Here is a 57671-nt window from a genome sequence, read left to right on the forward strand (position 1 = left end):
TTACAGGCCGGTGAGCAAGAGTTGTTGGAGGAGGAACAGGGACAGCTGGAAAATGCAGAAGAAATAAAGCGTGGACTATTGTCTGCTGTATATCTTTTGGATGAACAAGAACAGGCTGTCGTTCAGAATCTGCGAGATGCGCAACAACAACTGCAAAATGTACAGCGATTTTTACCGGCAGGGAATGACCTGGCCAATCGTCTTCAAAGTAGCCTTATCGAAATAAAAGACATCGTACAGGAGATTGGTTTTATGGAGCAGGGGGTCGGTATGGATCAGGCACGGTTAGACTTTGTAAACGAACGTTTAAGCACCCTCTATAGCTTACAGAAAAAGCATAGAGTGGAGAACCTATCGGCCTTGATAGAATTGCAAGATAGCTTAGCACGTAAACTGGAGGTGACTGCAAATCAGGAGCAGGAGTTGGCGAAGCAGGAAAAGATCGTTCGGGAAAGTTTGACCAATCTCATGGAGTTGGCAACCCGTCTGCATGCGAGCAGAGAAGCGGTGCTTCCAACCGTGGTTTCACATGTGGAAGCTGTTTTATCGGAAGTAGGAATGCCGAATGCACAGCTTAAAATTGAGCTTCATCCCTTGGCGGTCGAGCGGTTTAAGAGCCAAGGAGCAGATGAGGTTCAGTTTCTATTTTCTGCCAATAAGGGACAGGCGTTACAACCCATCCATAAGGTAGCTTCAGGCGGTGAACTTTCGCGTGTTATGTTAGCTATTAAATCTTTGGTCGCACAACGTTCTGCGTTACCGACTATTATATTTGACGAGATCGACACCGGTATTTCAGGCGAGGTGGCACTCAAGGTCGGCGAGATTATGGAACGCTTATCCGAGCGGATGCAGGTATTGGCGATTACGCATTTACCGCAAATTGCGTCCAAAGGACAGGCACACTTCAAGGTCTACAAACAAGATGAAGGGGAGCGTACTAAATCCAATATTGTGCGTTTAGACCCGTCTGAGCGGATATATGAAGTGGCCCAGATGCTTAGTGGTGCAAACCCGGGCGCTGCGGCTCTAGAACATGCCAAGCAGCTTATTGAGGATTAAAAGTTTGGATCTCTCTAAAAAGTGTTCTTTTTGTTGTCACCTTGAGATATCTCACCCTCCTCTATGCCGGAGGGGCATGTTACTTTTTGCCGAAAAAGTAACCAAAACTCGTCGCTAGGAATTTTTGCAGGGAAGGTTGGTGCAAGGGAAAGTTTCTACAGATTGCAAATATTCCTCAGGCGACATATAGCGGTTAAGGATAGGTAGAAGCGATAACAAAAAAATAGCCCTTCGCTGGTGCGAGCCTTAGGCTCGTATCCCCCAATAATAAGTAAGAACTTTTCGTCAAGCATTCAGGCTCGCGCCAGCCTGAGACATAAGTCGGTTAAGGGGAGCCAGAAGCTTTACCGACGTTACAAAGCGATATCGTTATGTCGACTTTGGAGACATCTAAGAACTATATACGACCAACTACTAGCTACTCCTCTATGCCGGAGGGGCATCTTCCTTTTGAAGCTAAAAGGAAGCAAAAGCTTGTCGCTAGGAATTTTTGCAGGGAAGGCTGGTGCAAGGGCAAGTTTCTACAGATTGCAAATATTCCTCAGGCGACATATAGCGGTTAAGGATAGGTAGAAGCGATAACAAAAAAATAGCCCTTCGCTGGTGCGAGCCTTAGGCTCGTATCCCCCAATAATAAGTAAAAACTTTTCGTCAAGCATTCAGGCTCGCGCCAGCCTGAGACATAAGTCGGTTAAGAGGAGCCAGAAGCTTTACCGACGTTACAAAGCGATATCGTCATGTCGACTTTGGAGACATCTAAGAACTATATACGACCAACTACTAGCTACTCCTCTATGCCGGAGGGGCATCTTCCTTTTGAAGCCAAAAGGAAGCAAAAGCTTGTCGCTAGGAATTTTTGCAGGGAAGGTTGGTGCATTGGCAAGTTTCTACAGATTGCAAATATTCCTCAGGCGACATAAGTCGGTTAAGGATAGACAGAAGCGATAACAAAAAAATAGCCCTTTTTTGGTTACTTTTTTATCAAGAAAAAAGTAAAGATCTACGCAGTAACGAATTTCTTATGCCTCTATGCCGGCAGGGCATCTCCCTGTTCGTAGGTGATTGTTGCTATATCCCTTTATTCAAAGACAATCGTTTTATTTCCCTGTAGCATGACGCGATCTTCGGTCAGAAGGTGAATAGCGTGGCTCAACACCGCTTTTTCAATCTCTTTGCCGGCGGTAACCAGTTGTGGAACATCTTGACTGTGGTTGATAGATTTGGTACGTTGCACAATGATAGGTCCCTCATCGAGGTCGTTGGTAACAAAATGTGCCGTGGCTCCAATTATTTTAACGCCTCGGGTATGTGCTTGGCGATAGGGGTTTGCGCCAATGAAGGCGGGTAAGAAGGAGTGATGGATGTTAATCAGTTTACCTTCAAACTGAGCGACAAATGTTGGTGATAGAATCCGCATGAACTTAGCCAAGACAATATAATCCGGACTGTATGCTGAAACCTGAGCTGCTAGTTCGGCTTCAAATTGCTCTTTTGTTTTTCCCTCGTGCGAGATATAGTGGTAAGGTATAGCAAATTTCTCCGTGAAATCCTGCAACGTATCGTAATTGCCGATAACCGCTTCTACCGTTGCATTCAAGGTCTGGAAATAATAGCGAACCAAGATGTCCGCTAAGCAATGGTGCTCCTTGGTGACCAGCACAACCAGCTTTTTTTGTTGCGCCGGATTAATGGTTACCGCAGCGCCGGTAGGGAGCGCTTGTTGCAGCTCTTGTGTTAATTCGTCCATCTCTTGGGGAACACCCGAGCAAACCACACGCAGGAAAAACTTCTGATTTACCTCATCCACAAACTCACGCATGGTGACAATATTTAACTGATGTTTAGCAATTACATGTGCAATATTGGAAACTAAGCCCACTGCATCCGCACATTGGATGAGGATTAAGGTTTGGTTGTTCATGGTTTGGTTTAGTGATAGGACACGAGTCGAAGGTTCGCGCCAACAGTCTGGCAATCATCTTCGTTCGATAAATCTTTAGACTGCCCCGCCACTACGTTTCTCGCAGTGGCGGAGCATGGTCTATATATAGCTCCTTTATTAAGAAGCCGCTTGTGCTGCTTCCAGCTCGTCTTCTAAATCTACTTCTACGCGTAAATTTCCAACGATATGCTTTTGGCGTTCAGGCGTATTCTTGCCCATATAATATTCCAACAATTGTGAAAGCTTGTTTTCCTTCGAAAGGATAACCGGATCCAGACGCATGTCTTTACCGATAAATAACCCAAATTCAGAAGGAGAGATCTCTCCCAGTCCTTTAAATCGGGTAATCTCCGGCTTTCCACCTAGCTTAGCAATAGCTCTTTTCCGTTCTTCGTCCGAATAACAATAGATTGTTTCCTTTTTATTGCGCACGCGGAACAAAGGTGTCTGCAAAATGGAAACATGCCCTGCTTTGACCAAGTCCGGGAAAAACTGAAGGAAAAAGGTCAACAGTAGTAAGCGAATATGCATACCATCCACATCGGCATCCGTCGCAATTACGATATTATTGTAGCGTAAACCATCTAGCCCATCCTCAATGTTTAAGGCATGCTGCAAGAGGTTGAACTCTTCATTTTCGTATACGATTTTCTTTGACATCCCGTAGGAGTTCAACGGTTTTCCTTTTAAGCTAAAAACAGCTTGTGTGTACACATCTCTAGACTTGGTGATCGATCCACTGGCCGAATCCCCCTCCGTAATAAAGAGTGTCGTTTCTAAGTTCCGCTCGTGCTTGTCGCCAAAGTGCGTTTTACAGTCACGCAGTTTTCTGTTGTGTACCGATGCTTTCTTTGCACGCTCATTTGCTAGTTTCTTAATACCTGCGATATCTTTACGCTCCCTTTCCGATTGGAGGATACGTTTTAATAAAGCATCGGCAGTATCCGGATTCTTATGCAAGAAATCATCTAGCGCTTTCTTTAGAAAGTCGTTGATAAATGTCCGAACAGTAGGTCCGTCCGGTCCGATGCTTTGTGAGCCTAGTTTTGTTTTCGTTTGCGATTCGAATACCGGTTCTTGTACTTTTATAGCAATAGCACCGATGATCGAGGCGCGCACATCGGAAGCATCAAATTCTTTCTTATAAAACTCGCGGATGGTCTTTACCACAGCTTCGCGGAAGGCGGCTTGGTGTGTACCTCCTTGCGTCGTATGCTGTCCATTGACAAAGGAGTAATATTCCTCACCATATTGCTGTCCGTGGGTCAATGCAATTTCGATATCTTCCCCGCGGAGGTGAATAATCGGATAGCGCATAGACTCCGTGTCGATATTGCGTTCCAATAAGTCGCGTAACCCGTTTTCGGAAACAAATTTCTGACCATTGAAATTTATGGTCAATCCGGAATTAAGGAATACATAGTTCCAGATCATGTTCTCCACAAATTCCATCCGGAACTTGTAGTTTCGGAAGATCGAATCATCCGGATAGAAACTTGTCGCCGTACCGTTACGCTGCGTTGTTTCCTTTTGTTCATCGCTTTGGAGCTCTCCTTGGCTGAACTGCGCAATACGCGTCACACCTTGTCGGTAGGATTGCACCACAAATTGACTCGAGAGTGCATTGACAGCCTTTGTACCCACACCATTCAAGCCTACGGATTTCTGGAACGCTTTACTGTCGTATTTACCACCTGTATTAATTTTGGATACAACATCCACAACAGACCCGATAGGAATACCACGTCCGTAATCGCGAACAGAGACTTTATTATCGTGTACCGTGATGTCAATAGCTTTGCCGGCACCCATCACAAACTCATCGATAGAGTTGTCCACCACCTCTTTTAGCAAAACGTAAATCCCATCATCGTATGCTGAACCATCGCCAAGCTTACCGATATACATCCCCGGGCGTAAGCGAATGTGCTCTTTCCAGTCTAATGAACGTATGCTATCCTCGTTATATGTCGTCATAAGGTCTCCTCTACTTTTTTATCGTCGCTAACAAAAATATAAAAAAACCGCATGATTCAATAATCATGAAGTATGCTTAAAGATTTAGAGAGGTTGATATTTATCGACCAAAATCGTCTTGAACACGAACGATATCGCTTTCGTCTGAAGGATTCTGCTCGTCGGTATGTTGCCAAATTTCAGCGACAACTCCATAGGAATCTAAGCCAATTAGACGGTGGCGTTCTCCTTGTGCTAAGCGGATGAACTCACCTTCTTTCAATCTTTTTAATTCGTTTTCTTCGTCGGTAGAACTTGTTACAACACCAACCTCACCTTGCGTTACACGCCAAATTTCGGCTCTGCGGTGGTGGTATTGCCAAGACAAGCGTTTGCTAGGTCCTACAATTAAAATCTTAGGACTTAATTTACCCGAAATCTTTAGATTTTGAACATCCAGTCCATCAAAATATTGATCAGCAAACTTTTGTGCTTGATCTTCATTAATTACAAAAAAACCACCCCAAGGTCTCGTTTCGTCTACATTGTCGATTGTAAAGCCTTGCGCGGTTAATTGTGCTTCTATTTGTTTAAAAAGTTCGCCTTTGTCTATGTACTCTGCCATGGTTGATTGTATTTGAGGTGAAGTTAGTTGTTTTTTGTGAAAAAGGGAAAAAAGTATAGCGTTTAAAGCCGTTCATAGATGGTTTATTGGGCTATAGAGGTCTGTATAAGCTCGGAAAAAGTAATATCTTTAGGCATGAAAAATATCGGAAAAACGATAGGACTATTATTGGCGTTGACGCTTGTTGTGGAGGCAGGCGCGCAAGAGCAATTAACTAAATATGCGCCATTTCGCTATGAAGGAGAAAATGGCTTAATGGAATCTTCTGGAAGAATAACCCGTAACCCTGGCCAGATAGGAAATTACTATGTGGTTGGCGATTTCCGAAGTTATATTATTAAAGACGATTATCAAATTAAAGGTGATTATGTGATGGATGCGATCCGTGGTCGTGTGGATCAGTATGGCGATTTTGATGCGGAATCTGGGACGTTATACCTGGGTAAGGAATCGTTTTTTCATTTCCGAAAGGATGGCCATTCCTATCTCTATTCGGCGTCCAAAGGATTGACCCGGTTGGCTCATGCGTATGTCGCTATAGAGCCAAATGACCAAGCTTGGTCGAATGAAGTTAGTGGAGGGAAGCATTTTGTATGGGCCTTGAAAGAGGATGGAACATATGATGTTTTGGTCGCTGAGGAAGGGTTTTCTGTGGTAGGCAACCTGCCGGCTTTCACTAATTATGATTTGATATTTCAGGTCGGTAATGATACTCCTATGACCTTGACTGGTTTCGCGCTTGATACACAATCGGCTATTAAGCGCACGTTTGGGCAGCACTATGGTATCGACGAGTCGGATGATGTTGTTGCGGTATATGATCTCGATTTTAAAAAGGTAGGCATGGCATCTTATCGTACGGAGCAAATATCCAATTTGCTCCAAAGAGAGGTGGTGCTGCGCGGCAGTATGCTGCCTCCTCCACAGATAAGAAATCGTGTTATTCGGCCTGCGGCGAAGTCAATCCAATTGAACGATACCTTTAGTCTTATTCCCAAAGAAGGTCGGATGGTGCTTGTAAATACGAAAGAGAAGAACAAGCTGGTTTTGGGGCCTGCGCACTATGATTTCCGATACATCAGTACAACGGATAATGTAGAAGCGCTATTACAAGTGCGACATAGCGAGAGCGGAACGCTGTTTTACTTTGATTTTAATGGGTTGTTTTTTCCGAAGGGGATACCTATGATTCCCTTGGAGTATTTGCCTACGCAATAGTGAGCGTTACTTTCAATCCAGAGACAAGCAACAATTGAAATGTGGCGCGTGTTCCTTCGGGGGCGGTGGTGCATAAAGAGTGGCGTTTACCGCTTTTGGGTAGACAGTAAACATTAGATATTCTTATCTTTGTTCCATTAGTGAAAATAAAAGAAGGGTAATCCATGGCGCAACCAAAATTTGATGAACAAAACAAGGCTTTTATACAGGCAGTATCTTTTGTAAATCAAACCAACCAACATTTGTTTTTGACCGGTAAGGCGGGGACGGGAAAGACAACTTTCTTGAAATATATTCGAGAGAATTGTTATAAGAAAATGGCAATAACGGCACCAACAGGTGTAGCAGCAATGAATGCGGGCGGAACTACCCTACATGCGTTGTTTTGGTTGCCTTTCGGTACTTTTATTGAAGATTATCCACTCAATTGGAATGAACAGGATAGTCATATTTACAATAAAAGTCGCCTTTTTTCGACGATTAAGCTGACGAAACAACGGCGTGCCATCCTCCAGGAATTGGAGCTGTTGGTCATCGATGAGGTATCGATGGTCCGCGCGGATACGTTGGACGCTATTGATGTTATCTTAAAGTCAGTACGGCGGGATATGCGTCCTTTTGGAGGCGTTCAGATGCTCTTTATTGGGGATTTATATCAGTTGCCTCCCGTGGTGCGCGATCACGAATGGCAGGTCTTACGGGATCATTATACAAGCGCTTTTTTCTTCGACGCGAAGGTGCTTCGAGAGCATCCGCCCATCATGCTGGAATTGAATAAAATATACCGTCAGAATGATGGTGATTTTATTCGTTTGCTCAACAATATCCGGAATAATAATTGTACGCAGGACGATCTTGATGCGTTAAACAAACATCATAATCCAACATTCTCGCCAGAAGCGGATGAGCAGTATATTACCTTGACTTCGCACAATAAACTTGCGGATTCCATTAATCAGGAGCAATTAGCAGCGTTGGCAGGGAAAATGCATAATGTAAAGGCGGTTGTGAAAGACGATTTTCAAAGTTCGTCGTTTCCTGCGGATGAATCCTTGCCATTAAAGCTAGGAGCGCAGGTCATGTTTATAAAAAATGATTCCGGTGAAGATCGTAAGTATTTCAACGGAAAGATTGGCGAGGTGAAGGAGTTGAATTTGGACAAACATCAGGTGCTGGTTTCCTTTAAAGATGGTTCTGAAGATGTGGTCGTGCGTCGTGAAACATGGGAAAATATCCGCTACAAATACAATAAAGGGGAAGACAAGATCGAGGAGGAAGTGTTGGGGACATTTTCGCAGTTTCCGCTTCGTTTAGCTTGGGCAATTACGATTCACAAGAGCCAAGGGTTGACCTTTACAAAGGCGGTGGTCGATGCCGGGACTTCTTTTGCTGCGGGGCAGGTCTATGTGGCGCTCAGTAGGTTGACTGGGTTAGAGGGATTGGTGCTCAAATCAAAAATCCCGATGCATGCCATCCGGACAGACTTTCAGGTCGTAGATTTTATGAAGCGTACCCTTCCGGAGGAAAAAATGGTGCAAATGTTGGAAGCATGCCAGCGTAATTACCTCGGACAGATTCTACTCCAAAGTTTCCGATGGGGGAGTTTAGTGGATGATACCAGAGAATTACAACAATCCTTACGGGATCGTAATATAGATGGCAAAGCGGAGGCCGTGGAATACTTTAATGGTGTTTTGCAGACCTTGGTTGATCAAGAGAAGGTGGCTAATAAGTTCGTTACACAACTCTATGCGATGTTGAGTGATAAAGCAGCGTTGGACTATGCAAAAATTTGTGAACGTACGAAATCGGCAGTAGCTTGGTTCTTGCCAAAATTTGATGCGGACATCCTGTTGCCTACACAAGAGCATATTGAAGCGTGGAAGATTAAGAAGCGGACGAAAAAATATGTGGAGGAGTTAAAGTCCATGTTGCTGGATTTTCGCCGCAAGAAGGAGCAGTTGGCGCATTGTGTGACCATTGCTGATATATTGACTAAAGAAGGTGACCTGTCGGAAATTGTGGCGGCAGTGGGGCAGCCGGAGCGTGCCAAGGATGAGTCTGTCGCTTCGGTAGATGAAGATGTCGTGAAAGACACAAAGACGATCTCTTTAGACTTTTTTATGGATGGCTTAACCATTGAGGAAATCGCAAAAAAAAGAGATATGGTAGCGGGTACGATCTATGGGCACTTGATTCATTTTGTGGGAACAGATATCGATGCTACAGATTTGATTGAAGAAGATAAATTGAAGAAGATTATTGATGTTATTGAGCAGAATGAAGGTAAATCGTCTTCGGAATTGAAGATGCTGTTGGGGGATGGGTTTGATTACCCGGATATTAAGATTGGTCAACGTGTGGTAGAGATGTCTGCTGAAAAGACCTCTTCATAAATAAAATCGGATGACTATCTTTGATGCCAACTGATGATTTTATATGGAAGAAAAAAAGCAAAAGCCGAATATTAACAAGTGGTTAGTATTTACCAGTATGCCTTTCCAGATGGGGGTGACTATCTATGTTTTCTTTCTGTTGGGCGATTGGTTGGATGGGCGGTATGGTGTAGAAGGGGGCTGGTGGACCAAAGGGATTACGATGCTTGGCGTCGTTGTGTCGCTATATCAGTTTATAAGACAAGTGAATTATATAAATAAGAATGAATAAAAATTTAGTTTTTGTGCTGCTTTTGATTGTTGTAGCGGCAGTTGGTTATGGTTTGCAAACGTTGGTCATCAATGCGGTGGGCACAGAAGGTTTGTGGGCGCAGAGCGGTTACTCCCTGATGGGTATGTATACCTTCGGTGCTGTCGCTTCTTTGGTTGTTACAATCGGGCTTTTAGCGGTTGATTTTGCGATGCCAAAAAGTATTGGCGTAGCCTTCTTGGCTGGGGTAATGCTGAAGGCGGTGGCATCCTATATATACATTCAGGCGGGTTTAAATAAGTTCGAAAATCAATTCATAGAACTGAATTTTCTAGCTGTCTTTTTTCTGTTTTTGTTTTTCGATGTTTTTGTGGCCTACAAGATTGTAAATCAACAACAAAAGACTGTTGAAAACTAAAGTTATAAAAAGTTTAAACAAATGTTAATTAATGCCAAATAAAATTGTAATTTTGCGCAAATTTTAATACAATCTACATTCAACATGGTGAGTCTTAAAAGAGCACTTTTAGTATTTACAGTAATATTTTTTGCTGTCAACCCTTTTACCTTAAAGGCCGCTGAGGAAGCGCACAGTGATGCGCCTAAAACTCAAGCTGAAGAAATCAAGGAATATAGTGACCATCACTTACAGGATGATTACTATTTTTCATTGTTTACGGACAAGAAAGCAGGTAAACATTATGGTTTTCCGTTGCCAGTTATTTTAATTGACGGTGGTTTGAAAGTGTTTTCTTCGGGCGAGTTCCACCATGGTGAGCAGGTCGTAGAAAAAGATGGTCAGTTCTATAAATTATACCACGGTAAGATTTACAAAACTGACGCGGAAGGTACGATCACTTACGACGAAAAACAACACCCTACAAACCCGAAGCCATTAGATTTCTCCATTACAAAGAACGTTGTCGGCTTAATGTTAACAGCATTTTTAATGTTCTGGGGCTTCTTGAGTTTAGCGAAGACATACAAAAAAGGTGCGAATGCACTTCCAAAGGGTATGGGTCGCGTATTAGAGCCATTGGTGCTTTATGTACGTGATGAAATGGCCGTTCCAAATATCGGTCACCGTTACAAAGAGTTTATGCCGTACTTATTGTCGGTTTTCTTCTTGATTTTTATTTTGAACTTATTAGGTATGACACCACTAGGTTTCAACGTAACGGGTAACATCTCGGTCACGTTGTGTTTAGCGTTGTTTACTTTCTTTATTACGAATTTTAAAGCAAATAAGGATTATTGGAAACACATTTTCTGGATGCCAGGGGTACCTGTTCCATTCAAATTTGTCTTAGCGCCAATCGAGGTGTTGGGTATGTTTACCAAGCCTTTCTCACTGATGTTGCGTTTGTTCGCTAACATTACAGCAGGTCACTCTGTGGTAATGGGACTTATCGCTATCGTGTATTTGTTTCAACAGCAATTGACGATCCCAGGTAGTATCGGGGTATCTATGTTATTAACATTGGTATTGTTCTTCTTGGAATTATTAGTTGCATTTTTACAAGCGTTTATCTTCACGATGTTGTCATCCCTATTTATCGGTATGGCGGTTGAGGAGCACGCGCATCACTAAGAAATTATTGTTTAATTATATAAAATAAATATCATGTACAATTTAATTGGAGCAGGTTTAATCGTAATCGGTGCAGGTTTAGGTTTAGGTAAAATCGGTGGTTCAGCAATGGAAGCTATCGCACGCCAACCAGAAGCAGCATCTAAAATTCAAACTGCGATGATCATCATTGGTGCCCTAGTTGAAGGTTTAGCATTCGGTGCTTTAATCTTAGGTAAATAATCCAAGCTGATTAAAAATGGTATAGACACAACTCGCAACGGTTGGTTGCGAGTTGTGTCTTAACAAAAGACAAGAATTTAAAACAATATTTTATAATCGATATATAAATGGAAGCATTAATTAATCAGTTCTCCTACGGGTTGTTCTTTTGGCAACTAATCATTTTATTGATTGTCATCTTTATCCTAGGGAAATATGCTTGGAAACCTATTGTAAATGCATTAGAGGAACGTGAGAAAGGAATCTACGATGCTTTACAATCTGCTGAAAAAGCAAAATTAGAGATGGCTCGTTTGACAAATGAGAACGAACAACTCTTGAAAGAAGCACGTGCAGAGCGTGATGAAATATTGAAAGAAGCAAAAGAGCTGAAAGATAAAATTGTTGCGGAGGCTAAAACGGAAGCGCAAGAGTCTGGCAAAAGAATAATCGAGCAAGCAAAATTAGAAATCGAGGAGCAGAAAAACAGAGCGTTAGCTGATGTTAAAAACCAAGTTTCTTCTTTATCTTTGGATATTGCACGCAAAGTATTAACAAAAGAATTTGAAGACCAAGGAAAGCAACAAACGTTTGTTAACGATTTGTTGAAAGACGTGAAGTTAAACTAATTGGTAGGTCAAATTTAAATTTAGAATATGTCAATTTTTACAGTAGCATCAAGATACGCAAAGTCGCTTATTGAATTGTCTAAGGAACAAGGAAACTTGGATATCGTGAAGACAGATATCGACGGTGTTATCGCTGTACTAAAATCCAATACAGAATTACAAGCGGTTCTTAAGAACCCGATTCTGAGTGGTGATAAAAAGCTCAATGTACTGAACGCTTTGTTTGGAGGAAAGGTAAATCCATTGATTTTATCTTTTTTTGGAATCTTAGCAAAAAAAGGTCGTGCAGCTATCATCCTGGATATTGCACTTGAGTTTGTTCGTGAATACAATGAGGTTAAAGGCATTGTTAAAGCGACCGTTACTTCCGCAAGTTCATTATCGGATGCAAATCTAAGCGCGTTGCAAACACAGATTGCAGAACAGATCAAAGCACAGGTTATTCTTAAAAATGTGGTTGATCCTTCCTTAATTGGAGGTTTTGTTGTTCGTGTTGGCGATAGACAGATTGACGCAAGTATTGCTGGTAAGTTGAATAAACTGGAAAAGCATTTTGCAAACCAAGGTGTATAATCTTGGATATTAGAAAATAGAATAGAATCAAAAACCCCTTATAATAACAACAATGATAGAGGTAAGACCAGATGAAGTTTCGGCAATTCTTAGAGAGCAATTGTCAGGCTTTAAATCAGAAGCCGAACTAGAGGAGGTGGGTACCGTACTTACTGTAGGTGACGGTATTGCTCGTATTTACGGCTTAACTAAAGTTCAGTCCGGTGAGTTGGTTGAATTTGATAACGGATTAGAAGGTATTGTGTTGAACTTGGAAGAAGATAACGTAGGTGTCGTTCTTTTAGGTGCTTCCGATGAAATCAAAGAAGGCGATGTAGCAAAACGTACAAACCGTATTGCATCTATTAAAGTAGGTGAAGGTATGGTTGGTCGTGTTGTGAATACATTAGGACAGCCTATCGATGGTAAAGGACCTATAACAGGTGAAACGTATGAGATGCCGATTGAGCGTAAAGCGCCAGGGGTAATCTACCGTCAGCCCGTTACAGAGCCTTTGCAAACAGGTATCAAAGCAATCGATGCGATGATTCCAGTAGGTCGTGGACAACGTGAGTTGGTTATCGGTGACCGTCAGACAGGTAAAACTGCTGTTTGTATCGATACGATCTTAAACCAAAAAGAATTTTATGATGCAGGTGTACCTGTATTCTGTATTTATGTTGCAGTAGGTCAGAAAAACTCTACTGTAGCGAACATCGTACGTGTATTGGAAGAAAAAGGTGCAATGGCTTATACCGTTGTTGTTGCTGCTTCGGCTGCTGACCCTGCTCCAATGCAATTCTACGCGCCAATGGCGGGTGCTGCTATCGGAGAGTTCTTCCGTGATACAGGTCGCCCAGCATTGATCGTTTATGATGATTTATCTAAACAAGCGGTAGCTTACCGTGAGGTATCTTTGTTATTGCGTCGCCCACCGGGCCGTGAGGCTTACCCTGGTGACGTATTCTACCTTCACTCCCGTTTGTTAGAGAGAGCGGCGAAAATCAACTCTTCGGACGATATCGCTCGTAACATGAATGATCTTCCTGCTTCTATCAAGCATTTGGTAAAAGGTGGTGGTTCATTGACAGCTCTTCCTATCATTGAGACACAAGCAGGTGACGTTTCGGCATATATCCCGACCAACGTAATCTCCATCACGGATGGTCAGATTTTCTTGGAATCTAACTTGTTCAACGCCGGTATCCGCCCAGCGATCAACGTAGGTATCTCGGTATCACGTGTAGGTGGTAACGCGCAGATCAAATCGATGAAGAAAGTATCTGGTACCTTGAAATTAGATCAGGCGCAGTACCGTGAGCTAGAAGCATTCGCGAAATTTGGTTCTGACTTAGATGCAGCAACGAAAGCAGTTATCGATAAAGGTGTACGTAACGTCGAGATCTTGAAACAAGGTCAATACTCACCGGTATCTGTTGATAAGCAAGTAGCCATCATCTATGCGGGTACGAAAGGTTTGTTCCGTTCTGTTCCAGTAAATAAAGTACGTGAGTTTGAAGCGGAATACTTAACGCAATTAGAACAACGTCATCCAGAAGTATTAGCTGCGCTTAAAGTAGGTAAATACAGCGATGAGTTGACTGATGTATTGGATAAAGTAGCTAAGGAATTAGCAGCAAAATATTAATTTGATATTTAAGTAGTATGTACGGGTGTTTAGCCTATACATACTACTGAATACGAAATACCCGCTATGGCAAATTTAAAAGAAGTAAGAAACCGTATTACCTCGGTAAGCTCAACGCAACAGATCACCAAAGCCATGAAAATGGTTTCTGCAGCAAAGTTGAAGCGTGCTACGAATGCTATCGTGCAATTGCGCCCTTATGCGAATAAGCTAAGAGATATTTTGGCTCAGGTTTCTGCCTCTGTAGAAGGAAGTGATTCTCCGTTTACACAAGATCGCGTTCCTACGAAAGTTTTAATTATTGTATTGACTTCCAATAGAGGTCTGGCAGGAGCGTTTAACGCAAATGCAATTAAGACCGCCAATAATTTGATCTTTAACAAGTACGCGGAGCAACACGCACGTGGAAATCTAAGCATTATCGCTATCGGTAAGCGTGGTCATGATTTCTTCGAAAAGCGTGGTTTTGATGTGATTGGAAATAACAACGATTTATTTAGCGATTTAACCTTTTTGAATGTTTCTAAAGTTACGGAGTATGTAATGGATGAATTCAAAGCGGGTAATATCGATCGTGTAGAGATTGTATACAATCAATTCAAAAACGCTGCAATGCAGATTTTAACCGCGGAACAATTGTTACCTCTTCTTCCGGAAGAGAAAACGGATGCTGCTGCGGCAACAGAATCTGATTACATCATCGAACCTTCGAAAGAAAAGATTATTGAGGAGCTTATACCTAAAGCGATTAAAACGCAATTGTATAAAGCTGTTTTAGATTCTAACGCTTCTGAGCATGGTGCACGTATGACAGCGATGGATAAAGCGACAGAAAATGCCGGTGATTTGATTAAATCATTGAAATTGTCGTACAACCAAGCGCGTCAAGCTGCAATTACAACTGAGTTAACTGAGATCGTTTCGGGTGCTGCGGCATTATCGAACGGCTAAGTTTAAAATATTTATTGGAAAAAGGGAGCACTTGTGCTCCCTTTTTTGTTGCCCTGAGCCTAAGGCAGTCTGCGTCTAGCTGTCGCAGCTAGGCTGGTCGAAAGATGGTCCATGTATCCGAGTCTAAACAAGAGAACACTTCACATCTACGATAAGGATTCCTCAAGGTGATAAGGTTTATATCACAGTTGGCTGATGCATTCCCTGTGCGGCGGTCGAGAATTGAAAATTATTCTTTTAAGTATAGGAAAGTTATAAACGGAAAGACGCCCCATTTTTATTGGTCTTTTAGTTTATAATATAATGCATATCATACGAAATGAAAATGATCTTTTTGCGTTTTTCTTATGTCTCGTTTCTATGACCTAATGTCTCGTTTCTACGCTCGATTCTCATATTCGAAACTGTTAAATGAGACTATGATTACCTGAGGATAATAAGGAACTTAACTTTAAAGATAAGATGTGGTTTTTTGTTGTTGATTATCAATATATTATTCTTTGTCCCTCCTTGTCCCTTCTTTGTCCCCTCTTTATTTTTTTTTATATATATACGTTTTTTTTATTTTCGACGCAAGTTTTAATCAAAACGAAAACCATTGTTAACGCACTAATGACAGCCATTCCATGTAATGGCTACGATACGATACATCGTAGCCTAGTAAAGACTCGTTATGGTTCCTAAAAGATAAACTATACTAACTCTATATTATTAACAGATGAAACATAATCATTTAATAATTTTACTTTTTCTCATGATTGGCTTTAGTCACGCTAGAGCCCAAAACGCATTAACATTTGTAGAAGTTGTTAAAAATGGGGCCAACGGACTGAGTGGTGTTAGTGATATTGCAGTGAGCGCGGACGGTAAGTTTGTTTATTCTGCAGCTTATAGCAATAGTGCTGTTGTATGCTTTAATAGAGATGTATATACAGGAAAGCTAACCTATAGCAGTATCATAAGAAATGGTATCGGTGGTATTACAGGGATAGTTAGCGCATTCAGTATTGCAGCCAGTTCTGATAATAAAAGTATTTACGTAGCCTCGCCTAGTGGCAATATTACTGCATTTTCAAGGGATGTAACGAGCGGTGCATTAAGCTTTGTTAACACTGTAAGAGCAGGGATAGGTAACGCCATGACAATTGGAGGCTTTGTTTCTGTTTACGTTAGCCCTGACGGGAAATGGGTTTACGGAATTGGGGGACAGACTTCTCTAGGAATTGCTGTGTTTTCGAGAAATCCTGACACGGGAGCAATCACGTTTATCCAGCAACAGGTTCATGCTGCAAATGGAAACGAATTAAATCAGGATTATTCTCCAACAAGTAGTCCCATAAAGAATATAGCCACTTCCAAAGACGGCCAATTTTTATATGTAACGGCCACAGTAAGTAATACGGTTAGCGTATACTCCATCCATCAAACTACAGGATTTCTAACCCTGGTAAAGGTTTATAAAGACGGTGCTAGCGGTGTTGATGGTATTATGGGAGCTTCCTCACTGTTGTTATCTCCCGATGGGAAATTCCTGTATGTAAGCGGGCAAAAGGAAAACGCGATAGCTATTTTCAGCGTAGACCAAAATACGGGTATGCTTACTTATGTAAACAAAGTTGCCAATAATGTAGGGGGTATAACCAGCTTGAATGGCGTAAGGAGCTTAGCTGTAAGTCCCGACGGGAAATACGTTTACGCCAGTGCGATAACTTCTAATGCCGTCACTGCATTTAGGCGAGATGCTTCCAGTGGTCTGTTAACATTAAGCACTGTTTTAAAAGATGGGGAGGGCGGAGTTGATGGTTTAGCTTCGGCATCCGGTATGATGATGGATCCCTTAAGTAGGCATTTATATGTTGCGGGACAAGGTGATGCGGGTATAGCGGTTTTATTATCGTCCGTACCGGCTGTTGTATTGAGCACGAATGAGGTAACTACGGCTAATAATGTCTCTGCTGTGCTTGATGCTGGATTGGAAATTAACGATTCAGATAGTGAGTATTTAATTTCTGCCACAGTGAAAGTAAGTGCGGGTATGAGTGGTGATATTTTGTCCGTAACTCCACAACATGGAATAATTGGTGTTTATGATGCAAATGCGAAAACGTTAAGCCTCACCGGAAGGGCAACTCTATCGCAGTATAGAGATGTGTTAAGGAGTATAAGCTACACGCCTAGTGTAGATCCAAATGTAACTCCTGGTACGATTTCGTACCGAACAATTGCTATTAACGTTTTGGATGAAGACAATAACCTAAGTGCAGATGCTATTGTTTCGGTAAAGATAAACTCAGAGAATCCAGTTCCGGTTATTACGTTCCCAGTTATTGCAAACAAATTTTATGGTGATCCTGCTTTTAATTTAGTAGCCCAAAGCTCAAATACTTCACAAGCGATAACCTATACGAGTAGCAATGTTGAAGTGGCTGAAATTGTTTCCGGTCAAGTAAAAATTAAAAGTGCAGGAACTGTGACGATTACCGCTACACAAAGTGCCAGTTCGGGGTTTGGTGCAGCGTTGCCCGTAGAACGGACATTTATAGTTAACCCAAAAGTGCTAACGATCACGGCGGATGCGAAATCTAAAGTATATGGCGCGGCATTGCCAGTCTTGACATACAGCTATGAGGGCTTGGTCAATGGCGATACCAAACCAGCGACCTTACCAACAATTGCCACGACAGCCAGCACTTCTTCTGCTGTAGGCAACTATCCAATCACCTTAACGGGAGGTTCGGATGCAAACTATATTGTTACGCATGTCAATAATACATTGACGGTTGGCAAGGCCGAGTTAACGATCACGGCGGACGCGAAATCTAAAGTATATGGCGCGGCATTACCTGTGTTGACATACAGCTATGAGGGCTTGGTCAATGGCGATACCAAACCGGCGACCTTACCAACAATTGCCACGACAGCCAGTACTTCTTCTGCTGTAGGCAACTATCCAATCACCTTAACGGGAGGTTCGGATGCAAACTATACTGTTACACATGTCAATAATACATTGACAGTTGGCAAGGCTGAGTTAACGATCACGGCGGACGCGAAATCTAAAGTATATGGCGCAGCATTGCCAGTCTTGACATACAGCTATGAGGGCTTGGTCAATGGCGATACCCAACCGGCGACCTTACCAACGATCGCCACAACAGCCAGCACTTCTTCTGCTGTAGGCAACTATCCGATCACCTTAACGGGAGGTTCGGATGCAAACTATACTGTTACACATGTCAATAATACATTGACAGTTGGCAAAGCTGGTTTAACGATCACGGCGGACGCGAAATCTAAAGTATATGGCGCGGCATTACCTGTGTTGACATACAGTTATGAGGGCTTGGTCAATGGCGATACCAAACCAGCGACCTTACCAACGATCGCTACGACCGCCAGCACTTCTTCTGCTGTAGGCAACTATCCAATCACCTTAACGGGAGGTTCGGATGCAAACTATACCATTGAACTTTTGAATAATACATTGACGGTTGGCAAGGCTGAGTTAACGATCAAGGCGGACGCTAAATCTAAAGTATATGGCGCGGCATTGCCAGTCTTGACATACAGCTATGAGGGCTTGGTCAATGGCGATACCAAACCAGCGACCTTACCAACGATCGCCACAACAGCCAGCACTTCTTCTGCTGTAGGCAACTATCCGATTACATTAATGGGAGGTTCGGATGCAAACTATACTGTTACGCATGTCAATAATACATTGACGGTTGGCAAAGCTGGTTTAACGATCACGGCGGACGCTAAATCTAAAGTCTATGGCGCGGCATTACCTGTGTTGACATACAGCTATGAGGGCTTGGTCAATGGCGATACCAAACCAGCGACCTTACCAACGATCGCCACAACAGCCAGCACTTCTTCTGCTGTAGGCAACTATCCGATTACATTAATGGGAGGTTCGGATGCAAACTATACTGTTACGCATGTCAATAATACATTGACGGTTGGCAAAGCTGGTTTAACGATCACGGCGGACGCTAAATCTAAAGTCTATGGCGCAGCATTACCTGTGTTGACATACAGCTATGAGGGCTTGGTCAATGGCGATACCAAACCAGCGACCTTACCAACAATTGCGACAACCGCTAGCACTTCTTCTGCTGTAGGCAACTATCCGATTACATTAATGGGAGGTTCGGATGCAAACTATACTGTTACGCATGTCAATAATACATTGACGGTTGGCAAGGCTGGTTTAACGATCACGGCGGATGCAAAATCTAAAGTATATGGCGCAGCATTACCTGTGTTGACATACAGCTATGAGGGCTTGGTCAATGGCGATACCAAACCAGCGACCTTACCAACAATTGCGACAACCGCTAGCACTTCTTCTGCTGTAGGCAACTATCCGATTACATTAACAGGAGGTTCGGATGCAAACTATACTGTTACGCATGTCAATAATACATTGACGGTTGGCAAGGCTGGTTTAACGATCACGGCGGATGCAAAATCTAAAGTATACGGCGCGGCATTGCCTGTGTTGACATACAGTTATGAGGGCTTGGTCAATGGCGATACCAAACCAGCGACCTTACCAACGATCGCCACAACAGCCAGCACTTCTTCTGCTGTAGGCAACTATCCGATTACATTAACAGGAGGTTCGGATGCAAACTATACCATTGAACTTTTGAATAATACATTGACGGTTGGCAAGGCTGAGTTAACGATCACGGCGGACGCGAAATCTAAAGTCTATGGCGCGGCATTACCTGTGTTGACATACAGCTATGAGGGCTTGGTCAATGGCGATACCAAACCAGCGACCTTACCAACAATTGCGACAACCGCTAGCACATCTTCTGCTGTAGGCAACTATCCGATCACCTTAACGGGAGGTTCGGATGCAAACTATACCATTGAGCTTTTCAATAATACATTGACGGTTGGCAAGGCTGGTTTAACGATCACGGCGGATGCAAAATCTAAAGTATACGGCGCGGCATTACCTGTGTTGACATACAGCTATGAGGGCTTGGTCAATGGCGATACCAAACCAGCGACCTTACCAACAATTGCGACAACCGCTAGCACTTCTTCTGCTGTAGGCAACTATCCGATTACATTAGCAGGAGGTTCGGATGCAAACTATACTCTTAGACTGGTCAATAATACATTGACGGTTGGCAAAGCGGAGATAAAGGTCACTGCCGAAGCTAGAACGAAGGTATACGGTACTGGAGAGCCCGTATTAACATATCAGGTTGTGGGCTTAGTTAATAACGATAGTCGTGCTATTTTTACCGGTAACCTAACTCGTGCCGAAGGAGAGAACGTCGGTATGTATAGCATCTTTAAAGGAAGCTTGGATCCCGGTACAAACTACACGATGAGCTATACCGGTGCAAACTTTAGCATTAGCAAAGCTCCAATTACGGGCGTTACTTTAACAGACAAAACATTTACGTACGACGGTACGACGAAATCGTTGAATCTTACAGGAGCATTACCGGTGGGTGCTGTGGTAAACTATACGAATAATGGACAGATCAATGCGGGTATGTACCGTGTGAAAGCGGATATTCCGGAGACGATGAACTATTCTGGAGCAAGTTATTCGGCGACCTTACTGATCCAGAAAGCGAAACAGACGATTAGCTTCGCATCACCAGGTACATTGGGTAGAAATGCCGGCACAGTAAAACTGGATGTAAGATCTACTTCGGGACTTCCGACTACCTTATCCGTTGATGACCCCTTGGTCGCTACACTATCAGGTACGGATTTGCAGGTGCATCGTTTGGGAACCGTGACAATTACTGCCGCACAGGCCGGCGATGGAAATTATGAACCTGCAGCAGTCGTCGATATCACGGTCCAGATAGCAGCAGCAGCGGACGCTAAGCTGCCGATTCTTGTTCACCAAGCGGTATCACCAAACGGAGATGGTATCAACGAGTTTCTGATCATAGAAGGTATTCGTGATTATCCGGACAACAAAGTCACAATCTTTAATAAGAACGGGGTCGTACTTTCGGAAATCGTCGGTTACGACAATAGGGATAAGGTCTTTACGGGACAATATCATGCCGATGGCACTTACTATTATTACGTGGATGTTAAGGATAGCAACGGGGTTTGGAAAAGGGAAAAGGGATTTTTTGTGATAAAGAGATAAGATAATTAAGTAGTAAAGTATATCGTCTGAAGGGTAAAGCCAATAGCATAAAAAAAATGAAAAAAATAAATATAATAATGATGAGCCTGTTGTTCTTACTGCCTTTGTGCAGTAGGGCACAGCACGGGGTGAGTTATAACCAGTTTGGGCAGTTGCGGAATTCATTCAACTCCTCTTTGAGCACCATGGATGAGCGAGGCGCTTTCGCGATGCTGGGACGGACGCAATGGGTAGGCGTGGATGGTGCGCCGAAATCCCTATGGGCTACAGGACATGGCACAATAGGCAAACTCGGGCTTGCCGTAGGAGGTGATGTCAAACATGCTACCCTAGGGGTGGTTAAGGAGTCCGAGCTGACGGCCTATGTGGCCAAAGCGGTACAGCTATCAGAAAGTGAATACTTGAGTCTTTCCATGGGAGGAGGTGTATTGTTCTACAATGGGAACTTCAGTCAGCTGGATGGTACGGATGTCGCCTTCCGAGATAATGTGCGGGAGACGGCAGGGGTATTGAGTGTGAGTACATCCTACTATAAAAAGGATAAGTATTATGTTGGAGTCTCCATGCCTCGATTTTCGCTAAACCGCGGTAACAAGCGGGAATATGAGTTTCGTAATGTGTATTATATCACAGCGGGTGCATTGTTCCACTTAGATAACACTTTTGCGCTTCGTCCTTCTTTTCTAGTGAGCCACATGGATGATATGACGCCTCGCTATGACTTCAGTGCGTTGGTATTTATGGGGTCCAAAATAGGCTTTGGGATGGGGGTACAGAATCAGGGAGATCTGTCTGGTTTAGTACAGTTGAATTTTGGTAATTTTGGTTTAGGTTATAGTTACCAGTTCAGCCCAAAAAGTAATACGTTGAACCAACGGATATCGAACAATACGCATGAGGTGGGGTTACGCTACCGTGTAGGCGGAATAGGCTTGCTATAGTGGCACGATAGCAACAGTAAGGTTGAAGACCCCAATTTTACAAATATTTTAAAACAGTATACTATTAACGCTAGACAACGCTAATAATTGAAGATACAGAAAGCCTTCCTGAATTAATTTGGGAAGGCTTTTTTTGTTATATTTCTTCAATAGGATCAATATGACAATTAATTGTCGTTTCACAAGTCTTTCATTCGGTTTTATGTTTAAATACCAAATTTAATTCTGGTTTGTCGGTTTAAATATCTATATTAATCTGATTAACGGATTTTTATGAGGCGATGGATAGTAATGCTCTTCGTGATATCCGTCGAATTATCTGCCCAAGAATTTTCTCCTGCTCCATTTTTAGGCATGGGAAACACTGCAATCGCGCAAGAGGGGTTATTCTCTCTGGCTGGTAATCCGTCCGGATTAAGTCTGCTTGCACATCCACAAATAGCGAGTGCATACCAGCAACATTTTATGTCCAGTGATCTTGCTACACAAGCGCTCTTATTTGGTATGCCCGTTATGAAACAAACGGCACTCGGTTTTGCTGTTACAAACTATGGCATTTATGGGGTTGCAAGCTTTATGCAGAGTGGAATCTCTGTCGCACGTGCTTTTGGTGAACAAATACGTACTTCCGTTACTGTAAATTATCATCAATATACGATTACTAGATATAGTGCGCAGCGAAGTTTATCCGCCGACTTAGGGTTTATTTATAAATTTTCTGAACATGTTTCTGGTGGTTTATTTTATAAAAATATTAATGATACACGTTTTAATACCGAGATAGACCAACGTATTGCACGTACGTTGGGGATTGGATTTACTTTTCATTTTTCTGATGAGTTGTTGTTAGGCGGAGATATTGTACATATGTTTCCCAAACAGATGCAGTATCGTGGCGGCTTATCCTACGGCTTCCATCCCCATTTTATTGTTCGATTTGGTGCGCTATCCAATCCCATTCAATACACCGCAGGTGCAGGCTTTAAGCACAGAAGTTGGCAATTTGATTTTGCCACCCTCTTTCATACCAAGTTAGGATCTTCACCGCAACTTTCATTGGCTTATGCTTTTTAGATCTCTTTTGCTAAGCTGCAGTTTTGTTCTAATCGTGCTTTCGTTAAGCGGACAAGAGTTGGCTGAAATCGAGGAAATGTTACTTGCAGAAATTGTGGAAGAGCTCGAAGAGGATGTTGACGTTAGCGAAGTCATCGAACGTTTACGCTTTTATCGGAAGTATCCGTTGGATCTCAATCGGGTCAATGAACAGCAATTGGCCGCCCTTCTATTTTTATCTCCTGTGCAGGTTCAAAGTATTTTACGTCATCGCGCATGGAGTGGCGCCTTTATTTCCGTCTTGGAGCTACAAGCCGTTGAGGGTTTGGATGCATTGACGCAGGAACGTTTGTTGCCATTTGTTACTGTTGGTTCGCCAGACATCTTCAGCGGACTTACGTTTAAAAATCTGCTATCGGAAAGCGAGCAAAATATAATGTTGCGTTATGATCGCGTACTGGAACCTAAGCGAGGTTACCTGATTGTTGATACTACGCGATCACGCTATCTGGGAGATGCCAATGCCTATTTGGTGCGCTATCGACTGAATTATCGGGATCAGATCCGTATTGCTGTGAATGCTAAAAAGGACGCTGGCGAACCATTTTTTCGCGAAAAGCAACGTTATGGTTTTGACCACTACGGTGTAAGCATTTACGTAAAAGGGCGCAAACGTATCGAAGGTATGGTCGTGGGAGACTATGCGTTACAAGTAGGACAAGGGTTGGTTATTTGGAATGGACTGAGTTTTGGTAAGGGCGCTATGATAACCAGCAGTGCGCGGCAGGGGATAGGTTTACGACCATATACATCCGTGAATTCCTATAATTTCTTACGTGGTATTTCAGCGCATATTCGTTTCCGTGAAATGAGCTTAACGCCTTTTATATCGCTCCGTAAATTAAGTGGTAATCTGGAACCGGCTGAGACCGGCAATATTATTAAGAGCATTTCTACGACAGGGTTACACCGTACCCCGACAGAGCAGCGTTATCGCCATGCTATAACCCAAACTATTTCAGGAATAAACCTGGACTATAGGCGGGGGCGACTAAAGGTAGGTTTAATTGGTATGTACACCGGTTTTAACGGTCGGCTAGATCCTGCAGATATACTGCGTAATCGATTTGCTTTTCGCGGCCAACATCTTCTAAATACAGGGGTTAATTTTCAGTTTACTTATAGCAACCTCTATGTTTACGGTGAGACGGCGCATCAGTTGCAAAAAGGCTGGGCGACGAACCATGGTGTGATCGTCAGTGCACATCCCAAAGTATCATTCTTCGCCAATTATCGCGATTACCAACGTGATTATTATGCTTTTTTTGCGCAATCCTTAGGGGAGGGATCTCGTGTTACGAACGAACGTGGCTTGTATTCCGGTATGGTTTATCATCCTAATCGGCAAATCGAATGGCTCACATATGTGGATATGTTTCGCTTCCCCTGGTTACGTTTTCGGGTAGATGCCCCTAGTAGTGGTATTGATTTTTTATCACAGTTTACTTTCCGTTGGTATAAAGTGGGGCGTTTGAGCATCCGCTACCGTTATCGGGAACGGCCGCAAAATATGACAGGTGAGGAACCTGAAAATACGGTCGTGGAGACACAACGTAGGCAATTGCGTATTGACTTTCGTTATCGGCTTAGTGCGCAGTGGGAAGTGCGTACAAGAACCGATGGCGTGGTTTATACGAAAGCCAACGAGGACGCATATGGTGGCTTGCTGTACCAAGATGTTTTTTATCGACTTTCAAACAACCGTTTACAGCTGAACCTGCGACTGGCCCTTTTTCATACGGATAGTTACGATGCGCGGATTTATGCCTTTGAGAATGATGTTTTATATGCGAATAGCTTTCCCTTATACCATGACAAAGGCTGGCGAAGCTATGTAAACGTACGTTACCGCATAGCAAAGCGTATGGACATCTGGTTTCGCGTGGCACAAACGCGTTTTACAAATAGGGAAACCGTCGGTTCTGGCTTGGAGCAGATCGAAGGGAATAAGCGAACCGATATAAAAGTACAAATGCGATATCGATGGTAAAGAAAGAAACACCATTAGATCGACGACGTATGCCTTTTTTTAGGCTTTGTGTTTGTTACGGTTGTGGCGTATTGATCGGTTTCTACATGGATTTTCCTGCGGTGTCCGTTACGGTGGTAGCAGCAATGGTAGGAATTTTGGTTATGGTGTTTTTCTGGCTTGAGGTCATCAATAAGCGATTTAATCACATCATTATTCCATACCTCGTTCTGTTTATTTTCCTTTTCCTGGGCATGTTTGGTATTATGGTTGGACAATCGAGGTACCAACCTACTTATTTTGGAAACAGTAATCTGCCCTTTCTTTCGGGCATTATAGCCGATGAACCACTTTATAGGGAAAAGACGATTCGTTTTCCTGTGCATGTGGATTATGCCTTGAATAATGGGCAGACTGAACGTGCAATAGGCGCTTTGATGGTCACTGTTTGGCGGGATACAATCGATGATAACTATCAATATGGTGATCGCATCGTTTTCCAAAATAATAGCACTGAAATTTCTCCAGCTTGGAATCCGCGACAGTTTGACTACCGGCTTTACCTGGAGAAAAAGCAGATCTATAGACAGGCTTTGCTCCAGCGAACACAGTTGGAAGTTATTGGACATCATGAAGGACAGGTGATTACTGACTTCGCACTGCGCATTCGCGCGCATTTGATTACAAAGTTTCATCACTTTGTGGGAGATCAAACTACCTTTCAGATTAGTTCAGCTTTGATTTTTGGCTATCGTACAGCGATGGCAACGGATGTCTTGGAGGCTTTTACCAATACAGGCACAATCCATGTGCTTAGTGTATCTGGTCTGCATGTAGGAATTGTCTTTATGTTGCTGAATTACCTGTTGCGGTTTATGGACCGTTGGAAATACGGCAAGTTGCTCCGTTTAACCCTTACCCTGTTTTGTATTTGGGCCTACGTAATCTTGACGGGAATGGCACCTGCGATATTACGGGCCGGCATTATGATTATTTTCTTTTTAATAGCTAGTGCGTTCGAGAAGAAGCAGAATAATTTAAATACATTATTCGCGTCGGCGCTTTTTATTTTGATTTTCGACCCTACCATGTTATTTGATATTGGCTTTCAACTCTCTTATCTTGCTGTTTTGGGCCTCTTTACGCTATATCCATTGATGCTACGGACGATTCGTGTACCGCAAAACTGGGTGATGCGTCAAGTCTGCCAATTGACTTTTATCTCGCTCGCCGCACAGTTGTTTACTGCGCCGTTAGCACTGTATTATTTTCATCAGTTTCCGAATCTATTTCTACTCGGAAATTTATTTATCGCATTGCCGTCCACTGTAATTATGTATGTAGGCATTGCGCTTGCCTTTTGTCCGATAGAGGAGGTTAATGCCCTTTTAGGTTTGATTTTACATCAGGTCGTGCAGTTTATGTTTGTGGGACTTCAGTGGATTGATAACTTACCCTATGCCGTAACGAAGGGTATCCATTTTACAGGTTGGCAAGTTGTGGTGTCCAGTAGTGCTATTTGGTTGCTTTATCTCGTATGGATGGGGCACCAGAAAAAACTGCTACCTATTTTAGGGCTTACCTTAATCTTACTGGCACTAGGGGTTTCATGGAATGCTGTTCGCGATGTTGATTTGAGAATGATAAGGATTTATAACACGCAACGTAACTTGAGTATGGCGATTATTGATCGCGGGAAAGTAACACTTTTTTCTACTCTGGACTCGCTAACACATCCACAGCTTCGCTTTCATGTATGGCGGGATTTGGAGTATTATGCGTCTGATCTCTCCGCCATTCGTTTTGTATCGATTCGCGATTCTGTGAAATCAGGAACGCTCATTCGTGGAGGTGGGGCAACGATCCTTGTTGTCGAAAATGGGTTTTCTGGACAAGAGGCGGAAGTGCCCGATATTTTGATTTGGCGAGATAAACGCGTACGTCGACTAATGGATATACCTAAAGATTGGACGCATACAACGCTAATTTTTGATGGAATACATACGGCGGTCGGCTTGGAACGATTGCAGGCTACGGCCGATTCTCTTGGGCTTTCCTATTATGTATTGAAGGATAATTTTGCTTATTTTTGGGATAAGAACAAATAAATGGAGCACAACAGTCAGTCTATATTGAAGCAATATTGGGGATACGATACCTTTCGTCCGTTACAAGAGGATATCGTACACGCTATTCTTCAGGGACGTGATACCTTGGCTTTGATGCCAACGGGAGGAGGTAAATCTATTTGTTTCCAAGTGCCTGCATTAATGTCGGAGGGCATCTGTATCGTTATCAGTCCGCTGATCGCGCTCATGAAAGATCAGGTTGAAAATTTACGTAAACGTGGTATTGAGGCAGTTGCTATTTTTTCGGGGATGTCAAAGCGTGAGGTTGATATCACACTCGACAATTGTGTTTACGGAAAGATCAAGTTTTTGTACTTAGCGCCAGAGCGGTTGTACAGCGACCTGGTGCGTGAACGTATTCGTTATATGAAGGTGAACCTCTTCGCGATTGATGAGGCCCATTGTATTTCACAGTGGGGGTATGATTTTAGACCGCCTTATCTGCAACTGGCGCAACTCCGGGAATTACATCGCAACGTTCCTTTTCTTGCTTTAACAGCAACGGCTACACCACAAGTGGTAGACGATATTCAAGAAAAACTGGCTTTTACGACACCCAATGTTTTTCGGATGAGCTTTGGTCGTTCCAATTTGGCCTACATGGCACTCCAGGAGGACGATAAGATGAACCGAATGCTGCGGATGATCCACAAGCTCGGTGGAAGTGGGGTGGTGTATGTGCGCAATAGGCGAGAAACACAAGAAGTGGCACAGTACTTAGTGAACCACGGTATTCCAGCAGATTTTTATCATGCTGGACTAGATAATATATCGCGTTCGCAAAAGCAAGACCGATGGATGCAGCAACAGGTTCGTGTTATTGTTGCGACGAATGCTTTTGGAATGGGGATTGATAAAGGGGATGTGCGTTTTGTGCTGCATCTTGATATTCCAGATTCCCTAGAAGCATACTATCAGGAAGCGGGGCGTGCGGGGCGCGATGGAAAGAAAGCTTATCCGGTCCTGATGTATCAACAGCAAGACCGTGAGCGATTATGGGATAACTTTGAATCAAGTTTCCCTTCGATAAAGTTTATACAACAGGTGTATCATCACCTTTGTAATTTTTTGCAGATCGCATATGGGGCTGGAAAAGGAATCTCATTTGATTTTGATATCGAAGCTTTTACGAAACGTTATCAGTTGGAGATCATGCCTACGATCAGTGCCTTAAAGTTTTTGGAGCGTGACGGGTGGCTAGCTGTTTCGGAGGCTGTATACATTCCATCGAGATTGAAGTTTGAAGTGGATTACCAGGAAGTTTATAAACTACAGGTACAGTCCGCTAAATATGATCCGTTGATTAAGCTTATCCTCCGTAATTATGGTGGTGCATTTGATTTTTTTATTCCGATCAATGAATATGAATTTGCGAAGAAACTGAAACTTCCATATCTCGAAATTGTGAACATGTTGCAAGGTTTGCAGAAATTGGAGATACTCTCTTATCTGCCTAAAACTGATGCACCACAAGTTGAATTGTTGCAGCCGCGTGTGGATTATAAAAATTTGTTTATTGACAGCCAATTTATTCAAGAAAGGAAGAAAATAAAACAGCAACAGCTGGAGGCCATCGATAATTACCTCGATACGGAGCATTGTCGTAGTGTAGCGTTACAAGGTTATTTTGGAGAAAAGGATGTCCCTCCTTGTGGAACATGCGATTTGTGTTTAATGCGTATCCATGCGGAAGGAATGACCGAAAAAATTGAAACGGAGATTCGAACGCTATTAACTGATAAGAAAATGGACGTAAAGAGTTTGATCGATGCCATAGAGACCGGGAATGACGAAGCGCGTTTACGCGTAGTAAGAAGTTTAGTGGACAGTGAATTTGTACAGGTAGAAGAGGGGATGTATAGTTGGAATGTGTCGAAATATTAAATTTTTGACAAAAAAGTGAAAAAGTTCAAAAAGCAAAATTTTGATTCCTAGTTAATACTCGTTACTTTTACCGTTTTAGAAATAATCACTATTATGGCAAAGAAGTTATATGTATCCAACTCTACGGAATCGTCGAGAATGTTCAAAAATGACTTTCTGGAATCGTTAACAAAAATACATTGGAGTGTGCCTTTGTTTTTTTGGATACCCGTTATTATTTATTTTATTTACAAGTCGTATGTGCCTGGTGGAATGACGGTAGGTTCCATTGTATTGTACTTCCTATTTGGGTTGGCTTTTTGGACGTTAGCCGAATATGTGCTCCATCGTTGGATCTTCCATTTCCATCCTACATCTGATTTCGGAAAGCGAATTGCTTTTATCTTTCATGGGGTGCATCATGATTATCCAAAGGATAGATTAAGATTGGTCATGCCATTATCGGCGAGTATTCCGATGGCGACGATTATTTATTTTATTTTCTATATTTTCTTTAGCGAATATGTGTTGGCCTCGTTTTTTGCAGGCTTCTTGTTGGGGTATCTGATTTATGATGAATGCCACTATGCGATGCATCATGCTAATTTTAAATCCGGTTTGTTCAAACGGATCAAAGACCACCATATGTTGCACCATTATTCGGATCCGGAGAAAGGATTTGGGGTTAGCTCCTCTATTTGGGACGTGATTTTTGGATCTGGATTTAAAAAGAAAGAAACTAAAAGTAAAGCATAAAAAAAGGAGGTCTGAACCTCCTTTTTTTATGCTTTATGGACTATTTACCAACGTATTAAGGCCGACCCCCAGGTGAAGCCTGCACCAAAAGCAGCGAGACAAACGAGATCTCCATCCTTAATTTTTCCTTGCTCCCATGCTTCGCAAAGTGCAATAGGCACAGAGGCAGCAGTCGTGTTCCCGTATTTTTGAATATTATTGAAAACCTGGTCATCGCTCAGGCCCAGTGTTTTTTGTACATATTGTGAAATCCGTAGATTCGCCTGATGCGGAATCAGCATATCGATATCACCGGTTTGCAAGTTGTTCTTTTGCAGCGCTTCAGCAATCACCTCCGGAAACTTAACCACAGCTTTCTTGAACACAGCTTGTCCATCCATATGTGCAGTAACAGAGCCGTCTTCCAACATCTCCGGTGTCATAAATATATCACCTAATTCTTTATCGGGCCAGTTCGGTTTATTTTCAAGCCATTTCCCAGCTGATGCTCCTGGATAATACATGGCAAGTTTTTCAGCGTCGGCGCCATCGGCATGTAGGTGTGTGCTTAATATCCCTTTTCCTTCTTCTGTGGTAGGTTGTACGACGACAGCTCCTGCACCATCTCCAAAGATAACGGATACGGAACGTCCACGGGTAGAGTAGTCCATGGCAAAAGATTGCTTTTCTGAACCGACCACCAAAATATTTTTATACATGCCTGTTTTGATAAACTGATCCGCAATGGAAAGTGCATAAACAAAACCAGAACACTGATTACGAATATCGAGTGCGCCAATCTCTTTCATACCCATTTCACGCTGTAGGAGCACGCCGCATCCTGGGAAATAGTAATCTGGAGATAGGGTGGCAAAAATAATAAAGTCGATTGCCTGCGCCGTAGTCTTTGCGCGTTCTATCGCTATCTTAGCCGCTTCCACGGCCATAGTCGTAGTTGTTTCTTCTAAACGATCAGCATAACGACGCTCTTTGATTCCCGTTCTTTCTTGGATCCATTCATCACTGGTATCCATGAAACGTGTTAGGTCGTTATTGGTGTACACATTTTTAGGAACGTAGTAACCCATTCCAGCAATCTTCGATTGAAACATATATATTTTTTTGATCCAGCGGTAAAATTACGTAATTTTTAAAAAATAACTACTTTTGTAGTATGAGCGTACAAACCGAAGAAGAGACTTTCACACTCGAAGAGATACTAGCGGTGGTTAAAACCTCGAATCGTTTGGTTCTATGGAACGACGAAACCAATACCTTTGACCACGTGATCCACTGCTTGATGAAACATCTACAATATTCAGAGCGACAGGCGGAGCAAATAGCGTGGAAAGTCCATAATGAAGGTAAATGTACCGTTTTAGAAGGCTCGTATACAGAGATGGAAATTTATCGTAAGATTCTAAAATCAGAAGGTTTGAGCGTTTCAGTTGAATAGTTTTCGACTCGTAATAATACGGTTACGATAGGTTAATAGCTAGTAATATTTTGTTTTTTTGCAGAAACGAATATTTGTAACATGCTGTTCCCTAAAAAACTTAAACTGCTTTTCTTTTTTCTAAGTGCTCCTTTTTTCCTTCTTGCCCAACAGGGTAAACTTCAGGCGCTGATTGTCGATGCGGAAACCAATGAACCTATTATTGGTGCTAGCGCTGCTCTGTTGAACCAACAGAGTAAAGCTTACGTGCAAGGTGCGCAAACGAATGTAGATGGTGTACTTCTTTTTAATGCAGTAGATTTTGGGACATATGCCATCCGCATAACGTATGTGGGTAAGCAAGATGTGCTGCAGGATAATATCAAAATTCAAGCTACTTCTGGAACAAATTTGGGCACGATTCGTCTGCGTGACGATGGAAACACATTACAAGAAATCAAAGTTGAAGGTCGAGCTGCTGAAATGAAGCTAGGCATCGATCGCAAAGTGTTTGATGTGTCGCAAAGTTTGGTTAGTGTGGGCGGTACGGCTTCAGATTTGTTGGCCAATGTGCCAACATTGCAGGTGGATATGGATGGATCGGTTTCGCTTCGCGGATCCAATGCCGTTAAAATATTGATTGACGGTAAAGAATCGGCCATGGCAGGCAGTGATATTAATTCGCTGTTGCAATCGCTCCCCGCCAATGCAATTGATAAAGTTGAAATTATAACGAATCCATCCTCTAAATACGATGCTGAAGGTCAGTCTGGTATTATCAATATTGTACTCAAAAAGAATATACGGACCGGCTTAAATGGAAGTGTGAATGCATCCGGTGGTTCATACAACAACTATATGGCCGGGGTAACGCTTAACTACCGCGATCGTAAATTCAATTACTTTGGGAGTTATAATTTTAATAGACGCAATAGCCCGGGTTCTGGTCTGCGTAATAACCGTTATCTGCATAACAATAGTGAGATTAACAACACAGAGGAGAGCTCGCGTAAAGGAATTAATAATACTTTCAAGCTTGGTGCTGATTATTTTATCGATGATAAAACGACCATTGGCGTATCGGGAAATCTGAGTATCCGTGATAATGATCGCAGTTCGAGTCTTTTTTACACGTACCGCAACCATCCTACCTTGAATGGAACGAGTACGCGTACTTCGACACAGGATGAGAGCGACTTAGGTTATGATTTGAATTTAGATTTTTCCAGAAAATTTAGACGAGAAGGATCAGAGTTAACGGCTAACTTTAGCTACGGACGTGATACGGAAGATGGGGTGAATGATTTTATACAAACCTATTCTTCGGGTATGCCGAACGATGGCCGTATCAATAATACGAGCGAAGATGGTAAGGTAATTAATATCCAGTTGGACTATATTTTGCCATTAGGTGAAGACAGTAAGTTTGAAGCCGGATACCGGACGATTATTCGTAAATCCTTCGATACGCAGTTTTCGGATACATTGAATGTCCAAGACAACAATTATTACCCAGACTATAGTATCAGTAATGATTTCGATATGACCAACACGGTGCATGCTTGGTACGCAAATTATCAGAATAAACTAACCAAACACCTCGGTTATCAAATCGGGATGCGTGCGGAGCAAGCTATTTTGAACACGAGCTACTTTACCAAAGATCCGAGTATCCCCGTGGGGCAGGAGGAAACGAAAGGTGGTTTAGACTATTTTAGATGGTATCCAAGTGCTTTTTTAACGTATGAGGTTGGCGCAAGTGGGGATAAGGTACAGCTGAGCTATACGCGCCGCGTGCAACGCCCACGTGGATGGCAGGTTAATCCTTTCCCGGACGTGTCCGATGAGATGAATCGTCGGGAAGGAAATCCTAACTTGATGCCAGAAGATATCCATTCCCTGGAACTGAGTTTCGCTAAATTCTACAGCAAGTGGAACTTCATCAGCACCTTGTACTATCGTCGAATGAATGATGTTATGCAGCCTTATATTTATAATGTGGATGATAACAGTGTAACCTATAGTAAGTGGGAGAACTTAACGAGCTCGAATGTGGCTGGTTTGGAGTTGATTTCAAAGGTGAATGTGACGAAATGGTGGGATGTCACGTGGAACGGTAATTTCTTCTATAATAAATTTGAAGGAAACAGCGATTATGATATCCAGGAACAAAAAGGCTTTAACTGGAACACGAACATCAATACAAATTTAAAGTTTACCAGCACTTGGTCTATGCAGGTACGTGGCGATTATTATGCGCCAAATATTAGACCGCAAGGGAAAACAACGTATATGACAGGGATCGATGTTGCGGTCAAGAAGGAGTTTATGAATAAGCGTGCTAGTTTAGCTTTGAATGTGCGCGATTTACTGGATACCCGCCGTTTTGGAGCGACAACGATTACTCCACAGATCAACTCCAGCTTTGAGCACCGTTGGATGAAGCGTATGTTTAATCTTTCGTTCTCATACCGTTTTGGAACGCAAGATAATAGCAGCAAGAAACGTCCGCAAAACGATAGTGGAATGGATGAAAATGGTGGTAATTTTTAAAAGATAAATTATTTATCTAGATTTAACAGATCAAACTAAACCCGTTTAAAAATATGAAAAATAAAATAGCTTACGGATTAAGCGCAGCGATGATGGTTGCCGTGCTCGCATGTAGCGCACAAGGGAAAGGCAGCTTTGTTCAACAGGCGCCAAATTATGAGCTGAACACCAGCTTGCCAAAAGCAGATATCAAGACTTTTAAGAAGAACAAGAGTGGTGCTTATGTGCTTTTTGATGGTTCATCCTTGAATGGATGGCGTGGATATAACAAGGATCATGTGCCGACGAAATGGTCGATTGAGGACGGTTCGTTGAAATTTTCGAAGAAGCCTGAAGGTGTTGAAAAGGCTGAGGGTGGAGATATTATATTTGCGCATGATTTCCAGAATTTCGAATTTGAGTTTGAATGGAAGATATCGCATGCCGGAAACTCAGGTGTATTCTTCTTGGCGAAAGAGGTGAAGGGACAACCGATCTATATTTCAAGCCCGGAGTACCAATTGTTGGATAATGATAATCACCCTGATGCGAAACAAGGGGTGGACGGTAATCGGAAATCAGGTTCACTGTATGATATGATACCCGCAAAACCACAAAATGGTAAGCCTGCAGGGGAATGGAATAAAGCGAAGATTGTAGTGAACAACGGTAAAGTAACGCACTATCAAAATGGAGCAAAAGTGGTAGAGTATACGCTTTGGACTCCTGAATGGACAGCCTTGTTGCAGAGTAGTAAATTTAGTCAGGCGAAATGGCCACTTGCTTTTGAGTTGTTGAACCATGTAGGAGGTAAGACTAAATCTGGTGTGGTTGGTTTCCAAGATCACGGTGACGATGTGTGGATCAAGAACGTTACAATGAAGGTATTGTAAGGCCTATAATATGGACATAAAATAGCGTGTAAGGGTTTGTTTCAAATCTTTACACGCTATTTTGTTTTGTGAGTTATTCTTCGCTATACGCGTACAACTATCGTACACAGTTTCTCGTTCATTTTTCTACAACTATACCGTCATCCCCAGCGAGGTAGGAGGCGGGATCTACAGACAATACTCCGGATACGAGTACTGCGCATCCGTTAGTTCACCTGTACAGGTAATAGATATCTCCTGTCGTCGATATGACGTTCAGGGGTGGACGCTCTTGTTTCGTTGGCGGGTTATTCTTCGCTATACGTGTACAACTATCGTACACAGTTTCTCGTTCATTTATTCTACAACTATATCGTCATCCCGAACGAGGTACGAGGAGGGATCTATAGACAATACTCCGGATACGAGTACTGCGCATCCGTTAGTTCACCTGTACAGTTGATAGATATCTCCTATCGTCGATATGACGTTCAAGGGTGGGCGCTCTTGTTTCGTTGGCGGCTTAATCGTTCTTGTTTGTTGCTTCGCTGGCGCGAGCCTGTGGCTCGTGTCCGATTAGGCAGGCTAAGACGAATGGTCAGGAGCCTGAAAATCTTAAAAAAACGATTGCAGCTCCTTTAAGTCGTGAATCATGTACTTGACGTCAGTCGGCTTTTCGGCTGCTATGGCATTAAAGAAAATAGCATCCATTCCGAAATTCTGTGCGCCACGAACATCCGCATCTAGGTTATCACCAATCATAATCGAGTGTCCCACCTCTGCAGCCCCATTTCGGAGGGCATAATCAAATATCTGGGGGTTGGGCTTATTGACTCCTACATTCTCTGAAATCACAATAGTTTTAAAATAAGGGGCAAGATTGCTATGTGCCAGTTTTTTCTCACACGCTTCTTTAAAGCCATTTGATATCAAATGCAAGGTGTACTTTTTTTGTAGATACTCCAAGGTCTCGTGGGCATGAGGAAACAAGTTTGTCTTCGTTGGACAAATTGCCAAATAGTCTTCCTCGAAATCGGTTGGAAACAAAGCTGGGTCTACCCCTAACTGCGAAAATGTATCGGCAAAGCGTGCACTGCGTAGGGTGGCCTTGTCTATCTTTCCGTGGTGGTATAAATCCCACAGACGATGGTTGTTGACAGTATATGTTTCAATAAATTCGGAGGAGTTCTGGCGATTGAAAAGCTTGTCAAAATCGTAACGATAGTAGAGCTCATGTAGCGTTTCTTCTGCGTTGCGGTCAAAGTCCCAAATGGTATGATCGAGGTCGAAGAAGATATCTTTTTTCTGAAAAAACATGTACAAAATTAGATAAAAAATATGTTCATTCTTCCTATTAGTGTCAAAATCTGTTTAGTATTTTCTTTCAGATGTACAAATAGTTACTTTTGTGTAAAATTGATATACTATACATGAAGAAAGCCTTAGTTCTCTTTTATTTTTTGGTTTTTTATGCGGTTATGCAATTGGGCTGGTGGGGTTATTTACTGGTGCAATATGAACCAGAACGTAAGGGCATGATTATCGGTGAGGGGATTTTCTTTTTATTGATCTTCTCATGGGGAGCGTTTAGACTGAAGAAACTCATTTCCAGAGAGCACAAACAGCAGCAGCAACAACAGAATTTCTTGTTAGCTGTCACACATGAGCTAAAATCACCTCTTGCTTCTGTGAAATTATATATCCAAACCATCCTGAAGCGAGAGCTCGACCGCGAGCAACAGAAGATGTTCCTTGGAAATTCGTTAAAGGATATTGAGCGTTTGGATGACTTGGTGGAGAATGTCTTATTGACAACCAAGTTGGAAAACCGTAGTTTCAATCTGCCAAAAGAAGAATTTAATCTGACGGAGGTGGTTGCAAATGTGGTTGATCGATTGCAAAAGAATGCGTGTAGTTCACAAATTATCAAGCCACAATTAGACGAGGAAATTGTGCTTCATGCCGATAAATTTGCGATTACCAATGTCGTGAATAATCTAATTGAGAATGCCATTAAATATTCGCCACCGTGCGCGAATGTCGTTGTGGTTTTGAAGCAGAAAGAAGACGGAAAAATTGTCTTTTCTGTAGCGGATCACGGGGAAGGCATTCCGGAAGAAGAAAAAAAGTTTATATTTAATAAGTTTTATCGGGTAGGAAGTGAAGCTACGCGTAAAACCAAAGGCACAGGTTTAGGGTTGTATATTGTGAAAACGGTACTACAGAAACATAATGCCACTATTAAAGTTAAAGATAACACTCCTTCGGGGAGTATTTTTGAAGTAACATTTGAAAATTATGCAAGCTAAACAACGTATACTTTTAGTTGAAGATGAAGAACATCTTTTAGAAGCCATCAAGTTAAACCTAGAGCTAGAAGGCTACCGGGTGACAACAGCTACGGATGGTAAAAAAGCATTGAAGATATTTAAAGAAGAGCGCTTTAACCTGATTATTCTAGATGTTATGATTCCTGAGATCGATGGATTTCAGGTGGCAGAGACTATCCGCTTGCAGAACACGGAGGTTCCGATTATGTTCTTAACGGCTAAAAACAGCAGTGAAGACCGTATCACGGGGTTGAAGAAAGGAGCCGATGATTATTTGGTTAAGCCTTTCAACTTGGAGGAGCTCATTCTACGGGTTGGCAATTTAATCCGTCGTGGATTAAAGCCAGATGATCTGAAAGAATTTAATTCGTACACGATTGGGGATAAGACGATTTATTTCAATTCGTTCGAGTTGCATCATGCGGATGGAACGATCACTTCATTGACGAAGAAAGAGACCATGTTGCTGAAGTTATTGATCGAGCGCAAGAACGAAGCCGTTTCGCGCGAACAGATTTTGGAAACCGTTTGGAACTACGATGTATATCCTTCTACCCGTACGATCGATAACTTTATCTTAACTTTCCGTAAGTACTTTGAACCCGACCAAAAACATCCTGTTTACTTTCACTCGATAAGAGGGGTGGGCTATAAGTTTACCGATACACCAACAGTATAGCGCGCGGATGAATACAAGAGTTAGAATGATTGTCATCGGTATTGCGGTGGCATTTCTTCTTTATGCGATTTACGCACAGCACTATAATATCGCTGTTTATATCGCTGGTGGGGTAGGTTATTTGGTGTGGAGCCATTTTCGTGAAGGGACTGTTTTTTTAGCTACACAAGCTTTTCATAAACAAGATTATGAGAAGACAAAAAACTTGTTGGCTGAGATTAAGAACCCCGATCAACTCCGTAAAGGCAGACGTGGTTACTACGAGTTCATGATGGGAAATATCGCTTTAAAAGAAGAAGATGTTGATAAAGCGGAGTATCATTTTCAGTTGGCTTCCCGCTTACCGTGGAAGCGAGACACGGAGAAGGCTTTTGTGCTGATCAATCTCGCTAATATCGCCTTGCGAAAGAAAAATTATGAGCGTGTTCCGGTTTACCTGGATTTAGTGAAGAAGTTGAAGCTGACCGAAAGGCAGCATAGTATTGTCGAGAAAATAGAAATAGAATTAAATAAACAAAGCTAAGTGAGTACAATTTTACAAAACGATTTATTTATCAGAGCTGCTTTAGCGCAGCAGACAGAAAGACCTCCCGTATGGATGATGCGTCAAGCAGGCCGTTTTATGCCGGAGTACTGGGAGATTAAAAACAAGTACAGTTTCTTGGAGATGTGCAAAACCCCTGAGATTGCTGCAGATGTAACGATGCTTCCAGTAGATCTTTTAGGTATCGATGCGGCTATCCTTTTCTCTGATATCTTGGTTACGGCGGAAGCGATGGGTGGAGATCTTTCTTTTGAGCAGGGGGTTGGTCCACGCTTTAGTAATCCGGTCAGAACATTGGCTGATGCAGAGCAATTGACGGTCGACTGTTTGGATAAATTACAGTACGTAGCGGACGCGATTAAAGTTATTCAGGAGCGCTTGGCAGGACGTATACCCTTGATTGGTTTCGCTGGTGCACCGTTTACTATTTTAAGCTATTTGGTTGAAGGAGCCTCTTCGAAGGATTTTAAATTGACGAAGTTGCTTCTAAACAATGAGCCTGAATTGGCTCACTTGATATTGCAGAAAATTGCAGATGTTACCATCGCATATTTAAATATGCAGATCGATGCAGGCGTAAATGCAATACAGTTATTTGATAGCTGGGCACTTGCGCTATCATGGAATGACTACCGTGATTTCTCGCATCATTACAACAAGTATATTTTAGCAAATATAAAACGTACAGTTCCTGTTATTTCTTTCTGTAAGGGATCTTCGGTTTTTGCACCGATGATGGTAGAAGCTAACCCGGATGTGATTTCGGTGGATTGGAATGCGGATCTGAAAAACATTAAACAGTCGTTACCACAAGGTATTGCGGTGCAAGGAAACTTAGATCCTTTCGTTCTGTATGCCGATAAGAAAGTCATTAAAACGAAAATTCATCAGCTGTTCGAAAGAATGCGTGGTGAGGAAGGTTTTATCTTCAACCTTGGGCACGGTATTATGCCGGATATTCCGTTCGATAACGTGAAGTATGCAGTAGAGGTGATTAAAGAGTTTAGATACTAAAAGAGTAATAGATAAGGGCAATGTAATTTGCCCTTATTGCTTATCCATATAAGATGCTTTATTTATACGCAAAATCGATACATATCATTTTCGTTGTCTGTTGGATGGCGGGTTTGTTCTATATGCCTCGATTGTTTATTTACCATACGGAAGCAAAGAACAAAAGTGCGGCGGAGTACAAGGTTTTGCACGCTCAGTTTGAAGTCATGGAGCGTAAATTGTGGTGGGTGATTACCACGCCGGCGATGTACATAACCATTGGGTCAGCACTGTTGATGCTGTATCTGGTTCCGGGGCTGCTGCAACAAGGATGGATGCATATTAAATTGGCTTTTGTTTTGGGGTTGGTCGTGTATCATTTCAAAACGCAGCAAATCATGTTTCGTCTGCGCAGCGGGCAATCTACATGGACTTCAAATCAATTGCGTCTATGGAATGAGGTCTCGACCTTGATTCTTTTTGCTATCGTGTTTTTAGTTATCTTTAGGTCGGCTATCGACTGGGTGTATGGGGTTGTAGGTTTAGTTGGGCTTGGCGTGGTACTGATGTTACTCATCAAGCTGTACAAGAAATATCGAAAGTCCAAGGGCGAACATGTAGACTAATTTTTATGCAAAGAGTAATACTATTTATTTTATTGAGCAGTGTAGCGATGATAAGTCGGGCACAAGATCACAAATGGGCTTTTGGCTTCTATGGGGATGTACAATTGGAATCTCCAGGCTATGCCGGTTCTTTTGGTGTACAAGGGAAGTATGATGTGACTAATCGGTCCGCGTTACAAGCTACGGTGAATGGCCGGAATGGTTATGTTGCGGTTGGAGCGGATTATCTCCTTTCGTTATTAGATAAAAAGAAGAGTAATTTTAATGTGTTCCTTGGGGCTGGGATTAGCCAAGATTTTTATCGTTATAATGAATTGCTGGTCGATCCGGAGTTGCCATATTCAGGAGAAAAACCAACTGTTTTTCCAGAAGAAAAGCAAAACTATACCGTTGCAAATGGACAGGTCGGAGTAAGTTATTATTTTCCTGCAATACAATTGTCCGTGTATACAGGGTACAAGGTGAAATATAATTTCAAATTTGAAGAGACTGATCCAAACTTTCTCATGTTTGGCGTGCGTTACCATTTATGGTAGTACATCAGAAGCTATAAAAAAAGGAGATTTTAATAATCTCCTTTTTTTATAGCTTCTTTTATTGATCTTTCAAAATACTGTGTCCCATACGATCACGTTTTGTTTTTAAGTAATCTTCATTGTATGGATTCGGTGTAATCTCAATAGGCACATTTTCTACCACTTCAAGACCATATCCGACAAGACCCGCTCTCTTCGTTGGGTTGTTAGACATTAAGCGCATTTTTGTAACGCCCATGTGTCTGAGGATCTGTGCACCAACACCATAGTCTCTTAGGTCTGCTTTAAATCCGAGCTGTAAGTTTGCATCCACTGTATCCAAACCTTGTTCTTGCAGTTTATAAGCATGTAGTTTGTTCAATAGACCAATGCCACGACCTTCTTGGTTCATGTAAACAATTACCCCTTTTCCTTCTTCTTGGATTTTCTCCATTGCTTTGTGTAATTGTGGTCCACAGTCGCAACGGCATGATCCAAAGATATCACCTGTGATACAAGAGCTGTGTACACGTACGAGGACCGGTTCATCTTCTTGCCATTCTCCTTTGTACAGTGCAAGGTGTTGTTCACCTGTGTTTTTCTGTGTGAATGCCTTCAGGTTAAAATCGCCCCATTGCGTTGGCATTTTTACGCTTTCCTCTTCGTCGATCAGTGAATCATGCTTTAAGCGGTATTCGATAAGATCTTCGATACTGATTATTTTTAGGTCAAAACGTTTCGCAACTTCCATTAGATCGGGTAGGCGCGCCATTTCTCCATCTTCTTTCAAGATTTCCACTAACACTCCGGCAGGTTCAAAGCCAGCAAGTCTAGCTAAATCTACCGTTGCTTCCGTATGTCCGGTACGACGCAAAACACCACCATCTTTGGCAATCAAAGGGAAGATGTGGCCTGGACGACCTAACTCTTCTGGTTTGATATTGGGATCAATAAGTGCTTTGATCGTTTTGGATCTATCGGAAGCTGAAATACCTGTTGTACATCCATAGCCTTGTAGGTCTACAGATACGGTGAAATTGGTTTCATAAACAGCCGTATTTTGACCGACCATCAACTCAAGGTTTAATTCTGTACAACGCTCTTGTGTGAGTGGTGCACATACTAGTCCACGACCGTGGGTTGCCATAAAGTTGATAATCTCGGGTGTCGCATTACGTGCTGCGGTAACAAAATCACCCTCATTTTCACGATCTTCATCATCGACAACGATGATGACTTTTCCTGCTTTTATATCTTCAATCGCTTCTTCGATCGTGTTTAGTTTTATTTCCATCTTCTAAAAAAATCTTTCTGTGTACAAAGGTAGGCTATCTACGTTGTTTTTATATAATAAGCTTGTCAAAAATGTGCTAACGACTTAACTAGGGAGCTTTTTGTTGAATTTTCCATTGATTGTTTTCCAAAACGCTTCTAACTTGAGCTTGTACTGCTCAATATCAAATAGGGACGAGTCCGTTGTGGATTTATACGTTAAGAATGCCGCAAGCGGGGAGAGCACAATAACGGCCATCCACATCCCCAATATGGGATCTAGACTTCCATCTTTAGCTGCCTTCTCGGCCATGGTAGAAATGATGTGATAAATCAAAAAGAAAATGATCGCCACCACAACAGGCAGTCCCAGTCCTCCTTTACGGATAATTGCTCCTAATGGGGCTCCAATCGCAAAAAGTAAAAGACAAGATACAGCTAATGTGAACTTACGATGAAACTCAATATTGTATCGGATTTCTTTGTCTGTATAGGCTTTATACTCCGGTTCTTTCATCTGGAAGATGCTATTAAGCTGTTGTACCTGTCCCAAGGCATTGCTGATCGCATTGCGCTGTTGATCTTTGGGTACATAATCGTGTAGAAAATCTTTAAATGGTTTTGTCTTTACGGGCCTTGTTGTACTATCGTGATAGTATGGCGCCATATAAGAGATGTAGTTTTTCGTTTCGGTAAACACGCCACGAGAAATGCTATCCATCTGCACGCGATTGGAATCGGTATATAGTTTCAGCTGTTTCAGGTTGAGCATGGAATGGTGTGCCTTGAAAAGATTTTCATCCGTTCTTTTCATCTGAAAGGCTTCCATATCAAATTTTTGCTCCGTTTCTTTAAAACGGAAACGGGTAAATTGTTGTCGCGGATCGTACCGTTTGGCATTTTTTACACGAGACTCTTCGTACCGCACCCCATCTTTTAGTTTGAGGATCATGTAATTATTGTCGGCCGAGTTGTGCATAAAACCTTCTTTGGCTAATAATACATTATTTGCCGCATTCCCAGATCGGTGATCGTAAATCATTAAATCATAGAGAATGGTTCCGTCTTTACTTTTCCCTTTTGCGCGGATGGAATATCCGGGGATGGTGTTATTAAAGATACCGGCTTTAATCAGGAAATCTGCTTTTTTGTTGCGCACATCCCAGAGGAGCGACCCCATTTTAAGGTTGACCACAGGCAGGATGTAATCGGAGAATAAAAAAGACCCTCCAGCAAACAAGGTTACTAACACAACCAATGGCATCATAGCTTTACGCAAGGAATATCCTGCGGCCTTAATCGCAACCAATTCGTAGCTCTCGCCCAAGTTTCCAAAGGTCATAATGGAGGAAAGAAGCATGGATAGTGGTAGTGCCATGGTCAACTGTACGGCACACTGGTAGGCGATCAGTTCGAGGAGTACGTACCACTCGAAGCCTTTACCGATCAGGTCATCAATGTATTTAAATAAAAAAAGCATTAACAGGACAAACATCACGATAAAGAAACATATCATGAATGGTTTTATGAAAGCCTGTAAAATTAATACGTGTATCTTTTTCATATAAATGCCTGAACTAGCAACGCATCTTAACTAAGATTGTGGTGCAAAGATACTTATTTTTCCCTAAGTGTTTATGGTCTGCAATAGAAAGAAGGGGGGATATTTTACAGGAAAGTGGGAATCATTATTCGAGGATAGTCCTTGTGGTTTGCTAGGACGGCGGTGGTAGGTTATTAGTAGACGAGAGGCACGATGGTGTGGTAATCTTAGCGGCATAGCGATCTTTAGGTAAGGATCTTTATGTCTTTAGATTAGCACCGTCGTGCCTCTTTGCAATAGTGTTTTTGCTATGCTGAAATTAGCGCTTAGGCGCCAATAACACTTTGTAAATAGCCAATAGAATTATCCCAGATTTTTTTTCTGTCTTCCAGATTATCTTGTTTTACATGATCTGTGATAACCAAAGCAACATCATTGGTCAGCTCGTCTTGTATAATTTCAATTTCGAAATAGTAAGGGTCATCGTCTATCCATTTAAAACGAACTAACTTGTTTTCCTTATTTGTAACCAATTTGGCTTTATTGACTTCATCTTCCCAGATAAACTCGTAGATACCTTCCTTAAAATTGACGTCATCGGCGAACCATTGCGATAGGGCATTAGGCTCCTGGATAAAGGGATACAAAATCCGTGGAGATGAGTTTATAATGTATTCTAAGTGTATTTGTACTTTTTCTTCCATATAGTTTGTTTTGGTTAACACATAAAACACACAGTCCTTGATATTTGTAATAATACAATTTTATTTTGTTAATCAAAATAGAATAGGAATAAATATTTTTTATGAAAATTATCGCCTTAAAAATGAGTTGATTGGGGTTTTGGAGATATTTTGTTGCAACGAAAAAATAATTTTTCCTTTGGATGTTCCATGTATTTGCTATATTTGCATCACGAAAAACGGCGGGGTAGCTCAGATGGTTAGAGCGCAGGATTCATAACCCTGAGGTCGGCAGTTCGATCCTGCTCCCCGCTACTGGATAAAGCTTCACTGAAAAGTGAGGCTTTTTTTGTGGTTTTAAAATCGATAAATTGGGTTTTACGGGTGTGAATTTTAAAATTGTTAGTACTTGAAAGTACAAATAAAACCGAATCTCAAATGAACAGAATTTGTTAGCGAGACATTAGCGAGACAAATTTTGATTTATGTATACGGACCTAATCATTCTTTTCAGTAAGGATTAAAAGACGAGATCTTATCTTTATTACTGCTTCAACGAAAAACGTTGTAAAGAGTACACTGGTAAGACCATCGGTGTACCAGTTTTCCCTAATTCTGCAAAATCTTTAAAAGAAAAAGAAGCTTTTTGACCAACTTTGTTTTGAGCTTTTAAGACGTTTGTAGGATAGTTCATCTAGAGCTAAGGTTTTTTCTACTTCCGGATTAATTTGTATAAGAAAGGTGTTAATGGTTGTTCAAAAGCGTTAAACCAATTATTGAACAATAACTACATCATACTGGAAGATGAATTTATGAATCAGTATAAGGAAGTAATCAACTTCGTCTTAAAGTATTTTGAGGAAAACACAGAAGATGCTAGTGCCGACTTAACAAGGCATTTTCCTATTATGTATGCTTACTTAGATAGGTCTCTTTCAAAGCATGAGATCATGATCGAGGATAACCTCGATAGTGAAAAGGCTTATAGTGTGAGGACTAGTATTTTTGTAAAAACTATTTCCTTACGACTTATCGAAATAGAAGTGAACTTGATCGACAAATCCATTTGCAATTTTAAAAAACAGCTCATGGATTAATCGAGTTCTTTGAAAGAGGGGCAGTCCTTGACTTAGGAAACAAGAGAGTTTTACAACCAATCATCAATACTCACTGGAAACTTATGAGGGTTTCTTTGAGTGTTGATGATTGAGTCTGTTTTCAAGCTGTATTTCTTTCTTACCAAATTACCTTTGATTAATATTTTTAATTTAAAAATTTAATGACCATATTGAACTAGCAATTTTTGCCATATTAGCTTGCCTATATTTTATTAATTTTGATGTCCAAGTTTCAGCATTGATATCAGCTGCTATCTTATACTTACTAGTTTTATATATTGCCAGTTTTTCAGGAAAAGCCTTATTTGATGCTTCTTTCGAATTTTTTTGAGCTTCAAGAAGAGTCATATTTCCTAGTAAAAAAATGTTCTTATGAAACTCTTCTTCACTAAATAGAACTTTATACGGTTCGGAATAGCTTTCAGGTAAAATATGTTCAATCGTCCCCTTGTCACTTTCAAAATCGTAATCTGCTCCACCATTTAATTGACTTTCGATTTTATATAAAATATACCTTAGAATTTTTTTGTCAATTGAGTTATTAGTGTTGAATTGTTTAACAGAGAAATAGTTTTTAAATTCATCATCATGCACATATAAGGATTTTATATCGTTTAAAATTGCAGTAATACTTTTACTATTACCATTTATCAATTTAATAGCAGCACGACTATATATCTTTTCCATTTCATTTGTTTGCATTTTAGATATAACATTATATCTAAAAGAAATAATTACTAAGGATTTAATCAATTTAAAAAAATCTGTTCTAGAAAGTTTTTCAAGACCAACCATCGCTAAAGGTTTCCATTGTAAAACTCTAAAAACTTTTAATAGCACAATAAAACCTTTTAACTCCTTGTCTTCAGACCATAATTCATCATCAGGGTTTCCAAGTGCCTTATAATTATGTGCGTAAAATTCTAATTTATCTAGTAATTCAAAAACATCTTCAGACGATTTTATAAAGGTTTTAATCTCTTTAAACAGGTAGTCCTTCGTAATTAATTTCCTTGTGCTAATTAAATAATATCTTAGAAAATTTGGAAAGTCTTTTAGCCCAATAATATCAATTATTCTTTTCCATTGTTCCTTAACTTGCTTTAGATCTGAATCACTTTTTGCGACTTGAGAGAATAAGAAATTCTTTAGCAAGTCTGTTGACGTTAGCTCAACACCTCTAGAATTTAAAGTCTCAAAAACAGTATAAGCATTTAACTCATCTTCTACAGTTATTTGAATGAATAGCATAAGTTCACCTACAACTGAATTAAGAAACAAAGCATAATCACTACCATTTTGATGGAACTTAGATGATAATTTTTCTAGAAAGAACTCATAGGATCCCCACAATAATTTTTCTGAATCTATAAGCTTTTTAGTATTGATAGGCTCTAAAAAACGGATCAGCCTACTTTGGAAAAAGGAATCATTGTTTTCGTTAAGGAATAATTTACTTGAATACGTTAAAGAACTTGGATTTTTTTCTCCAATGTATTGTCGCATTAAAATTTCTATTCTTTCGTTATTCTCAGCCACCTCAATACCCCTATCAACGAGATTTTTTATTGATTTAATTATGGCTAATGTTAAAATTGACAATGTTGTAAATCGTTGTTGCCCATCGATTATAGAATATTCCTTCGAGGTATTGCTTTGGAGAACGATTGAGCCCATATAGTGAGGTGTTTTGTTCTCCTCAGCAATTATAATATCGTTCCAAAGGTCTTCCCAATTATCTTGGGACCAAGAATAATCTCTTTGAAATTGTGGCACCCTATAAATTTTTCCACTACTTAATATCTCATTGAAATTAACTGTTTTTGTGTCTAGTAAGTTGTTATTTATCATTATTATTATCAGGTTATAAGGCATTCCGTTACGGAATTACCGCCATTAAGATACGGCAAACCAAACAATAAGTAAAAACGGTTTCCCGTATTTATTTATATATTTATTGACCTTCGCTGTTTGTCATATTTAATGCTTTGGTAATTCCTCCTCTTCACAAAAGCTCCTTTGTCTTTTTACTAGGTATTACACACCTGGTCAAAATTCAACTGCTTTTAGAGTTTGGCTCGCTTGGTAATCGCAAAGGCTCCGCTCTTGTCACTATTTTTGATGTGCCCAGGCACAAGTACATCTTTAAAAAATACTGGCAAGAAGCTTCGTCTATTTCATAGATATCGTTGAAATGTCCTAATGCACTTCTCTTCAAGGACCTTTGCTCACCTCGCAGTAGGCGAGCGAATGACAAGAAAAGCATATAGAGTGAGACTTGGAAAAAATGTTTATAGCCCTTGAAAATTTTGGTGAGTCAGAAGTGGTGAGTTCTGTTTGTTATATCTTGTATTTCGTACCTTGACCTTTTAAATTCTGTGTTCTTAGAACTTCGACAATCCTATTACCCTTGGCTTTAGGCCTACTTGTTTTATGAATGAAAGGACGGGTATGTTTAGCACACCATTCTAATTTGCTGTTACTGGTTTTATAAGTAGAAGGGGAGTTCCTTATTCAAGAATTCCCCTTCTACTTTTAGCTTTTGCAATTTATACCTTAAATATTTTTGATAAGCTCTTTAAGCAATACCACAGGTTTTGTGTTTTTAACAACCATTTGAAGATTCTTCTGCTCTTTCATATCATAATAGATAGAGCGTGTTGAAGATACAGTACTGATAAGATTACCATATTGATCTACAATGGGAGCACCGCTAGATCCAGCCGCATAATCTGCCGTAATATCTGTTTGAGGCAGTTTCTCTGTCTTCGATACAGGTGATAGGTAATTGCGTGCTACTTTTCCGGTGCTGAAATAGTTGATCATAGGTGCTGGGTTGCTCATTACAAAGACATTATCGCCCACCTGTGCCGTGTTCCCTAACGGAAGGGGAATTAATTTTTTCCCTTTTGTATCTATTTTAACGATGGCCAAATCTGCATCTTTAAATGCGGAAATAATTTCGCTGACCAAGAACACATCGCCATCATGGGTACGGATAGACATCGCTAGGTTTTTACCGTTTTTGCTTTCAATGAACCCTTCGATAACATGGTGATTCGTCGCTATAAGGCCGTCTTCACTGATGATATAGCCAGAGGCCGTATTCAGGTGCGTCCGGTGGCAGTTACCACAGTCGTAAGCCGTAGCAAACGCGACAAATGAAGGTTGGATCAAGGCTGCAATTTCGGCCGCGTCAAGTGCCTTTTTACGAAGCTTTACGGCCGACATATCAACTTTCTTGCCCTCTACTGCTACTAAGTCTACCGCAGCTTGTTCAATGGTTATAAACTTACTATTCTTTAGTAGTTCTTCTGTTTTTAGTTCGAAGCTTTGCGTGATTTCCTGCTGGTCACTAAAACCTTCCCATTTTTTCGTCGTCTGCGCGTATGACTTAACGGTACTCGCTAAACACAAAGCCACCAGAAGGATTGAAGCTAACTTGTTCTTTTTCATTATTTTGTTGGGTAAATATTTGTGATTTATTTTGGTTTGTTTTGCTGCCAAAGTTAAGTCTTTAAGAGAAAGCCTGTATCGCGTAACAATAATTTTAGATTCGAGTTTTTACTCATCAGGCTTTCTAGATATTTTTCTCGTAGTCTTTTTGATAATATTGTTCTCTCTTACGGGTTCCCGTAAATCATATTAAATCTTCCATTGTATTTTTGTATTGAAGAAAGCGTTACGAATGGGTAGTAACATTTTCCTCAACCCCCAACCCCGATTCTATAATAGTAGTCGGGGTTTCTTGTGGTTATAGTTTTCGCTTTATTAGTGCAACAATTTGTGCTATTCTACTCGCCTTACGGTTTCCCGTTTTTTTTGCGGTGCTTTTGTAACTATTTTCGTTGGCTTAACCTTTTAATGCTTTTTAATGAAAAGAATAATTGGGCTGATAAAACTACATAACCAAGCTATATGCAGCGCTATCATATCAGGTATGCATAAGAATTTTGTTCGATAAATTACTATAAACTAAGCAATAGAAAATAGAGACAATTCCTCGTCTCTATGAGAGAGAACCGCCTTAAAGGGCGGTTTTTTTATGAACACTCATTTCCACTAAAAAATATGTTTAACCTTGGTAAATCATATGGACAGCAGCCTAATAAGTAATATTGGTTGTGAAAACCGTAATACGTATACCAAAAACCTAAAGATTGGTAGAGACCTTTGTATATATTAAATCAAAGGTAAGTGCATGATACAAAAAATAAAGTCCGTATTGCTTGTGCTCACTGTCGTTCTTGCAACGACGGCTGAAGCGCAAACAGAGCAACAAAAAAGTCTGGATCTCCGACAGGAATCGATTATAAGAATTGCCTGCCTAACCGCCCAAGGCAACCTGACCGTCTTAGCGCGCGAACTGGAGAAAGGGCTTGAAGCCGGACTCACGGTGAACGAGATCAAAGAAGTACTCATTCATGTTTATGCGTATGCCGGCTTTCCGCGTAGCCTTCGCGGGCTACAGACGTTTATCACGGTTTTGGATGATCGGAAAGAAAAGGGTGTAACGGATGTGATAGGAGCCGAAGCATCTGAAATTAAAGATGAAAGAACAAAGTATGCACGCGGAAAAGCCGTGTTAGAAACATTGAGCGGGGTCCCGGAAAAAGAACCTAAAACCGGGTATGCTGCGTTTGCACCTACCATTGAAGTGTTTTTGAAGGAGCATCTTTTTGCGGATATATTTGAACGGGATGTACTGACATATCAGGAAAGAGAATTAGTGACCATATCAATCCTTACTGGGATTGGTGGTGTAGAGCCCATGCTGCGGTCTCATTTAAATTTGAGCTTAAACGTCGGGCTAACTCCCGCGCAGTTACAACAGTTTGTTGAAGTTATTAAAACCGCAATAGGTAAGAACGAAGCAAAGATTGCTCACGTTGTATTGGAAGAAGTGTTAGCAAGCAGAAATAATAAATAAAGTATTTTAGAAATGAAGAAAATATCGTTAGTAGTCGCGTTTGCTATGTCTATGGCAGAAACGGCTGTCGTCAGTGCCCAGTCGAGGACAACAACGCAGGAGAAAAATCCGTATACTTTGGTTTATGATGGCGCCATTACGGGGAATGAACCAGGAAAAGTGCATATCCATCCGGTCACTTATAGGCTGAATGGTATCGACATCGCTGCCAATGTGTATACACCCGCTAATTATGATGAAACAAAGAGTTACCCGGCAGTCGTTGTGGCTCATCCGAATGGGGGAATTAAAGAGCAGACTGCGGGGCTATATGCACAACGTTTAGCCGCGTCGGGTTACGTTACAATTGCTGCCGATGCGGCGTATCAAGGCGCAAGTGGTGGTGAGCCGCGGCATACGGACAATCCAGCCTTTCGTACCGAAGATATTCGAGGTATGGTCGATTATATCAGTAGATATACCGGTGTCGATGTTCACCGTATCGGTGCTTTGGGCATCTGTGGTGGTGGTGGCTATACGCTGAAAGCTGCGCAGTCTGATAAAAGGATTAAAGCCGTAGCAACGTTGAGCATGTTTAACTCCGGAGAAGTTCGTCGTAATGGTTTTCAAAATTCACAGATAGGCACGATTCAAGAACGTCTAAAACTCGCTTCGGATGCTCGAGAACAGGAACTTGTCCATGGGGAAATTATATACTCAGGAGTGGCCCGTGTAACGGATGAAGAGATCGCCAACACGCCGACTGATTTGTATCGTGAAGGATTTATCTATTATTACAGAACGCATGCACACCCCAATTCGACCTTCCTGTATACCACAAAGAGCTTATTGGATTTGATGACGTGGGACGCGACAGACCAGATTGAATTAATTGATCAACCCTTGCTTATGATAGCGGGGGAGAAGGCGGATACAAAGTATATGACCGATGAAGCTTTTCCAAAAGCTGTTAATGCAAAGAACAAGGAGCTCTTCGTGATCCCCGGCGCCACGCATATAGAAACATATTGGAAGATGGAATATGTATCAAAGGCTGTAAATAAATTAGAAAGTTTTTTTAAGCAAAATCTCAAGTAAAAAGCCAAGCAGTCAAGCTACGACTTAGCGGTACCCTCACAATATCTTTTGAGTCGGAGGAGAAACATCGCCCAATTGTAATTGCACCACTGATAAAACTCTGTGACTTCCCGCCACCCGGCATGTTTCAGAATAACAGTGGTGCGATTATTTTTTTCGGAAAGCTCAAAAGATATGGTGGTTCCCACCCATTCCTTATCGGATTCTATACACGACCAAATAATTTTCTTGTCTTGTTCCAAAGCAATGATTTTCATTTTCGTGATATAACCTTCATCGAAGTCAAATTCATTCATGAAGCCAACTTCAGGTTTTACAGTCAATTTATCGGTCCATACGGCGCCCAATCCAGCTTCCTCGGTAAGGGTACTATATACCATGCCGACAGCAGCTTTTATATAATTAACCAGTTCAATATTTGCCATGTCTTTTTTTCTATGCTCAAATATAATGGATACGGGGAAAGGAGAACTTGTCATTTGACAAGTTTTGGTACGGGATAAAGAATGCGGGGGCATAACCAATATATTTATTTATCGAGTATCAATCGAAATAAGGTTTAATCTTGAACGCTTTGATTATTAGAAACCTATTTTTTGATGCGATTGTTGTTTAATCCCACTATAAAGCGTATACAATGGGTAATATTGTATTTGTCTTGTTTTTGAATATAATCTATATTTGAAGCGCGATAGTAGATAATGTAATATTTTAGCTACGGAGAAAAGCATGTAATACAGATGTTCAAACGGGATAGTTTTAGTAGCGAAATGGAGGATAAGGAGCAATTACTATTGCTGCGGAAAGGAAACTATGCCGCATTTGATACACTGTATAGAACCTATAGCGCTCGTGTCCTTGGGCGGTTGATTCGTTTGCTTGGAAGCGAGGAGGTTGCAGAAGAACTTTTACAGGAGCTTTTTTTTCGAGTCTGGGAGAAAAGGTCACAGATTGATGCGAATCAGTCTTTTAAAGGATATTTGTTTACTATCGCTAGGAATTTAGCGTACGATTATTTTAGAAAGCAAAGTGTTAGTGAACATCACCGGCAGGAGTTTATCAAGAGTTACTCAGAGCTCTATGAACATGTCGAAGAAGATGTCGTTTTCAAGCAGACCCAAGAACGTTTGATGCAGTCTATCTATCAACTACCCCCTCAATGCCAACAAGTATATATCCTTTTTAAAATTGAAGGTAAAAGCTATTTGGAAATCAGTGCTTTGATGGGGATTAGCAAATCTACCATTAACAATCATCTGACGAAAGCCAATAGTATATTGAAAAAAGAATTTCCTTTCCTATGCCATTGGGTTGCCATTTCATTGGCCCTATTATGGCGCGATTACTAAAACATTAAATTTTTTTTAATTTTTTGTTAGGTACTTTTTGTCTAGGATTCGTAGTAACTATTAAAGGACCTAATCACTTGAAATCAGAAGTAAATCTTAAAGAGTTATTCTCCAGGTACGTAGCGGGCAAAGCCTCCGCTGATGAGCTTTCCTATTTGTTGGATTTATTCCAACAAGAAGAAGACTCTGTTTTATTGCGCGCGCTGATTTTGGAAGAATTGGAAAATGAAGAACAGCTATCATTAACAACACACCAGCATGCGATTTTAGATCGGGTATCGGTTGTGTTACACCAAAATATCCACCGCCGCAAAGCGTTGATGAGGAAACTGTATATCGGTTGGAGTGCCGCTGCGGTCTTGCTCATGACAGGACTTTGGATAGGCTATAAGTGGATGAGTAGCGGTACATCGATCTTGAGCTCGACCGAAGAAGTAGCCATTGTTCCAGGAGCGGACAAAGCCACCTTGGTTTTAGAAGATGGTCGTGTTATTGTGCTCGACAGTAACACCAATATAGAAGGAAAAGAAAAATTCGTTTTTGCAGATTCCGGCGGGATGATGACCTTTAGTAGTGCGTGTTTGCCCGCTCCGGAAAAAGGACAAAGTCGAACCGTACAAACCCCGAAGGGCGGACAGTTTGCCATCTTGCTGGTGGATGGTAGCAAGGTATGGCTGAATGCGGAGTCTTCTATTACCTTTCCGACACAATTTGACCAAAGCAACCGATCCGTAGAAATCACGGGTGAGGTTTATTTTGAGGTGGCTAAAGATCAGTCCAAACCTTTTTTGGTGCACACACGACAGCAGACGATCCAGGTGTTGGGAACACATTTTAACGTCAATGCGTACCGGGAACGTAAGGTGGTGCAAACGAGTTTGTTGGAAGGTAGCGTTGCCGTTCTTGCGGGAGGAAAGAAAGTACGCTTGTATCCGGGACAGATGTCTTTGTGGAATCAAGATGGTGGTGGATTAAATGTAGAAACAATTCCAGATATGGAAAATCTACTGGCTTGGAAAGACGGGATGTTCTATTTTGATAACAGTAATATCAAAGAAATTATGCTCGTGCTTGCACGGTGGTATAATGTGGAGTTTGTGTTTGAAGAGGGGGACTATAGCAATTGTGTTTTCGACGGTATGATTTCAAAAAAAGAAAGCATAAACCAAGTCTTAAAAATCTTAGGCGCCTCCCAGCAATTGAGCTTTGAAATAATGGGAAATAAAATAGTGGTTTCACAGCCCCCATCGTAATAGAAAACTAGCAACAAAAAATATAATTAACCTAAAATGAAAAACTGCCTATGTGAAGACATGTTTACTAAAATTAAAGTGCTCTTGTAAGGTTTACACTTATGGAGTGTGAAGCTTTTTGAGCGTGTTTCATGCGCTTCAAAAAGTATTTTCAAAAAAAAGTCCCGACGGCCATCGGGACTAAATTTAGAGCTGGTCTCTATCCATTTTTAGACTGTTTATTAACTAACTCTTAACCAAAAGTATGCAAATCTATTCGGATAAAAAAGCACCTTTCGCAAGGTGGCTTTGCCGTAATTATTTGTCCTCTCCGATTGATATATCGGATACGAACCAATCGAGGACACAAAAAGTCTGGAGAATTATGAAACTAACTGGAGTTTTGACTCTTGTGCCCCTTTTGCACCTCAGCGCCTCGGTGTTTTCACAACAGGTGACACTTAAGGGCCAGCATGTAAAAATTAAGGACGCTTTGCGGACTATTACGCGACAAACGGGCTATGGCTTTCTTTACAATTCCAATATGCTAGATGTCGAAAGTCACATTGCCATCGATTTGAACAAGGCACCTTTATCCAAAGCGATGGAAGAAATATTAGCTTTCAAAGGATTAAGCTATAAGATCGAAGAAAAGACTATCGTATTGTTGCCACGTAACGACCGGAAGGTAATGACACCGGCTGCTGTATTGCAAAAGAGTATTGTCATTAAAGGTAAAATAACAGATGATAAGGGAAATCCGTTGGCTGGAGCTTCCGTGTTTTTGAAGGGACAGCAAGCCGGTACCAAGTCGGATGCCAATGGTGAGTTTGAATTGAAAGTCCCGAAAGAGGGCGTTGATTTGGTGTTTTCTTTTGTCGGTTATGAAAAGAAAGAAGTAAAAGCCAAGGCAAATATGTCCGTTATTTTGGTCTCTTCCGGAAATATCGAAGAGGTGACCGTCTCTACGGGCTACTTTAACCGGACCAAGCAGAGTGTGACGGGTTCACAAGTGATTGTTTCAGGCGAAGATCTACGTAAAGTAGGATCCCTGAACATGATGCAAGCCTTGAATGCTTTTGACCCTTCTGTTCGCGTAGCGCCTAATTTAGACTTTGGTTCCGATCCGAACCGTGTGCCTGAAATTACGGTGCGTGGAGAAAATGGGTTTGATCTACGGTCAAGTGCAGACGACTCCCGGAGTAACCCCAATTCCCCTTTATACTTACTGGATGGTATCGAAGTGACCGCAACGCGTATCTATGATTTGGATATGAACCGGATTGAATCGTTTGTTATTCTACGTGATGCTTCTGCGACCTCACTCTATGGGTCACGCGGTGCCAATGGGGTAATACTCATTACGACCATTCCACCGAAAGCAGGAGATGTTCGGGTTACCTTTAATAGTACAGCAAATGTATCCGTACCGGATCTGCGGGACTATAATCTGATGAATTCACGTGAAAAGTTGGAGTATGAACGTCTTGGCGGTTTATATTCTGGTTTTGGTTTGGAAGAGCAGGTAAGGCTGGATGAACAGTATAATCAACGCTTGTCAGAAGTTGCTCGGGGGGTGGATACCTATTGGCTGTCTAAACCGCTAAGAACAAGTGTAAATCAGCGTTACAATGCTTTTGTAGAAGGTGGAGATCGTAGTTTCCGTTACGGCATGAACCTGAATTACGATAAAGATAAGGGCGTCATGAAAGAATCAGGGAGAGATCGTTATGGCATCAATGTGAGCTTTAACTATTATCCGAACAAAGATTTTCTGATCCGAAATGATGTTACTGTCAATAACGTGAAAGGCTATAATTCGCCTTACGGTTCTTTTTCTAAGTATGCACAACAGAATCCTATCGAGCGTATCTATGACCCCGAAACAGGTGAATTAATTCGTCATTACGAATTTAATACGACGATGAACCCTATGGTGGATGCCTCTTTGCCAAATTTGGACTATAACCGTTATACCGAGATCCAAGATAACTTTAATATCGATTGGCGTATTAATCCAAATTTCCGTGTGACGGGGCGTGCTTCTTTAAGTAAGAAGTTGTCCAAGCAAGAGAAATATCTATCCCCATTCTCTTCTTCCTTTGATAAGGAAACGAAAGCCGAGAAGAAAGGTAGTTACGAGATCTATGATCAGGATGACCTCAACTTTGATGGTACATTCACGGCCTCGTACAACCAGATGTTCCTGGATAAAATATCGACCAACATCGGGGTGGGGGCGAATGCCGTTACGACCTCTGGCGTTGGTGAAGGATATACCGCTACGGGTTTTTTGAGTGATAACATGAATTTTATCCAGTATGCCCAGCAGTTTAAAGAAAACTCTAAGCCAAGAGGTTATCTGGATAAATCTAAGATGATTGGCTTTTTTGCGAATGCCAACGTGGGTTACGAAAATAGATACTTTATCGATCTTTCGTTCCGTACAGATGGCTCTAGTCGCTTTGGGAAAAACTCGCGATTTGCTCCGTTTTGGTCTGTGGGTGGTGCGTGGAATGTGAACCGCGAAAAATGGTGGAAAAGTGATGCAACCCTAAAAGTAAGAGCGTCCGTTGGTAGTACAGGGTCTGTTAATTTCTCGGCCGACCAAGCATTGACGAAATACGAATATAGATCCGATTACGAGTACAATGGTTTCTATGGTGCGCAGTTGATGGGATATGGTAACTCCTCGTTAAAGTGGCAGAATACCATTCAGAATAACATCGGTGCCGACTTGACCATGTGGCAAAACCTTGTGGTATTAAACATCGATGCCTACATTAAGGAAACCCAAAATCTATTGCTGCCGATCGATGTGGCGCCCTCAACAGGTTTTTCGCGTTATATCGAAAACCTAGGGTCGATGGAGAACAAAGGGATGGACATGCGTTTACGGTTTAATGTATTGCGCGGTAAAAACCCGGTTCATTGGAACTTCTCGCTCGGGCTAGCAACCAACCAGAATAAAATTAAAAAATTATCCAACGCCCTGGAAGCCATGAATCTGGAAGCGAGTAAAGAGGATAATGTTAAAGGACCAAAGCCGTTGCGTGCTTACCAGGCAGGACGCTCACAGAGCGCTTTGATGGTCGTAGAATCGTTGGGTATCGATCCAATGACCGGTAATGAAATTTATCGCAAACTGAATGGCGATCTTACCTTTACCTATGATCCGAAGGATAAGATTATTGTAGGCGATATGAATCCGAAATGGATGGGTACTTTCCAGTCGAACATCTTATACAAAAATTTCAACCTGTACTTTATTCTAGCATTCGAACATGGAGCTAAGATATACAACTCCACCTTGGCGCAGAAAGTGGAAGGGTCTGACCCACGCTACAATGCCGATAGGAGAGTGCTTTATGAGCGATGGAGAAAGCCAGGGGATATTGCTTTGTACAAGCGGATTGATGATAAAACCCCACCATATCAAACAACGAGATTGGTACAGGACAATGATTTCTTGAGGCTACAGACCTTAACGTTGACCTACGATCTTCCAGCTAAAAGTCTGGAAAGCTTAAGGCTTGAGCGTGCCCGGATTATGTTGACCAGCAACGACCTGTTTCGGTTCTCTACTGTGAAGATGGAAAGAGGGACTATGTATCCATATGCTCAGACCTTTTCATTGGCCCTTAACTTGACTTTCTAAATCTATGGATATGAAAAAAATATTATTAATACTCATTAGTTGTACCTTTTTCCTGAGCGGCTGTAATAAATGGCTTGATGTGGATCTTGCCGATAAGGTAACGGATGAAAAACTATTTAGCACGGCACAGGGTTATCAGGAAGCATTGGCGGGTGTGTATAGTGCGATGGCTGACTCTGCGATGTACGGGGCCAAATTGACGATGGAAGAAACAGATCTTTTAGCGCAATACTATAGCTACGACGGTGTTTCCACTAATTACGAGAATTTTAAAAACTACAATTATCCCGAAGCACGCTCGCAGACGCGTATTTTGGAATCGTGGAAAAACCTTTATGCCGCGATCGCTGGTGCAAATAATATTATT

At 41.6% G+C, this 57671-nt stretch carries 46 protein-coding genes and 1 tRNA gene (2 of these 47 cut by a window edge); 35 read left to right on the top strand and 12 right to left on the bottom strand.

Annotation, left to right across the window (positions count from 1 at the left end; genetic code table 11):
- Positions 1–1062: the 3' portion of a DNA repair protein RecN gene (recN, locus tag E2P86_RS03935; protein ID WP_134430918.1), read on the top strand. The gene continues 600 nt to the left of window position 1, outside the view; only the last 1062 of its 1662 coding nucleotides appear in the window; the start codon falls outside the window, past its left edge; it ends in the stop codon at positions 1060–1062.
- 1078 nt (positions 1063–2140) lie between these two features.
- On the opposite strand, the gene purU is transcribed toward recN, so the two are convergent.
- The 3 genes from purU to E2P86_RS03950 form a co-directional block, all read right to left on the bottom strand.
- Complete coding sequence (gene purU, locus E2P86_RS03940) at positions 2141–2983, bottom strand: formyltetrahydrofolate deformylase (RefSeq protein ID WP_085472026.1); 843 nt, start codon at positions 2981–2983, stop codon at positions 2141–2143.
- 138 nt (positions 2984–3121) lie between these two features.
- On the bottom strand, positions 3122–4981 hold the full coding sequence (locus E2P86_RS03945; protein ID WP_085472025.1) for a DNA topoisomerase IV subunit B: 1860 nt from the start codon (positions 4979–4981) through the stop codon (positions 3122–3124).
- A gap of 100 nt (positions 4982–5081) precedes the next feature.
- Positions 5082–5585 (bottom strand): cupin domain-containing protein, encoded by a 504-nt coding sequence (locus E2P86_RS03950; protein ID WP_085472024.1) that lies wholly within the window; start codon positions 5583–5585, stop codon positions 5082–5084.
- Positions 5586–5720: 135 nt separating this feature from the next.
- Here E2P86_RS03950 and E2P86_RS03955 point away from each other — a divergent pair, with 135 nt between their 5' ends.
- The 17 genes from E2P86_RS03955 to E2P86_RS04035 all read left to right on the top strand — a co-directional run bounded on the left by E2P86_RS03955 (position 5721) and on the right by E2P86_RS04035 (position 29937).
- Positions 5721–6803 carry a hypothetical protein gene (locus E2P86_RS03955; RefSeq protein WP_134430921.1) on the top strand — a complete coding sequence of 361 codons (1083 nt, stop codon included), beginning with the start codon at positions 5721–5723 and terminating at the stop codon, positions 6801–6803.
- A gap of 164 nt (positions 6804–6967) precedes the next feature.
- Positions 6968–9199, top strand: coding sequence for a helix-turn-helix domain-containing protein (locus tag E2P86_RS03960; RefSeq protein ID WP_134430924.1), 2232 nt, complete (start codon positions 6968–6970; stop codon positions 9197–9199).
- Between the two features lie 43 nt (positions 9200–9242).
- Positions 9243–9470, top strand: coding sequence for an AtpZ/AtpI family protein (locus E2P86_RS03965; RefSeq protein ID WP_085472021.1), 228 nt, complete (start codon positions 9243–9245; stop codon positions 9468–9470).
- Entirely contained in the window at positions 9463–9867 is a 405-nt protein-coding gene (locus E2P86_RS03970) for a hypothetical protein (RefSeq protein WP_134430927.1), read from the top strand. The genes E2P86_RS03965 and E2P86_RS03970 overlap by 8 nt, the downstream gene beginning before the upstream one ends.
- An 84-nt stretch (positions 9868–9951) precedes the next feature.
- Complete coding sequence (atpB, locus tag E2P86_RS03975) at positions 9952–11040, top strand: F0F1 ATP synthase subunit A (RefSeq protein WP_134430930.1); 1089 nt, start codon at positions 9952–9954, stop codon at positions 11038–11040.
- Between the two features lie 33 nt (positions 11041–11073).
- The gene (gene atpE / locus E2P86_RS03980) at positions 11074–11262 is read left to right on the top strand and encodes an ATP synthase F0 subunit C (RefSeq protein ID WP_028070619.1); all 189 of its coding nucleotides are present in this window, start codon (positions 11074–11076) and stop codon (positions 11260–11262) included.
- Between the two features lie 107 nt (positions 11263–11369).
- Positions 11370–11870: a F0F1 ATP synthase subunit B gene (locus E2P86_RS03985; RefSeq protein ID WP_085472018.1), complete on the top strand. Its 501-nt coding sequence runs from the start codon at positions 11370–11372 to the stop codon at positions 11868–11870.
- A 27-nt stretch (positions 11871–11897) separates the two neighbouring features.
- Positions 11898–12443, top strand: coding sequence for an ATP synthase F1 subunit delta (gene atpH / locus E2P86_RS03990; protein ID WP_085472017.1), 546 nt, complete (start codon positions 11898–11900; stop codon positions 12441–12443).
- A 52-nt stretch (positions 12444–12495) separates the two neighbouring features.
- On the top strand, positions 12496–14070 hold the full coding sequence (gene atpA / locus E2P86_RS03995; RefSeq protein ID WP_085472016.1) for a F0F1 ATP synthase subunit alpha: 1575 nt from the start codon (positions 12496–12498) through the stop codon (positions 14068–14070).
- 66 nt (positions 14071–14136) lie between these two features.
- Positions 14137–15021: an ATP synthase F1 subunit gamma gene (gene atpG / locus E2P86_RS04000; protein WP_134430933.1), complete on the top strand. Its 885-nt coding sequence runs from the start codon at positions 14137–14139 to the stop codon at positions 15019–15021.
- A gap of 718 nt (positions 15022–15739) precedes the next feature.
- Positions 15740–21166, top strand: a complete 5427-nt coding sequence (locus E2P86_RS04005; protein ID WP_134430936.1) for an MBG domain-containing protein — start codon at positions 15740–15742, stop codon at positions 21164–21166.
- A gap of 56 nt (positions 21167–21222) precedes the next feature.
- Positions 21223–22107 carry a PorP/SprF family type IX secretion system membrane protein gene (locus E2P86_RS04010; protein WP_085474535.1) on the top strand — a complete coding sequence of 295 codons (885 nt, stop codon included), beginning with the start codon at positions 21223–21225 and terminating at the stop codon, positions 22105–22107.
- 273 nt (positions 22108–22380) lie between these two features.
- Complete coding sequence (locus tag E2P86_RS04015; protein ID WP_134430939.1) at positions 22381–23181, top strand: PorV/PorQ family protein; 801 nt, start codon at positions 22381–22383, stop codon at positions 23179–23181.
- Positions 23182–23215: 34 nt separating this feature from the next.
- Complete coding sequence (locus tag E2P86_RS04020) at positions 23216–25210, top strand: ComEA family DNA-binding protein (RefSeq protein ID WP_166785136.1); 1995 nt, start codon at positions 23216–23218, stop codon at positions 25208–25210.
- Positions 25204–27297 carry a ComEC/Rec2 family competence protein gene (locus E2P86_RS04025; protein ID WP_134430945.1) on the top strand — a complete coding sequence of 698 codons (2094 nt, stop codon included), beginning with the start codon at positions 25204–25206 and terminating at the stop codon, positions 27295–27297. The genes E2P86_RS04020 and E2P86_RS04025 overlap by 7 nt, the downstream gene beginning before the upstream one ends.
- Positions 27298–29202, top strand: coding sequence for a RecQ family ATP-dependent DNA helicase (locus tag E2P86_RS04030; protein WP_134430948.1), 1905 nt, complete (start codon positions 27298–27300; stop codon positions 29200–29202).
- Between the two features lie 93 nt (positions 29203–29295).
- A complete protein-coding gene (locus tag E2P86_RS04035; RefSeq protein ID WP_234991308.1) occupies positions 29296–29937 on the top strand; it encodes a sterol desaturase family protein in 642 nt (213 codons plus the stop codon).
- Between the two features lie 44 nt (positions 29938–29981).
- On the opposite strand, the gene E2P86_RS04040 is transcribed toward E2P86_RS04035, so the two are convergent.
- Positions 29982–31028, bottom strand: coding sequence for a 3-oxoacyl-ACP synthase III family protein (locus E2P86_RS04040; RefSeq protein WP_206367989.1), 1047 nt, complete (start codon positions 31026–31028; stop codon positions 29982–29984).
- Between the two features lie 62 nt (positions 31029–31090).
- On the opposite strand from E2P86_RS04040, the gene E2P86_RS04045 reads away from it, so the two are divergent.
- From E2P86_RS04045 to E2P86_RS04055, 3 genes are all read left to right on the top strand, one after another.
- Positions 31091–31372, top strand: coding sequence for an ATP-dependent Clp protease adaptor ClpS (locus E2P86_RS04045; RefSeq protein ID WP_085474529.1), 282 nt, complete (start codon positions 31091–31093; stop codon positions 31370–31372).
- An 81-nt stretch (positions 31373–31453) separates the two neighbouring features.
- Positions 31454–33904 carry an outer membrane beta-barrel family protein gene (locus tag E2P86_RS04050; protein WP_134430954.1) on the top strand — a complete coding sequence of 817 codons (2451 nt, stop codon included), beginning with the start codon at positions 31454–31456 and terminating at the stop codon, positions 33902–33904.
- 53 nt (positions 33905–33957) lie between these two features.
- Positions 33958–34776 (top strand): 3-keto-disaccharide hydrolase, encoded by an 819-nt coding sequence (locus E2P86_RS04055; protein ID WP_134430957.1) that lies wholly within the window; start codon positions 33958–33960, stop codon positions 34774–34776.
- A gap of 594 nt (positions 34777–35370) precedes the next feature.
- On the opposite strand, the gene E2P86_RS04060 is transcribed toward E2P86_RS04055, so the two are convergent.
- Entirely contained in the window at positions 35371–36072 is a 702-nt protein-coding gene (locus E2P86_RS04060) for a YjjG family noncanonical pyrimidine nucleotidase (protein ID WP_085474526.1), read from the bottom strand.
- A gap of 113 nt (positions 36073–36185) precedes the next feature.
- On the opposite strand from E2P86_RS04060, the gene E2P86_RS04065 reads away from it, so the two are divergent.
- The 6 genes from E2P86_RS04065 to E2P86_RS04090 are packed head-to-tail and all read left to right on the top strand — an operon-like array spanning position 36186 to position 40463.
- Positions 36186–37064: a sensor histidine kinase gene (locus tag E2P86_RS04065; RefSeq protein ID WP_085474525.1), complete on the top strand. Its 879-nt coding sequence runs from the start codon at positions 36186–36188 to the stop codon at positions 37062–37064.
- Positions 37054–37764 carry a response regulator transcription factor gene (locus tag E2P86_RS04070; RefSeq protein ID WP_085474524.1) on the top strand — a complete coding sequence of 237 codons (711 nt, stop codon included), beginning with the start codon at positions 37054–37056 and terminating at the stop codon, positions 37762–37764. Before E2P86_RS04065 ends, E2P86_RS04070 begins: the two co-directional genes overlap by 11 nt.
- Positions 37765–37771: 7 nt before the next feature.
- On the top strand, positions 37772–38287 hold the full coding sequence (locus E2P86_RS04075; protein WP_085474523.1) for a hypothetical protein: 516 nt from the start codon (positions 37772–37774) through the stop codon (positions 38285–38287).
- A complete protein-coding gene (hemE, locus tag E2P86_RS04080) occupies positions 38288–39322 on the top strand; it encodes a uroporphyrinogen decarboxylase (protein WP_085474522.1) in 1035 nt (344 codons plus the stop codon).
- A 53-nt stretch (positions 39323–39375) separates the two neighbouring features.
- A complete protein-coding gene (gene hemJ / locus E2P86_RS04085) occupies positions 39376–39927 on the top strand; it encodes a protoporphyrinogen oxidase HemJ (RefSeq protein ID WP_085474521.1) in 552 nt (183 codons plus the stop codon).
- Positions 39928–39932: 5 nt separating this feature from the next.
- Entirely contained in the window at positions 39933–40463 is a 531-nt protein-coding gene (locus E2P86_RS04090) for a hypothetical protein (RefSeq protein WP_134430960.1), read from the top strand.
- 58 nt (positions 40464–40521) lie between these two features.
- On the opposite strand, the gene E2P86_RS04095 is transcribed toward E2P86_RS04090, so the two are convergent.
- From E2P86_RS04095 to E2P86_RS04105, 3 genes are all read right to left on the bottom strand, one after another.
- Complete coding sequence (locus E2P86_RS04095) at positions 40522–41736, bottom strand: bifunctional 3,4-dihydroxy-2-butanone-4-phosphate synthase/GTP cyclohydrolase II (RefSeq protein WP_085474519.1); 1215 nt, start codon at positions 41734–41736, stop codon at positions 40522–40524.
- An 84-nt stretch (positions 41737–41820) separates the two neighbouring features.
- A complete protein-coding gene (locus E2P86_RS04100; RefSeq protein WP_085474518.1) occupies positions 41821–43278 on the bottom strand; it encodes an LptF/LptG family permease in 1458 nt (485 codons plus the stop codon).
- Between the two features lie 305 nt (positions 43279–43583).
- On the bottom strand, positions 43584–43961 hold the full coding sequence (locus E2P86_RS04105; protein ID WP_085474517.1) for an START-like domain-containing protein: 378 nt from the start codon (positions 43959–43961) through the stop codon (positions 43584–43586).
- 220 nt (positions 43962–44181) lie between these two features.
- Here E2P86_RS04105 and E2P86_RS04110 point away from each other — a divergent pair.
- Positions 44182–44255 (top strand) — tRNA-Met (locus E2P86_RS04110).
- 229 nt (positions 44256–44484) lie between these two features.
- Here the strand turns inward: E2P86_RS04110 and E2P86_RS18105 are convergent.
- A complete protein-coding gene (locus E2P86_RS18105) occupies positions 44485–44634 on the bottom strand; it encodes a hypothetical protein (protein ID WP_166785137.1) in 150 nt (49 codons plus the stop codon).
- Between the two features lie 82 nt (positions 44635–44716).
- Here E2P86_RS18105 and E2P86_RS04115 point away from each other — a divergent pair, with 82 nt between their 5' ends.
- Positions 44717–45037, top strand: a complete 321-nt coding sequence (locus E2P86_RS04115) for a hypothetical protein (protein WP_134430963.1) — start codon at positions 44717–44719, stop codon at positions 45035–45037.
- Between the two features lie 171 nt (positions 45038–45208).
- On the opposite strand, the gene E2P86_RS04120 is transcribed toward E2P86_RS04115, so the two are convergent.
- Both E2P86_RS04120 and E2P86_RS04125 read right to left on the bottom strand, forming a co-directional pair.
- Positions 45209–46909, bottom strand: a complete 1701-nt coding sequence (locus tag E2P86_RS04120) for a DUF262 domain-containing protein (protein ID WP_166785138.1) — start codon at positions 46907–46909, stop codon at positions 45209–45211.
- A gap of 705 nt (positions 46910–47614) precedes the next feature.
- Entirely contained in the window at positions 47615–48514 is a 900-nt protein-coding gene (locus E2P86_RS04125; protein WP_134430969.1) for a S1 family peptidase, read from the bottom strand.
- Between the two features lie 745 nt (positions 48515–49259).
- Here E2P86_RS04125 and E2P86_RS04130 point away from each other — a divergent pair.
- Positions 49260–49988: a carboxymuconolactone decarboxylase family protein gene (locus E2P86_RS04130; protein ID WP_134430972.1), complete on the top strand. Its 729-nt coding sequence runs from the start codon at positions 49260–49262 to the stop codon at positions 49986–49988.
- 12 nt (positions 49989–50000) lie between these two features.
- Complete coding sequence (locus tag E2P86_RS04135) at positions 50001–51065, top strand: alpha/beta hydrolase (protein WP_134430976.1); 1065 nt, start codon at positions 50001–50003, stop codon at positions 51063–51065.
- 17 nt (positions 51066–51082) lie between these two features.
- Here E2P86_RS04135 and E2P86_RS04140 read toward each other — a convergent pair whose 3' ends face one another.
- Positions 51083–51490, bottom strand: coding sequence for an SRPBCC family protein (locus tag E2P86_RS04140; protein WP_134430979.1), 408 nt, complete (start codon positions 51488–51490; stop codon positions 51083–51085).
- A gap of 315 nt (positions 51491–51805) precedes the next feature.
- Between E2P86_RS04140 and E2P86_RS04145 the strand changes: the two genes are divergently transcribed.
- The 4 genes from E2P86_RS04145 to E2P86_RS04160 form a co-directional block, all read left to right on the top strand.
- Entirely contained in the window at positions 51806–52414 is a 609-nt protein-coding gene (locus E2P86_RS04145; RefSeq protein WP_085474514.1) for an RNA polymerase sigma factor, read from the top strand.
- A gap of 77 nt (positions 52415–52491) precedes the next feature.
- The gene (locus tag E2P86_RS04150) at positions 52492–53667 is read left to right on the top strand and encodes a FecR family protein (protein ID WP_134430981.1); all 1176 of its coding nucleotides are present in this window, start codon (positions 52492–52494) and stop codon (positions 53665–53667) included.
- Between the two features lie 364 nt (positions 53668–54031).
- Positions 54032–57304 carry a SusC/RagA family TonB-linked outer membrane protein gene (locus tag E2P86_RS04155; protein ID WP_166785139.1) on the top strand — a complete coding sequence of 1091 codons (3273 nt, stop codon included), beginning with the start codon at positions 54032–54034 and terminating at the stop codon, positions 57302–57304.
- Positions 57305–57314: 10 nt separating this feature from the next.
- On the top strand, positions 57315–57671 hold the beginning of the coding sequence (locus E2P86_RS04160; protein WP_159451887.1) for a RagB/SusD family nutrient uptake outer membrane protein. 1056 nt of this gene lie beyond the right edge of the window; the window shows 357 of its 1413 coding nt (coding positions 1–357); the start codon lies at positions 57315–57317; its stop codon lies off the right edge, out of view.

It is taken from the genome of Sphingobacterium psychroaquaticum, from assembly GCF_004421025.1.
Classification (GTDB): Bacteria; Bacteroidota; Bacteroidia; order Sphingobacteriales; family Sphingobacteriaceae; genus Sphingobacterium; species Sphingobacterium psychroaquaticum.

Coding starts and splice junctions, on each gene's coding strand:
- E2P86_RS04145 (WP_085474514.1), top strand. CDS start 51,806: ATGTTCAAACGGGATAGTTTTAGTAGCGAAATGGAGGATAAGGAGCAA.
- E2P86_RS04060 (WP_085474526.1), bottom strand. CDS start 36,072: ATGTTTTTTCAGAAAAAAGATATCTTCTTCGACCTCGATCATACCATT.
- E2P86_RS04120 (WP_166785138.1), bottom strand. CDS start 46,909: ATGATAAATAACAACTTACTAGACACAAAAACAGTTAATTTCAATGAG.
- E2P86_RS04070 (WP_085474524.1), top strand. CDS start 37,054: ATGCAAGCTAAACAACGTATACTTTTAGTTGAAGATGAAGAACATCTT.
- E2P86_RS04135 (WP_134430976.1), top strand. CDS start 50,001: ATGAAGAAAATATCGTTAGTAGTCGCGTTTGCTATGTCTATGGCAGAA.
- E2P86_RS04035 (WP_234991308.1), top strand. CDS start 29,296: ATGGCAAAGAAGTTATATGTATCCAACTCTACGGAATCGTCGAGAATG.
- E2P86_RS03960 (WP_134430924.1), top strand. CDS start 6,968: ATGGCGCAACCAAAATTTGATGAACAAAACAAGGCTTTTATACAGGCA.
- E2P86_RS04125 (WP_134430969.1), bottom strand. CDS start 48,514: ATGAAAAAGAACAAGTTAGCTTCAATCCTTCTGGTGGCTTTGTGTTTA.
- atpH (WP_085472017.1), top strand. CDS start 11,898: ATGTCAATTTTTACAGTAGCATCAAGATACGCAAAGTCGCTTATTGAA.
- E2P86_RS04140 (WP_134430979.1), bottom strand. CDS start 51,490: ATGGCAAATATTGAACTGGTTAATTATATAAAAGCTGCTGTCGGCATG.
- E2P86_RS03950 (WP_085472024.1), bottom strand. CDS start 5,585: ATGGCAGAGTACATAGACAAAGGCGAACTTTTTAAACAAATAGAAGCA.
- E2P86_RS04105 (WP_085474517.1), bottom strand. CDS start 43,961: ATGGAAGAAAAAGTACAAATACACTTAGAATACATTATAAACTCATCT.
- atpG (WP_134430933.1), top strand. CDS start 14,137: ATGGCAAATTTAAAAGAAGTAAGAAACCGTATTACCTCGGTAAGCTCA.
- E2P86_RS18105 (WP_166785137.1), bottom strand. CDS start 44,634: ATGAACTATCCTACAAACGTCTTAAAAGCTCAAAACAAAGTTGGTCAA.
- E2P86_RS04050 (WP_134430954.1), top strand. CDS start 31,454: ATGCTGTTCCCTAAAAAACTTAAACTGCTTTTCTTTTTTCTAAGTGCT.
- E2P86_RS03955 (WP_134430921.1), top strand. CDS start 5,721: ATGAAAAATATCGGAAAAACGATAGGACTATTATTGGCGTTGACGCTT.
- E2P86_RS04130 (WP_134430972.1), top strand. CDS start 49,260: ATGATACAAAAAATAAAGTCCGTATTGCTTGTGCTCACTGTCGTTCTT.
- E2P86_RS04095 (WP_085474519.1), bottom strand. CDS start 41,736: ATGGAAATAAAACTAAACACGATCGAAGAAGCGATTGAAGATATAAAA.
- E2P86_RS03945 (WP_085472025.1), bottom strand. CDS start 4,981: ATGACGACATATAACGAGGATAGCATACGTTCATTAGACTGGAAAGAG.
- E2P86_RS04090 (WP_134430960.1), top strand. CDS start 39,933: ATGCAAAGAGTAATACTATTTATTTTATTGAGCAGTGTAGCGATGATA.
- atpE (WP_028070619.1), top strand. CDS start 11,074: ATGTACAATTTAATTGGAGCAGGTTTAATCGTAATCGGTGCAGGTTTA.
- E2P86_RS04005 (WP_134430936.1), top strand. CDS start 15,740: ATGAAACATAATCATTTAATAATTTTACTTTTTCTCATGATTGGCTTT.
- E2P86_RS04045 (WP_085474529.1), top strand. CDS start 31,091: ATGAGCGTACAAACCGAAGAAGAGACTTTCACACTCGAAGAGATACTA.
- E2P86_RS04055 (WP_134430957.1), top strand. CDS start 33,958: ATGAAAAATAAAATAGCTTACGGATTAAGCGCAGCGATGATGGTTGCC.
- E2P86_RS03970 (WP_134430927.1), top strand. CDS start 9,463: ATGAATAAAAATTTAGTTTTTGTGCTGCTTTTGATTGTTGTAGCGGCA.
- E2P86_RS04025 (WP_134430945.1), top strand. CDS start 25,204: ATGGTAAAGAAAGAAACACCATTAGATCGACGACGTATGCCTTTTTTT.
- E2P86_RS04030 (WP_134430948.1), top strand. CDS start 27,298: ATGGAGCACAACAGTCAGTCTATATTGAAGCAATATTGGGGATACGAT.
- E2P86_RS03985 (WP_085472018.1), top strand. CDS start 11,370: ATGGAAGCATTAATTAATCAGTTCTCCTACGGGTTGTTCTTTTGGCAA.
- E2P86_RS04065 (WP_085474525.1), top strand. CDS start 36,186: ATGAAGAAAGCCTTAGTTCTCTTTTATTTTTTGGTTTTTTATGCGGTT.
- E2P86_RS04010 (WP_085474535.1), top strand. CDS start 21,223: ATGAAAAAAATAAATATAATAATGATGAGCCTGTTGTTCTTACTGCCT.
- E2P86_RS03965 (WP_085472021.1), top strand. CDS start 9,243: ATGGAAGAAAAAAAGCAAAAGCCGAATATTAACAAGTGGTTAGTATTT.
- hemJ (WP_085474521.1), top strand. CDS start 39,376: ATGCTTTATTTATACGCAAAATCGATACATATCATTTTCGTTGTCTGT.
- E2P86_RS04040 (WP_206367989.1), bottom strand. CDS start 31,028: ATGTTTCAATCGAAGATTGCTGGAATGGGTTACTACGTTCCTAAAAAT.
- atpA (WP_085472016.1), top strand. CDS start 12,496: ATGATAGAGGTAAGACCAGATGAAGTTTCGGCAATTCTTAGAGAGCAA.
- E2P86_RS04100 (WP_085474518.1), bottom strand. CDS start 43,278: ATGAAAAAGATACACGTATTAATTTTACAGGCTTTCATAAAACCATTC.
- E2P86_RS04155 (WP_166785139.1), top strand. CDS start 54,032: ATGAAACTAACTGGAGTTTTGACTCTTGTGCCCCTTTTGCACCTCAGC.
- purU (WP_085472026.1), bottom strand. CDS start 2,983: ATGAACAACCAAACCTTAATCCTCATCCAATGTGCGGATGCAGTGGGC.
- E2P86_RS04075 (WP_085474523.1), top strand. CDS start 37,772: ATGAATACAAGAGTTAGAATGATTGTCATCGGTATTGCGGTGGCATTT.
- E2P86_RS04015 (WP_134430939.1), top strand. CDS start 22,381: ATGAGGCGATGGATAGTAATGCTCTTCGTGATATCCGTCGAATTATCT.
- atpB (WP_134430930.1), top strand. CDS start 9,952: ATGGTGAGTCTTAAAAGAGCACTTTTAGTATTTACAGTAATATTTTTT.